Annotated in this window: 44 protein-coding genes (1 of these 44 running past the window's edge); 19 read left to right on the top strand and 25 right to left on the bottom strand. The window is 50.8% G+C overall.

All coding sequences use genetic code 11. The annotated features are described in order from the left end of the window. Both MRY86_RS07410 and MRY86_RS07405 read left to right on the top strand, forming a co-directional pair. Positions 1-841, top strand: the 3' end of a protein-coding gene (locus tag MRY86_RS07410; protein ID WP_293570375.1) for an alpha-amylase family glycosyl hydrolase. It extends 1,967 nt beyond the left edge of the window; only the last 841 of its 2,808 coding nucleotides appear in the window; its start codon lies beyond the left edge, outside the window; its stop codon occupies positions 839-841. Positions 842-1,131: 290 nt separating this feature from the next. Then, positions 1,132-2,046 carry an AraC family transcriptional regulator gene (locus tag MRY86_RS07405; RefSeq protein WP_293570374.1) on the top strand — a complete coding sequence of 305 codons (915 nt, stop codon included), beginning with the start codon at positions 1,132-1,134 and terminating at the stop codon, positions 2,044-2,046. A 40-nt stretch (positions 2,047-2,086) separates the two neighbouring features. On the opposite strand, the gene def is transcribed toward MRY86_RS07405, so the two are convergent. The 5 genes from def to MRY86_RS07380 form a co-directional block, all read right to left on the bottom strand. After that, the gene (gene def, locus MRY86_RS07400; protein WP_293570373.1) at positions 2,087-2,641 is read right to left on the bottom strand and encodes a peptide deformylase; all 555 of its coding nucleotides are present in this window, start codon (positions 2,639-2,641) and stop codon (positions 2,087-2,089) included. A gap of 7 nt (positions 2,642-2,648) precedes the next feature. Next, entirely contained in the window at positions 2,649-3,065 is a 417-nt protein-coding gene (gene ruvX, locus MRY86_RS07395) for a Holliday junction resolvase RuvX (protein WP_293570372.1), read from the bottom strand. Between the two features lie 57 nt (positions 3,066-3,122). Then, positions 3,123-3,812, bottom strand: a complete 690-nt coding sequence (locus MRY86_RS07390) for a Crp/Fnr family transcriptional regulator (RefSeq protein WP_044220712.1) — start codon at positions 3,810-3,812, stop codon at positions 3,123-3,125. A 172-nt stretch (positions 3,813-3,984) separates the two neighbouring features. After that, positions 3,985-5,769 (bottom strand): DNA polymerase III subunit gamma/tau, encoded by a 1,785-nt coding sequence (locus MRY86_RS07385; RefSeq protein WP_293570371.1) that lies wholly within the window; start codon positions 5,767-5,769, stop codon positions 3,985-3,987. A 45-nt stretch (positions 5,770-5,814) separates the two neighbouring features. Then, positions 5,815-6,858 carry a hypothetical protein gene (locus tag MRY86_RS07380; RefSeq protein ID WP_293570370.1) on the bottom strand — a complete coding sequence of 348 codons (1,044 nt, stop codon included), beginning with the start codon at positions 6,856-6,858 and terminating at the stop codon, positions 5,815-5,817. Positions 6,859-7,023: 165 nt separating this feature from the next. Between MRY86_RS07380 and MRY86_RS07375 the strand changes: the two genes are divergently transcribed. Together MRY86_RS07375 and nadC are read left to right on the top strand one after the other, a co-directional pair. Beyond that, positions 7,024-7,764: a porin family protein gene (locus MRY86_RS07375; protein WP_293570369.1), complete on the top strand. Its 741-nt coding sequence runs from the start codon at positions 7,024-7,026 to the stop codon at positions 7,762-7,764. A gap of 247 nt (positions 7,765-8,011) precedes the next feature. Beyond that, entirely contained in the window at positions 8,012-8,887 is an 876-nt protein-coding gene (gene nadC, locus MRY86_RS07370; protein ID WP_293570368.1) for a carboxylating nicotinate-nucleotide diphosphorylase, read from the top strand. A 45-nt stretch (positions 8,888-8,932) separates the two neighbouring features. Here the strand turns inward: nadC and MRY86_RS07365 are convergent, their stop codons facing one another. The 6 genes from MRY86_RS07365 to MRY86_RS07340 form a co-directional block, all read right to left on the bottom strand. Next, positions 8,933-9,655 (bottom strand): hypothetical protein, encoded by a 723-nt coding sequence (locus MRY86_RS07365; RefSeq protein ID WP_293570367.1) that lies wholly within the window; start codon positions 9,653-9,655, stop codon positions 8,933-8,935. A 320-nt stretch (positions 9,656-9,975) separates the two neighbouring features. Then, positions 9,976-10,689 carry a hypothetical protein gene (locus tag MRY86_RS07360; protein WP_293570366.1) on the bottom strand — a complete coding sequence of 238 codons (714 nt, stop codon included), beginning with the start codon at positions 10,687-10,689 and terminating at the stop codon, positions 9,976-9,978. 86 nt (positions 10,690-10,775) lie between these two features. Further along, the gene (locus MRY86_RS07355; RefSeq protein ID WP_293570365.1) at positions 10,776-12,305 is read right to left on the bottom strand and encodes an AAA-like domain-containing protein; all 1,530 of its coding nucleotides are present in this window, start codon (positions 12,303-12,305) and stop codon (positions 10,776-10,778) included. Positions 12,306-12,996: 691 nt separating this feature from the next. Continuing rightward, positions 12,997-14,034, bottom strand: coding sequence for a quinone-dependent dihydroorotate dehydrogenase (locus tag MRY86_RS07350; protein WP_363325466.1), 1,038 nt, complete (start codon positions 14,032-14,034; stop codon positions 12,997-12,999). 229 nt (positions 14,035-14,263) lie between these two features. Beyond that, on the bottom strand, positions 14,264-14,992 hold the full coding sequence (locus MRY86_RS07345) for a response regulator transcription factor (RefSeq protein ID WP_293570363.1): 729 nt from the start codon (positions 14,990-14,992) through the stop codon (positions 14,264-14,266). Positions 14,993-15,050: 58 nt separating this feature from the next. Beyond that, complete coding sequence (locus MRY86_RS07340; protein ID WP_293570362.1) at positions 15,051-16,580, bottom strand: HAMP domain-containing sensor histidine kinase; 1,530 nt, start codon at positions 16,578-16,580, stop codon at positions 15,051-15,053. 652 nt (positions 16,581-17,232) lie between these two features. Here MRY86_RS07340 and MRY86_RS07335 point away from each other — a divergent pair. Next, positions 17,233-23,985: a gliding motility-associated C-terminal domain-containing protein gene (locus MRY86_RS07335; protein ID WP_293570361.1), complete on the top strand. Its 6,753-nt coding sequence runs from the start codon at positions 17,233-17,235 to the stop codon at positions 23,983-23,985. Between the two features lie 170 nt (positions 23,986-24,155). On the opposite strand, the gene lipA is transcribed toward MRY86_RS07335, so the two are convergent. From lipA to MRY86_RS07305, 6 genes are all read right to left on the bottom strand, one after another. Beyond that, positions 24,156-25,028: a lipoyl synthase gene (lipA, locus tag MRY86_RS07330; RefSeq protein WP_044220817.1), complete on the bottom strand. Its 873-nt coding sequence runs from the start codon at positions 25,026-25,028 to the stop codon at positions 24,156-24,158. Between the two features lie 226 nt (positions 25,029-25,254). After that, positions 25,255-26,073, bottom strand: a complete 819-nt coding sequence (locus MRY86_RS07325) for a hypothetical protein (RefSeq protein WP_293570360.1) — start codon at positions 26,071-26,073, stop codon at positions 25,255-25,257. Between the two features lie 220 nt (positions 26,074-26,293). Next, positions 26,294-26,671 carry a hypothetical protein gene (locus tag MRY86_RS07320; protein ID WP_293570359.1) on the bottom strand — a complete coding sequence of 126 codons (378 nt, stop codon included), beginning with the start codon at positions 26,669-26,671 and terminating at the stop codon, positions 26,294-26,296. Between the two features lie 52 nt (positions 26,672-26,723). After that, entirely contained in the window at positions 26,724-27,206 is a 483-nt protein-coding gene (locus MRY86_RS07315; protein ID WP_293570358.1) for a Rab family GTPase, read from the bottom strand. A 41-nt stretch (positions 27,207-27,247) separates the two neighbouring features. Beyond that, positions 27,248-28,096: a hypothetical protein gene (locus MRY86_RS07310; protein WP_293570357.1), complete on the bottom strand. Its 849-nt coding sequence runs from the start codon at positions 28,094-28,096 to the stop codon at positions 27,248-27,250. Between the two features lie 5 nt (positions 28,097-28,101). Further along, positions 28,102-28,458, bottom strand: a complete 357-nt coding sequence (locus tag MRY86_RS07305) for a hypothetical protein (protein ID WP_293570356.1) — start codon at positions 28,456-28,458, stop codon at positions 28,102-28,104. Between the two features lie 204 nt (positions 28,459-28,662). Between MRY86_RS07305 and MRY86_RS07300 the strand changes: the two genes are divergently transcribed. From MRY86_RS07300 to MRY86_RS07290, 3 genes are all read left to right on the top strand, one after another. After that, the gene (locus tag MRY86_RS07300) at positions 28,663-29,985 is read left to right on the top strand and encodes a polysaccharide deacetylase family protein (RefSeq protein ID WP_293570355.1); all 1,323 of its coding nucleotides are present in this window, start codon (positions 28,663-28,665) and stop codon (positions 29,983-29,985) included. Positions 29,986-30,048: 63 nt separating this feature from the next. After that, positions 30,049-30,696 carry a uracil phosphoribosyltransferase gene (upp, locus tag MRY86_RS07295; protein WP_293570354.1) on the top strand — a complete coding sequence of 216 codons (648 nt, stop codon included), beginning with the start codon at positions 30,049-30,051 and terminating at the stop codon, positions 30,694-30,696. Positions 30,697-30,723: 27 nt separating this feature from the next. Next, positions 30,724-32,241: an ATP-binding protein gene (locus MRY86_RS07290; protein ID WP_293570353.1), complete on the top strand. Its 1,518-nt coding sequence runs from the start codon at positions 30,724-30,726 to the stop codon at positions 32,239-32,241. Here MRY86_RS07290 and MRY86_RS07285 read toward each other — a convergent pair. Next, positions 32,238-32,894 (bottom strand): hypothetical protein, encoded by a 657-nt coding sequence (locus tag MRY86_RS07285; protein ID WP_293570352.1) that lies wholly within the window; start codon positions 32,892-32,894, stop codon positions 32,238-32,240. The genes MRY86_RS07290 and MRY86_RS07285 overlap by 4 nt on opposite strands. Positions 32,895-32,897: 3 nt before the next feature. Then, a complete protein-coding gene (locus MRY86_RS07280; protein WP_293570351.1) occupies positions 32,898-34,535 on the bottom strand; it encodes an NAD+ synthase in 1,638 nt (545 codons plus the stop codon). Between the two features lie 170 nt (positions 34,536-34,705). Here MRY86_RS07280 and MRY86_RS07275 point away from each other — a divergent pair, with 170 nt between their 5' ends. Beyond that, entirely contained in the window at positions 34,706-36,298 is a 1,593-nt protein-coding gene (locus MRY86_RS07275; RefSeq protein ID WP_293570350.1) for a RagB/SusD family nutrient uptake outer membrane protein, read from the top strand. A 6-nt stretch (positions 36,299-36,304) separates the two neighbouring features. Here the strand turns inward: MRY86_RS07275 and MRY86_RS07270 are convergent, their stop codons facing one another. Then, positions 36,305-37,429 (bottom strand): nitric oxide synthase oxygenase, encoded by a 1,125-nt coding sequence (locus MRY86_RS07270; RefSeq protein WP_293570349.1) that lies wholly within the window; start codon positions 37,427-37,429, stop codon positions 36,305-36,307. 117 nt (positions 37,430-37,546) lie between these two features. Here MRY86_RS07270 and ftcD point away from each other — a divergent pair, with 117 nt between their 5' ends. Beyond that, entirely contained in the window at positions 37,547-39,238 is a 1,692-nt protein-coding gene (gene ftcD, locus MRY86_RS07265) for a glutamate formimidoyltransferase (protein WP_293570348.1), read from the top strand. Between the two features lie 85 nt (positions 39,239-39,323). Here ftcD and MRY86_RS07260 read toward each other — a convergent pair whose 3' ends face one another. The 5 genes from MRY86_RS07260 to pheT all read right to left on the bottom strand — a co-directional run bounded on the left by MRY86_RS07260 (position 39,324) and on the right by pheT (position 46,305). Further along, positions 39,324-40,889, bottom strand: a complete 1,566-nt coding sequence (locus tag MRY86_RS07260; protein ID WP_293570347.1) for a T9SS type A sorting domain-containing protein — start codon at positions 40,887-40,889, stop codon at positions 39,324-39,326. Positions 40,890-41,323: 434 nt separating this feature from the next. Beyond that, entirely contained in the window at positions 41,324-43,006 is a 1,683-nt protein-coding gene (gene rny / locus MRY86_RS07255) for a ribonuclease Y (RefSeq protein ID WP_044220874.1), read from the bottom strand. A 216-nt stretch (positions 43,007-43,222) separates the two neighbouring features. Then, entirely contained in the window at positions 43,223-43,525 is a 303-nt protein-coding gene (locus MRY86_RS07250) for a cell division protein ZapA (protein ID WP_293570346.1), read from the bottom strand. A gap of 2 nt (positions 43,526-43,527) precedes the next feature. Further along, positions 43,528-43,824 (bottom strand): hypothetical protein, encoded by a 297-nt coding sequence (locus MRY86_RS07245; protein ID WP_293571158.1) that lies wholly within the window; start codon positions 43,822-43,824, stop codon positions 43,528-43,530. 33 nt (positions 43,825-43,857) lie between these two features. Then, positions 43,858-46,305 (bottom strand): phenylalanine--tRNA ligase subunit beta, encoded by a 2,448-nt coding sequence (gene pheT, locus MRY86_RS07240; RefSeq protein ID WP_293570344.1) that lies wholly within the window; start codon positions 46,303-46,305, stop codon positions 43,858-43,860. A gap of 243 nt (positions 46,306-46,548) precedes the next feature. Between pheT and MRY86_RS07235 the strand changes: the two genes are divergently transcribed. The 9 genes from MRY86_RS07235 (at position 46,549) to MRY86_RS07195 (ending at position 57,582) form a co-directional block, all read left to right on the top strand. After that, positions 46,549-48,759 carry an OstA-like protein gene (locus MRY86_RS07235; protein ID WP_293571157.1) on the top strand — a complete coding sequence of 737 codons (2,211 nt, stop codon included), beginning with the start codon at positions 46,549-46,551 and terminating at the stop codon, positions 48,757-48,759. Then, positions 48,759-49,523, top strand: a complete 765-nt coding sequence (locus tag MRY86_RS07230; RefSeq protein WP_293570342.1) for an SH3 domain-containing protein — start codon at positions 48,759-48,761, stop codon at positions 49,521-49,523. Before MRY86_RS07235 ends, MRY86_RS07230 begins: the two co-directional genes overlap by 1 nt. A gap of 87 nt (positions 49,524-49,610) precedes the next feature. Further along, complete coding sequence (locus tag MRY86_RS07225; protein WP_293570341.1) at positions 49,611-50,303, top strand: hypothetical protein; 693 nt, start codon at positions 49,611-49,613, stop codon at positions 50,301-50,303. Between the two features lie 11 nt (positions 50,304-50,314). Further along, positions 50,315-51,181 (top strand): T9SS type A sorting domain-containing protein, encoded by an 867-nt coding sequence (locus tag MRY86_RS07220; protein WP_293570340.1) that lies wholly within the window; start codon positions 50,315-50,317, stop codon positions 51,179-51,181. Continuing rightward, complete coding sequence (locus MRY86_RS07215; RefSeq protein WP_293570339.1) at positions 51,106-52,896, top strand: hypothetical protein; 1,791 nt, start codon at positions 51,106-51,108, stop codon at positions 52,894-52,896. The genes MRY86_RS07220 and MRY86_RS07215 overlap by 76 nt, the downstream gene beginning before the upstream one ends. Then, positions 52,897-54,012: a hypothetical protein gene (locus MRY86_RS07210; protein ID WP_293570338.1), complete on the top strand. Its 1,116-nt coding sequence runs from the start codon at positions 52,897-52,899 to the stop codon at positions 54,010-54,012. Beyond that, positions 53,981-55,837 carry a hypothetical protein gene (locus MRY86_RS07205; protein WP_293570337.1) on the top strand — a complete coding sequence of 619 codons (1,857 nt, stop codon included), beginning with the start codon at positions 53,981-53,983 and terminating at the stop codon, positions 55,835-55,837. Before MRY86_RS07210 ends, MRY86_RS07205 begins: the two co-directional genes overlap by 32 nt. Continuing rightward, positions 55,825-56,499: a hypothetical protein gene (locus tag MRY86_RS07200; RefSeq protein WP_293570336.1), complete on the top strand. Its 675-nt coding sequence runs from the start codon at positions 55,825-55,827 to the stop codon at positions 56,497-56,499. The genes MRY86_RS07205 and MRY86_RS07200 overlap by 13 nt, the downstream gene beginning before the upstream one ends. A gap of 210 nt (positions 56,500-56,709) precedes the next feature. Beyond that, positions 56,710-57,582: a hypothetical protein gene (locus MRY86_RS07195; protein ID WP_293570335.1), complete on the top strand. Its 873-nt coding sequence runs from the start codon at positions 56,710-56,712 to the stop codon at positions 57,580-57,582. Positions 57,583-57,671 lie beyond the last annotated feature (89 nt).

The raw sequence follows: 57,671 nt of genomic DNA, 5'->3' as shown, positions 1-57,671 counted from the left end.
GTACGAGGCTCTGGAGTTTGGCAGTTCACAGGGCGACTACAACGTAAGGGAGCTGGAAACAGCGCTAGACCGGGTGGCAGCCGGCGCTACGATGTTCTACACCATCCCCGGGCCAAAAATGCTCTGGCAGTTTGGGGAGCTGGGTTATGACTTCTCTATCAATTACTGCGAAGACGGCAGCATCAATCAGGATTGCCGGACCGGTCCCAAGCCTATCCGCTGGGACTTCCTGGAAGAGGAAGGGCGGCGCGATCTTTACGAAACAATGAGCGATCTCATTTTGGTGACGCAAGCCTATGATGTCTTCCACACGGATGATATTGAATACAACTTGGCACCTTCTGCCAAAGTGATCAAACTGCGGCACGAAAGTATGGATGCGGTGGCTGTAGCCAACTTTGGGGTGACCAATCAGAGTGCTTCTCAGGTATTTACGCAAACAGGTACCTGGTACGAGTATTTCACTGGGGAAACCTTTCAGGTGATTACGCCTAATCAGTTGCTGCCACTTGAGCCCGGAGAATACCGTCTGTACACCACAGAACCGCTGGAAACGCCTACTTCCACTCAGAATAAACGGGCAATTAATGGCTTTGAGCTCCGCGTTGCGCCCAATCCCACTGCCGGCGAGCTTCTCGTGAGCTATGACTTGCCAAAGGCAGCGGAAGTACAGCTGGAAGTTGTCAACCTACAGGGGCAGACCGTAATTCAGGAAAACCTGGGCCAACGCAGCTTTGGCTGGCATGGGGAAGCCCTTGATCTTAAGTTGCCGGCTGGTAGCTATGTGCTGCGTATCACGGCAGGGCAACGGGTAGAGACTACGTTTGTGGTGGTGCAGTAAGCATCCGTCTGTAGCATTTTATGGCGTCGCTTTTGGAGCCTTTTAGGCTACAGAAGCGGCGCTTTGATGTTTACATGTCTCTCTGCCCCTGTTTTCGTCGGCAAAAAGGCAGTGTTGATAGATTAATTCCTCGTAAATCAGCAATATTTCCAATATTTAGGCTGCAATTGACCGAAGCAGTCTTCTTCTGTTTCGTTGCCCATCATCTGTTATACAACAAACTGCCCGTAGTGCCCGCCGCTACGGTTTTCATGCTGGTTACCCGGCAAAACATTAAAATGCAGTCCAACATGACGCTATTAACAGGTAATGGGATGCCTACCCGGCAGCCGCTCGTCCGCATGTCAGAGCAGTTGCGGCAAATACCACTTAACTTCGACGATGTTATCATCCACTCCCGGCTCAGAGACTTTGACAAATCTGTTGGCGATTCCGGCCTGTCAATCAAGCTGGGGCATATTGGCACGGAGCGTTACTTTTTCAGGAACCGTCAGGTTAGCCTGCAGCGTGGAGAATACCTCCTGGTGAACCGCCATCAAACCTTCGATTGTTTTATCCGTAACCCCACGCCGGTGGAGGGCTTTTGCTTTTACCTGAGCCCACGCCTGATTCAGGAAGCGGCCTCAGGCTTGTCGCGCAATACGGAGGATCTGCTGGACCACCCAGCACCGAAGTCCAACAAAGCACCTCGTTTTCTGGAAAAGATTTACCGGACGGATGAGAATGAGCTCGGCCGCTACCTCGAACAACTGCGCCCGGCCCTTGCTGCCCATCAGCAACTCGATTTCAATCAGGTATTTTTTGATGTGGCAACAGCACTCCTGCGCACCCACTGGCGTACCGAACAGGAGATGAGGGGCATTGACTGTGCCCGGCGGTCTACACGGGAAGAACTGTACCGCCGTTTGTGCACCGCCCGGCAGTATATTTATGACAACTACTGTAACGATCTGCAGCTGGAGGAACTGGCTAAAGCGGCTTTGCTATCCAAATATCACTTGCTGCGGACTTACAAGCAGGCATTCGGCATCACGCCTTATCAGCAGGTACTGGAACTGCGCCTCCATAAGGCAACACGACTGGTAGGAGAGGGAGACAGTCTCAGCAGCGTTGCCAGGGAGCTGGGCTTTTCTGACCGGCGATCGTTCACAAAAGCCTTTAAGAAAAAGTTTGGTATGGCTCCTTCGCACTATCGCGCGGGTTGAGCGGAAGAACGCCGCTAGCATTTTCTGAAAGCAAAAGATGTTACCGCGGGAACTTCATCTTGTAGTCCACCTTGATTTTACCTTTTTTGATGCTGTCCAGCTTTCGGCGGACAAGGCGTCGTTTGATCGGCTTGAGGTGCTCCGTGAAAAGGATGCCATCAATATGGTCGTATTCATGCTGAATGACCCGGGCATTAAATCCGGTGAACACTTCCTCGTGCTCCTCGAAGTTTTCATCCATATACCGCAGGCGAATTTGCGCCGGGCGCTCTACTTCGCCCCGTACATCCGGGATGCTCAGGCAGCCTTCCTCGTAGGGCCATGGATTGCCCCCTTCTTCTACTTTATGAGCATTGATGAAGACTTTCTTAATGCCTTCCTCCTCACTGTCTTTACGCTCGACCTGTGCGGTGTCGACCATAAAAATGCGGATAGAACGGCCAATTTGGGGAGCAGCAAGCCCCACGCCCTCGGCAAAGTACATGGTCTCCCACATATTCTCGATCAATTCAGCGAGGCCGGGGTAGTCCGGCTGTATGTCTTCTGCTTCCTTTTTAAGGACAGGTTGTCCGTATGCGTAAATGGGCAGTATCATGATTGAATTAGTACCGGTTTTGTTCTAGATAATCCCGCAGGATGAGGACGGCGCTTACTTTGTCCACAAGGCCTTTGTCCTGTCGCTTTTTCCGGCGGGCACCACTTTGACGAATCACAGATTTGGCCTCCTCGGAGGTGAAGCGTTCATCCTGCATAACAACTTCCACTTTGGGAAAAAGTTTGCGCAGCTTCCGGGCCAATCCCACCACCATATGATGGATTTGGGCCGGATTGCCATCCGGATAAAGGGGCTCGCCAACTACGATGATTTCGACCTCTTCTCTGTTCAGGTAATCCTGCAGATAGGCTTCCAGCTCAGCAGTAGGCACCGTGTCCAGCCCGGTTGGGATGATCTGCAATGGGTCTGTGACTGCCAGCCCGGTGCGCTTAGTGCCATAATCGATGCTCAGAATCCTTGCCAAACGTAATGATTTAGGGCGCAAAGGTAAGACAGTTGCCGCTAAAAACGGGCAAACGCATTATTTTTCCTTTTCAAGGGCTTCCATATCCCGGACCAGCAACCGTTTGCGGTCGAAGGTGAGGATGTCTTTATTGCGCAGCTCGTTGAGGACGGTGGTCACGGTTTGCCGGGAAGTAGCGGTGAGGTTGGCAATTTCCTGATGGGTGAGGAACTTCCGGACCAGCATTTCATAGCCTACGCGCTGCCCTTTTTTGTGGACGAGGCTGACCAGGTAGTCAATTATGCGGGTTCTGGAATCTTTGAAAACGAGCGATTGCAGGCGGTTCTCCATTTCCAGCATTCGGGAGCCCATGGTGCGCATCAGGAAGAGGGACAGGGCACTGTGCTCCCGCATCATATCCTCCAGATCTCCTACCGTCATGACGCAGGTATGGGTCTGCTCCATAGCGTAAGCAAAGTCATGCCGCCTGTTTTCTCCGATCATCGACAGCTCGCCAAACACCTCACCTGGGCCGATAATGGCTTTGGTGACCTCCTTGCCCTGATCGCTGTAGGTGCCGATTTTTACCCGGCCTTCGGTGATGAAAAACATGCGGTCGGCGTATTCATCAGGCAAATAAATGTAGCTGCCTTTCTCAAATACTTTTTGTTCATGGGTATCCAGGTCTCCCCGCTGAATTTTGCGCGGGCATAAGATGCCGCTCAGGTCAATATTTTCCAGATACCAAAGGGACTGATCGCTAGTCATAGCCTTTCAGGTTTAGTTTGCGGAGATGTATCGCTTTGCAAATAAGCTAACCAAAGGTTAACGTCAGTTGCGTGCTCCCATTTCAAAGATAATCCGGAGAAAGTGTCCGGCACAGAACATTTGCAACAAATAGCTGCTGAACGCGCATTGAGTGTGTGATCTCAATATAGCCCTACTCATCGGGGCGCAAATCAAACCGCTTTTGCATTTCCTGAAGCAGGGGGTTGGTTTCCCGCATCTCCAGGTATTTTTCTTTGCTGGTCATCAGCCGTTTCGGCTTGGGCGGGGGCTCCGGAGCGCTGCTTTTATCCACTTCCACCCGCATCAGGATGCCTGGTGCTTTGAGGGTAGCCCTCAGGTGCTCTACCAAGCCGTCTTCCTGCCTCACGGTATTTTCTGCCAGATTGGAAGAGACGGTCACCTGTATTTCCTGTTCGCCCAAAAGTGCGAGCTCAGCATTGCGCATGATTACTTTCACTGATTCCTGCTCGCATTGGTCAATGTATTGGTCCCAGGCTTCCTGTGCCCGCTCCAGGGTGATGGGCTCTGCCGTTTCCTCCTTAGTTGTCTGTGCCTCTTCTTCCTTAATTTCAGCCAGCATCGCATCCAGCTTCTTCATCTTGGGCAAGACATGTTTAGTCTTTTTTACAGGCGTGGGGGCGGCTGGTTTTGTTGCTAAATCCGGTGGTGGTGCTACTACTGTCGCTTCGTCCGCAATAGTTGGGGTGGAAGTCTCCGCTTCAGGGGCTGCTACGGGCTTAGGCGCAGGCTCCGGGACCTGTGGTGGTGGGGCTGAGGTGCTTACGTCAGCCGTTTTTTTTTCCGGGGCAGGCGCAGACAACTGGGCTTCAGACAGCTGAAAGGCTCGGTTGATGTAGGTCATTTTGAGCAGCGCCATTTCAACGTGCAGCCGCTTGTTGCGGGCCAGACGATAGCCCAGGTCGCAGTCGTTGGCGATATTCAGGGCGGTCAGCAGCAGTTGAGCGGGTAACAGCCGGGCTTGTTGCTCGTACCGGTCTTTTAGCCCACCGCTGACTTCCAGCAAATCCAGGGTTTGGGCGTCTTTGCACACCAGTACATTACGCAGGTGCTCTGCCAGCCCGTTGATGAACAGATCAGGGTCAAAACCCTTGCGCAGGATTTCATCAAAAATCAGCAGCATCTGATTGCGGTCCTCCTGCAGCATGGCGTCCACGACCCGGAAATAGTAGTCGTAGTCCAGCACGTTGAGGTTCTCAATGACATCCTCGTAGGTAATGCGGTTGCCACTGAAAGAGACGATGCGGTCAAAAATGGACAGAGCATCCCTTAGTGCGCCGTCTGCCTTTTGTCCGATGATATGCAGGGCATCCGGGTCGGCCTGAATGTCTTCGGTATCGCAAATGCTCTGCAGGTGATCGACCATATCCTGCACCTGTATCCGCCGGAAGTCGAAAATCTGGCACCGGGACAGGATGGTCGGGATAATCTTGTGCTTTTCGGTGGTCGCCAGGATGAAGATAGCGTAGGAAGGCGGTTCCTCCAGGGTCTTCAGAAAGGCGTTGAAGGCCTGCTGGGAAAGCATGTGGACCTCATCAATAATGAATATCTTATACCGGCCCTGCTGCGGCTGAAAGCGCACCTGTTCGATGAGCGCGCGGATGTGCTCCACGCTGTTGTTAGAGGCGGCATCCAGTTCGGTGATGTTGAAGGAGGCATTCTCACTGAAGGACTTGCAAGAGTCGCAAACCCCGCATGGCTCGTGGTCTTCGGTTACATTCTGACAGTTCAGCACCTTGGCCAGGATACGGGCACAGGTGGTTTTACCGACCCCCCGTGGGCCACAGAAAAGGAATGCATGCGCCAGGTGGTCGTTCTGCAGCGCATTTTTTAGCGTAAGCGAAACGTGCTGTTGACCCACCACTTCATCGAAGCGGGTAGGGCGGTACTTTCTGGCGGAAACAATAAAATTGCTCATGCATGGCTGTTTTCGAGGTATGCAAAGATACAAAATTTCGGGCGTTTACCGGCCAGGTTTGTAGCGGCTGGCATCGAGCAGGGCCTGTGCGTCCTCTAGCGCAATGAGGTCCTGCATCGTCGCCTCCGGGTGTCGTTGCATATAGGCCCGGACGATCTGCCAGCCCACCCAGTTGGCGGTGCGGCCGGGCGCTTCTTCCGGCATGCCTGGAGAGTGAGGGCTGTAATCCACGAGTTTTCGGATTTTGCGGCTGTCCGTTTCGTACATTAGGTCCTCTTTGATGAAGAAAGCCCACATTTCCAGTTCATTGTCATTGAGCCATTCCACCTGCTCGCCGGTCACTTCCAGTTTGACGCTGTCCGGAGCGTAAGGCAGGAGTTTGTCCAGGATGTAGAGCTTTTTGCCGTTGTTGACCATCAGATCGATAAGGCGTTGCTGCCGGGGCTGAGGTACGAGCCCGTTGATGAGGGTCTGAATGGCTTTGGAAGTCAGGTGCTGCCGGTTGAAGGTACGGGTGAGGTAAGCGGAAAATGCCGGATCGCGGGGGTTCAGCTTTTGGTAGGGGTAGTCCTCTCCGAGAAAATAATCCAGGGAAACTCCCAGGTCATTTTCACCGTACACGAAAGCCGCTACCGCGTATTCCGAAATCAGGGTAGAGACGGTGGGCACCGGCTCATCGGGGAAATAATACTGGAAAAACCGGAACGCCTGCTCCAGCTCCTCCTCGATATCTGACAGGTCCGGATAGTGCACCTGTACGGAATCGTAAAGGTTGCGTACCGGCTCGTGCTGCAGGAACCCTTTGACATAGGGAGCGGGCCCATCGGGTGCCATGCGCGGGTCGTTGGCCCGGAGGATGCGGCTAAAGTAAAGGTCGCCCAGTTCCGGATAGTCTTCCATCAGCCCTTCCAGAGCTGCCTGCATGTTATTCGTATCCAGCTGAAAGAGCGCCTGATCGAAGCGCCGGATATCCACCTCCGCTTCGATGCCTGAAACATCAGGTATAAATTCCTGTTCCCCTGTTTGGCAGCCCCAAAAAAGGGTGGTTGCGATCAAAAAAGCGAACAAATGCATCCGTTTTACGCTCATAAAAGTTGAATTTGTGGTTTGGAATCGCGAAGCTAATAGTATTGCATTAAACATTAACGCTGTGTTTTTTATATTTTACCGCCACGTTTGATGATGTACGTTTATTTTTGCATCAAGAGCACAGACGCTTCCTGATTATACACCTGCTTACAAAAACTGAAGAAGATGAAAAAAATTGTTGTTTTTGCTGCTTTCCTGATTAGCCTTTCCACCTTAGCGGAGGCTCAGCAGGCGGTCCGCTTTGGCTTTCAGGTCAGCCCCGCTTTCAACTGGATGTCTACCGATAAAAACTCCATCAGCACCAATGGTACTAACCTGGGCCTGAAGCTTGGCTTGATGGGCGAGTTTTACTTTCAGGAAAACTATGCACTGGCCACAGGCTTAGGCTTTTCTTTCAATTCAGGGGGTACGCTGCTGCACTCCAATACCGGTATCTACTGGGCTAATTCTGAAGTCCCTGCCGATTGTGCCTTCTTCATGGAAGAGCAGCAGGCACCCAATTTGAAATACTCTATACAGTACGTGGAAATCCCGATCGGGCTAAAAATGCGCACCCGGGAATTCGGCTATATCCGCTACTTCATGGAGCCTAATGTTGGCATCGGTTTCCGCACGCAGGCCAAAGGCGACATTCGCAATGCTGACGATGCGGAAGAATGCAATGACATCAACATTCGCCCTGATGTGCGCCTGCTGAACCTCTTCTGGGGCCTGAATGGCGGCATTGAGTACAGCGTTTCTGAAAGCACTTCTCTGGTAGCGGGCATCGGCCTGCAGTTTGGCTTTACGGATGTGACCAAAGATGATGATACCGTTTACCTGGACAACAGCGTTTCTAATCAGGATGCTGAGGATAGCAAAGGCGTAGCGCGGGGCGTTGTGCTGCGGCTGGGGGTGTTGTTCTAGAGAGGGTTTCACGCAAAGGCCGCAAAGGAAGGGTTTCGCAAAGGCTGCAGCGCAAGAGGCGTACTTAGAACGCTTTGCGCACTTTGCGCCCCCTTAGCGTACGCTGCGTGAAACACTACCGCCCTAAGCATGAACCTTTCATCCAGCCACCACTGGATAATTTGCCTGAAAAGCTTTACCTTTGCGGCCCAAAAGCTACCTGGTGCACTGCCAGGTAGTCTTAAATTCCGGGCAAAACAAACAGGGTATGAGCACAAACATGGCAGAACTTCAAGACTACCTCGAATTTTTCGTTACACAGGCATTAAAAGAAGACGTGGGCGATGGTGACCATACTTCCCTGGCTTGTATTCCGGCAGATGCACGGTCAAAGGCTCGCCTCTACGTCAAAGATCCGGGCGTGATCGCCGGTATGGACGTCGCCGCTTATATTTTCCGGCATGTGGACCCCAGCTCAACCTTTACCCCAAAGGTGAAAGACGGTCAGCCCGTCAGCTACGGCGACGTGGCTTTTGAGGTAGAATGCAATGCGCAGGCACTGCTGCGTGCCGAACGCCTCGTGCTCAATACCATGCAACGCATGACCGGAATTGCTACCCTGAGCAACCGCTTCAAATTTGAGGTGGAAGACCTGAATGTGACCATCCTCGATACGCGTAAGACCACGCCGCTGATCCGCCCATTGGAAAAACTGGCGGTGAAGTTGGGCGGCTGTGACAACTACCGCTTCGGCCTCTTCGACTGGATTATGATCAAGGACAACCACATTGATGCCTGTGGCAGTATTACAGCAGCCATCGAGCGGGTAGCAGCTTATCAAAAGGAAAAAGGTACGGACCTTGGCGTTACAGTGGAGGTCCGCAATCTGGTAGAGCTGCACGAGGTCCTTCAGGTTGGGCAGGTCACCCGTATCCTGCTGGACAACTTTGAACTGCCGCTGATGGAAGAAGCCGTGCACACGGTCAACAAGCGCTTTGAAACGGAGGCTTCCGGCGGCGTCAACATTCACAACGTCCGCGAAGTGGCGCTGACGGGCGTGGACTACGTCTCTGTAGGTGCGCTGACGCACTCGGCTCAGAGTTTGGACTTGAGCCTGAAGGTGGTGAAAGAGGTGGTGGCGTAGGATCAGAGACTCTTAAAGATAAGTAGAGCTTTCCTAAATGTAAGTTTAAGCATTGGTAAAACCTTTCCAGGTAGGGTTCTCAATTCGCATTGTCTTCTCGAAGATTGACGCTGTAAAATCTTCCCCTTCCTCAAAAGGAATGAGGCAAACTCCTTTGACGTTTTCTTGATTGATAGCATTTGCGATATCCTCGTTAACCAAGAAAATGCCTGGCGGAGATACAGGAAAGAAATCGGGTAGCTGAATATTGGATTTTAAGTATAAAGCCTTCACTTGCTTAGCTCCTCCGAGCCCAGGGGTATTAACAAATTCCTGGTAGTTTTTTGCTGAGAAAGATTCTGTTGTCTTTTCAGTCCAATACACTCTGACAAATTGACTTCGCTGGAAGTCTAGATAAGAAACAGTAGAAGGAAGGTAATGGAGAATGTAGTATCTTGTCGATCCTTTTGTATGGATCAAGTTGGCATTGAAAATTTGATGCGGAGCACCTGTATATTTTTTTAAGATGCCAAGGGTTTTCTCACTGATTAAAATCTGAAAAGGGTAAACGGTAAGATTATTTGATATGTAGTCAGTTAATATGGCATTTGGGGTTTTTAGTTTTATTTCAGGAAGTATTACTTCGGCGGGATCCAACTTTTCTAGAATATGGTCACCTATGGAGGTATAAGTAACGTCTTCTGAGTAAATCGCTTCGACTTGTGGTTGTTTTCTACCAACAACTTTGGGATTCACCGAGTTTGTCAAAATGAATAACTTGTCTTTCATGTTGTAGGCAGTTGTATTAGCTAGCCAGATACAAATAAGAAAAGGAATCTGGCTAGCAAGTTAAGAAAAACCTAAGGGTTGGGAACGGGTGGTAAGATAATGTCGTTTAATTTGGGACCATTTGAAGAGACTCCAATTTGTGCCCTTATTTGATTCTGCCATTGCCAAAAAGATTTGGCAGCATCCTCATTAGTTGCGTTGGGATTATTAGATAGCCATTCGCTCAATCTTTGATCTATTTGAGTAGAATAGTTGGGGTGCTGAATATATTTCAAAACATTGTAAAAAGAATGGTTTTGTGAATCAGGAGCTTTCTGAAGCTACATGATCAATTTTTGTGCTTTTGTGACAATATTTTCCTCGCAGAAGTTTTCTCCTGGCCTTAGAGGCACCATTGCAATGCCTGTGATCTTTTTTTCATTTAGTTTATCTGCTACTTTTTCATTGATTACCCAAGCATTAGGGTTCCTTAGCAGAAAGGCGTCGTAAGAAATGTCAGACTCTTTTAAATAGATTGATCTGCCGCAAATACTTCCTTTTTTACTTTGAGTAATGTTAATGATCTCTTCCCAACTACCCACATCCACCTCTTCTCCTTTAATAGTATAAGGATCAACAGTAAAGTCATATCCCGTTATCCGAAAATACTGAGACCGTTGATAATCTATGTAGTCTGCATCGCTATGAAAGTACTGATGTATGACTTTATAAGGAATCCTTTCGCCTTTTTTATTGAGTACGGAGGTGTCGAAAACCTGATGCTTTGGGAGATTGAACGTGCTAAGTACCTCTACTACGGAAGGACTTGCCAAAATATTAGTTGACCGCCCTAGTACACTTGACGATAAAACATCGGTAAGTTTTGCTTTATACTCTAATTTGAACGTGGGAAAGCGTATTTCCTTTGGCAATTCTTTATCGTTGTATTGGTTCAACACTAAGTCGTGGCTACCTCGTTCTAACACTTTAACTTGAGGGTACACACTTCCCTTTTCCTTAGTATCCGTTGTATAAGTTAGAATGAAGTGCTTCATAATTCGTGGATTCAAGTAATAGAGGTGGCTAAACTCCTTCACGAGACCGCAAGGCTGCTAAAAGAGCTGAGCGGCAACAGATAACCTCACACCCAAACCACAAATACCCGCTTCCCCTCCACTTCCTGCCACCCATGCGCCGGCGCTTCCCCCTGACGGCGTGGGTCGAAGATGAGGAGGTAGCCTTCATCCATGCCTTGCCGCTGCAGGTAGTCCGTGAGTTGCAGCAAACCGCGCTGATGCGCCTGCTCCCCGTACCAGCGTTTGAGCTCTATGATGTATTTGTGATGATTGTAGGTGACAACGACATCCAGCCGCTTTTCTTCGGAGATTTGTGCCTCCTTAAAGTCGTGCCCTTTGCCATTGATGATGGGCTTTAGAAAGGCCAGGAAGACGAGGCGCCAGTGCCGTTCCAGAAAATGCTCGTCCCGTTTGCTGTGCTGCTCGCGCAGGTACTGCTGAAAGCGGAGCAGTGCCCGCTCCAGGTCGAGCCCCTGTCCATCGGGGGTAGTGTAGAGGCCCGGAGAAACCTCTTGTTCCTGACTGAGCTGCTCCCGATAGTACTTTGCGGTCATGTAACCGTACAGGCGTTGTTCATAAATTCTGTTGTGAATGCTGAGCCTGCCGTTAGACTTGAAAATACCGTATAAACGCCCCATCGCCGTTATGGGCTCATCCGGATTGAAAGGTATGTTTGCTCCATTTATAATCACCTGAAAAGCCAGGTTGTACAGTTCCGGATTGTTCTCCAGGTTTTTGATCAGGCTCTCGAAGTTGGTATTGTCTTCCCGCAGCAATTGCTGTACGGCTTGCTCTAGGTCGGCTTCAGTTAATACTTTTTCTGTTTTTGCCAACAGGATTTCCTCCGCCATGATTTTGCAAAGCTTGCTCACCAGAAAGGGATAGCCAGAAGTGTAGTAGTATAGCCTTCCCGCCAAATGCGGAGCATTGAGTTGCACGTGCTGTTCCTGTGCGAAATCCTCCAGCATAGGCACAATCTCCTCTGGCAGAAAGCTCATCGTTACTTTGAAGTCAGCAGCGATATTCCAGGGGCTGTTATACTGCCCGGTATTGTCTTCTCCCGGCCGGATTCTGGATTTCAGCGACTTTACATCATGCACGCCCGCTAGTACCACGCTGTGAAAGGTCGCATGCTGGGGAGAGAACCGGTCAAGGTATTTACTCCGCAGCATGCCCAGAAAGCGGAGGAAGGGCCAGTAGTTGCTGCTTGCATCCACTTCGTCGATGAGCAGGACCAGTTTTTTCCTGGACCGATGCGCCAGGTGTGTGATTAACCTTGACAGCCCATCCATTCCATCGACCTCCGCCTCTTTTTCCTGAATAACTTCAAATAGTTGCTTATCCTGATATTCCAGGGTTGTTTTCATCTGGCTGAGCACCATTTGCGCAAAAGCAGCGTCTGTTTCATGCCACTTACTGTCAATGCCCTGAAAGTTCATTCTTACGGGGAGGTACGCACTGCTGTTTGAAAGCGCCCCGTTTAGTGTAGCCAGCATAGTGGTTTTGCCGTACTGCCGGGGACGGTTGATGGTGAAATATTCGCCTTCAACCACCATGTTCATAATGGCGTCAACCTTGGCGCTGATGTCTGCCATGTAATGCAGAGTAGGATAACAAGTACCGGTGCTATTGAACTTTTTGGGCATCATCCTGAATTTCGGTCTGTGCTAAAGGTACGGAAAATAACGCCACTAATGGCGTCCTTCCAGCTGTAAAACAAAGCCCCGCCAAGCTGATCCATTGGTCACTTAGCGGGGCTGCTGTTTGTAATCAGATCCTGTTGGTTTCACACCGGATAGCCTTTCATGGTCATCCAAAGGAGTAGACAGAAAGAAGCCAGGGCCAGCCAGAACCGGATGTCCTGATAGAGGCGGTAAGTACGCTCTTGCATGGTATTGAAGTTGGTTTAAGCAATAGATAAATGCGCTGCAGAAATTTTCGCTCAGCGATGCTGAATGGTCCTACTAAGCAGGCGAAATATTTACTTCAAAAACGATGCCATAGTGGTTTTTTATAATGTGAGTATTGGAGGGCAGGAGGGTTCACGCAAAGGGAGGAAGAGATCGCGTAAAGGCCGCAGCGTAAGGACCGTCCTCCGGAATGCTTTGCGCACTTAGCGTTCGCTGCGTGAAACCTTCATACTGTGGTTCACGCAAAGGGGAGGGAGGGTTTCGCAAAGTTCGCAGCGTAAGGGCAACCTCTGTAATGCTCCGCGTGCGCTGCTTGAACCTTCGCGCTCTCCGCGTGCACCTTAGCGTCCGCTGCGCGAATCCCATTTCGGGCAACCTACCGTGCAGCCAGTGCCTGATTGATCCGCCGCACCAGCCCTGGGCCTTCGTATACCAGGCCGGAGTAGATTTGGACGAGGTCAGCGCCGGCATCCAGCTTCTCGATGGCATCCTCAGGGCTGCTTATACCCCCCACGCCGATGATTTTGAATGCGCCGTTGCTGCGCTGTGCCAGGTAGCGGATGACCTCAGTCGCGCGCGCTTTTACTGGCTGTCCGCTGAGCCCTCCGGCGCCTATGGCTTCCACTTTTGATGCGGGCGTGGCCAGGCCTTCCCGGCTGACCGTGGTATTGGTGGCAATGAGGCCATCGAGCTGCGTTTCCCGGGCAATATCAAGGATGTCATCCAGTTGCCCATCGGTGAGGTCCGGAGCGATTTTGAGAAGTAGGGGCTTAGGGGCCGGCTTAGCCCGGTTGAGATCCTGCAACAGCTGAAGCAGCTTTGACAGGGGCTCTTTTTCCTGAAGGTCGCGCAAATTGGGCGTATTGGGCGAACTGACGTTGACCACGAAATAGTCGACGTAGGGAAATAACGCTTCGAAGCATTTGACGTAATCATCAGCCGCCTGCTCATTGGGGGTCACTTTGTTTTTGCCAATATTGCCGCCAATGATAACGCCTTTGGGCTTGCCGTACCGCTTTAGGCGTTCCACCAGCGCTTCCACGCCATCGTTGTTGAAGCCCATCCGGTTGATGAGGCCCTCGTCAGCCGGAAGGCGGAACAGGCGGGGCTGCGGGTTGCCGTCCTGACCCTTTGGCGTAACGGTGCCTACTTCAATAAAGCCAAAACCGAGGTTGGCCATCGTCTTGTAGTGCTTCCCGTCCTTGTCAAATCCTGCGGCGAGGCCTACCGGGTTCTCAAAAGTCAGCCCGAAGAGCTCACGGCGAAGGGCAGGGTGCTTATAGCGGTACATACGCCGCAGCAACGCGCCAATGCCAGGCACCGACAATCCAAAATTGAAAAGGCTAAGGGTAATATGATGGGCCCGCTCCGGCGAGAAGCGGAAGAAGAAAGGTTTGAGCAGGGATTTGTACACGGCTTTTAGTCGCAAAAATAGGCGATTGCGGGCATAAAAAAAGGCCAGGTAGCATTTTTCTACCCAGCCGGAATCATAATCCCAAAAACTATTCTTAGACAGACTTTTTCTAGAAGTCTGATTCGATTAAGTATCGTAGTTTCACAAATATACTTATTTGTTCATTTACTGCCAAATGAATTGGTCGCTCTGAACAAAAAAAGATGGAAAACCACCGGAATTCTCTCTTTTATTTAGAAGCACCTTCCTCAGCCCGCACGAGGAGCTGAAAGCCGTTGCCATGAATATTGACGATTTCGATGTTGTCGTCTTTCTTCAGGTACTTGCGCAGCTTGGTAACGAAGACGTCCATACTACGCGCGGTGAAGTAATTGTCTTCTCCCCAAATTTTGGTCAGGGCTTCGGAGCGTGGCAGAATGTCGTTCATGTACATGGCAAACATCCGCAGCAATTGTGCTTCCTTAGGAGACAGTTTGTTTTCTTCCTCCTCCGGGCCGTCCGGGTCGAATGTCAGGATACGTAAGGGGAAGTTAAAGTGGTACTTCCCGATAGTAAACTCCTTGATTTCTTCTCTTGGGTCGGCTTTAGCCTGACTACGCTTCAAAATAGCCTGAATACGGTAAAGCAGCTCTTCGGAATTGAAAGGCTTGGAGATATAGTCGTCGGCTCCAATTTTAAATCCTTTGACTACATCCTCCTTCATCGTCTTTGCCGTCAGGAAAATAATGGGCATGTCCTCATCCTTTTCGCGGATTTCCTTAGCCAGGGTGAACCCATCTTTCTTAGGCATCATGACATCAAAAATGCACAAATCATAGGTGCCTTCATTGTATTTTTCGAGCCCTTGCTCTCCATCAGTTGCCAGGGTGACGTCATAGTCGTGCATTTCCAGATAGGATCGCAGGACGTCGCCGAAATTTTGGTCATCTTCTACCAGGAGTATCTTATTTTCTGTCATAGTCGGAGGTTTTCTGTTCTGGAGTTAGTTTTTTTTCAGTCGGGTGCTGCACCATTTTTTACTGTTTGTAAGGGAAAAAGAGCGTAAAGCTACTGCCTTTGCCCAGTTCACTTTTCACATCAATCTGCCCCTGATGGGCGGTCATCATGGCTTTGACGTAACTGAGGCCTAAGCCGAAACCCTTTACATCATGCACATCACCGGTGTGTACCCGGTAGAATTTGTCAAAGATATGCTTGCGCTGCTCTTTGTTCATACCGATGCCCTTATCGGAGATGGTGACTTCTACGCCATTCGGGACGTTGCGGGTATGAACCGAAATCTCAGGCTTGTCTGGCGAATACTTATTCGCATTGTCCAGCAAGTTATTGATGATGTTGGAGATGTGGATATTGTCTCCCTCAATCATCGGGTTGCTGGCTTCCAGCTCTGCCCAGGCTTTACCATCTTTTTTTTCGACCTGCAGTCCGATGTTTTCTACCGCGTTATAAATAATGTCATGTAGGTTGACATCAGAAACTTTCAGCGAAAAGTCCTTTTTGTCAATCAAAGCCATTTGTAGAACTTTCTCTACCTGACTATTCATACGTTTATTTTCTTGTTTTATTATGTTGGCGAAGCGCCCAACCTTGTCTGCTTTACCCGCGATCATCGGGCTTGTGATGGAATCCGCGGCCAGGGAAATCGTCGCGATTGGCGTTTTGAACTCATGCGTCATGTTATTAATGAAGTCCGTTTTCATGGACGAGAGCTTCTTTTGCCGGAAAATCACATTGATGGTATAAGCGAAGCAAAAGAGAATGATGGTAGTGAAAATGATGGACCCTAAGAAGTTGAGCCACAGGGACCGCCAGACAAAACTGGTACGTTGCGGAAAGTGGATCATTAGCATGCCGGGCGCCGTCGTGTCTTCTGGAAACAGGTCCACTTTATAGCGGGAGTTAAAAATGGTCCTGAAGCCCGGCAGGATTTCCTTTGGCTGATCGTCCTCTACCACGTAGTGCCCGTCAGCGATAATAAAGCTGTTTTTTTCTCTGGAAAAAACGCCGTAACTGTATTCGGTATCTATACCCCGGTTAGAAAGTTCCTGCTTAAGAAATTTGTCCAGCTTTTTTAACTTAATACGCTCTTCTAACGGAATCCCCCGAGCGCTTTGTTCGAAAATCACCATTAACTTGCGATAAGTGTCCTTTCGTTTACGGCATTCGGGAGAGTTACAGTCGTTCAGTAGCTCTGCCGTAAGCCAGTTGAGCCATGCACCACGGCTCACCTGATTGCCGCCGTTAGCAATATCGGAGGGGCCCCAGTTGAAGTTAGGGGGCAAATTGCCAGGCAGGTCAAGTTTTGTCCCGGTGGCTTCCTGATAATAAGCGGTTTGGAAGCCATTCAGCGAGTATTCAAGCACCTCTTGGCTTTCTTCGGTCTCCAGCCTGCGCGTCACGGCATTAAGCGCGGCATAAATATTTTTCTCGAAGCGTTCTTCATTCACTGCAACGGCCGTGCGGATGAGGTCCATTTGTAAGATGACCACGCCCAGAACAGCGGCACTCATCAGTCCGATTATCGCCCAGATTGCTTTTTTATTCATAAAGAACGACCTTCTTGGTTTGTGTTTAGTAGGGGTTCTTATCTGAAGCAAATAAGAACTTTGACCTATCAAACAGGAACTTAACTCTTAAAGTTAAACATTCCTGTCAGGGCCACGTCGTGTTTAACAGACCTTTAACGCCGCAGGGTAAGATGGTGTTTTTTCTTACGGCAATCCGTTATTTTGTAATTTGGGCGACATTTTGGCTTGCATTAATAAATTCCCGATGATCTGTAGTTCAGAATGCAAATTCAATATTTTTTTTGGCAAGTGGTCAATGAATTTGAAGTATGTTTTTTATTTTGCTTTGGAGCAAAGCGCTGTTGACCAAAGAAAAGGCCCCATTAGTAGGGCGTCTTGTTAATTTATTTCTTTGCTGCCTACTGATTTGGTATATTTGCTAAAGTTTAAACAGTGAATTGTCCAAATACCCCAGACTTTAATGCTTTGCGCGCTATTGACCGAATGCCGTTCAGTTCCGTGTAAGGCGCCCCATCAAACCTTCCAGGGTAATCAAATAAGCACACACCTAAAAAAACATACCGCCCAAAAACACCATTACGGCGCTGCTTCTTCTTTGTATGCAACGATAATCTCCTCTGGAGATAACGAAAAAAATCATTTGGTTCGTTCAAGACTTTGATTGCATAACATGAAGAGAAATCTACTCCTTTGCCTTTTGACGCTGACTACTATCTCACTTTGGGCGCAGCAACCGCCCGGGCCATGCCCTCCTGGTGAGCCGGCCCTTGCCAACAACTGCGGCGCAGCGTGCGTACTTTGTGACTTTACGACGTTCACAAGTAATAACGACAACCCTAATACCGGGCAACAGGTGCCCCCTGATTTTTGCCCAGGCAACCCCATTCAGCCCCACAACGTGCAGTGGGTAGGCTTTGTCGCGGGCACACCCAACATATCCATGAGCGTGCTTGTGGAGAATTGCCAGGATGGGAATGGCCTGCAAATCGGGGTTTGGGGTACGTCTGATTGTACCTCTTTCAACCTCGTCTCACAGTGCTCTTACCAGGTTAACCCAAATACGCCTACGCCATTTAATATGACCGGGCTGACCGTTGGAGCGACCTATTTCTTCATTGTGGATGGCTTCGATGATGATGTTTGCGACTTCACTGTCAACGTTACTTCTGGTAGTACGACCGTGCCACCGGTATCTGGTTTGCCCAACATCGTGCCCAGCACCCCACCTCCTTATTGCCCGGGTAGTACCGTAACCTTCTCTGTCAATGGCGTCCAAAACGCCGGTGCCTACCAGTGGACAGTTAATGGCACCCCGGTTAACCAGGGCAACCAGGAGACAATTACGATTAACCTGCCAGATGAGACGGACTACACCATCTGTGTTACGCCAAGTAATGCTTGTAATGGTGCGGGCATCCCCAACTGTACCACCATCTCGACTACACCACCCCCAACCGAAATGATCACCGAAGTGATCTGCCAGGATGAAGCGCCTTATACCTATCAGGGCTCTCCGCCTTTTTTTGAAACGGGAGTTTATAACTTTTCCTATTTCCAGAATGGCTGTCAGCAACCGGTACAGTTGGACTTAACCGTCATTCCTCCTATCCCGCCTACCTTAATTACAGCAGAAATCTGTGAGGACGAAACGTATATCTTCCAAGGTACTCCGCTTAACCAAACCGGACAGTATGAAGAAACACTTATGACCGCAGATGGCTGTGATAGTACCGTCATTCTTAACCTTACAGTCAACCCGAACACCTTTCTAAATATAGGAGAGGTTTTCATTTGTGAAACCCTTCTGCCCTACATGGCCGGGGGGCCGGGCGGCGTGCCAATTACACAACCCGGGCCCTTTCAGGTGATACTCCCTAATGCCTTTGGATGTGATCAGGTCACTGTAGGATTTCTGACCGTTACATCACCCGATCTGCTCATTGTAGATACGACCATATGTGAGGGAGAGCTGGTCATAATCGGGGATATTTTTAACGGTGGTTCTACTTTTACCGAAACGGGCTTTTACTCCGGGAATTATACTGATCCCGGTGGATGCCAAAGTACTTTTCAGCTGGACCTCACGGTTTATGACCCGGTAACGAATATAGACACCACCATCTGTAACGGAGAGTCACTGACTGTGGGCGGCACTGATTACAGTGCGGGTACAACGGATTTAGAAATCACGCTCCCTTCCCAAACACCTGGGATCGATTGCGATAGTACCGTAATTTTGAACCTTACCGTTCTCGACCCTATCGAAACTTTTCTGGAAGAAGAGATCTGCGAAGGGGACACCGCTATGGTAGGCTCCGAAATCTTTACCACCACCGGCGAGTACACGGTTCTGCTGCAGGCCAGCAACGGGTGTGACAGTACCGTATTCCTTGACCTGCTCGTCAACCCCAACGTTGAAACAACAATCACGCCGGAGGTGTGCTTTGGAGATGACTTCGTGCTTGGCGACTCTACCTTCACGGCAACCGGTACGTATGAAGTACCACTGCTGACTACAGAGGGCTGCGATAGTACCGTTATTGTTGAGCTGACCGTCAAACCGGAAATTACAACAACGCTCGACGAATCCATTTGTGAAGGAGACGCTTTCACGGTAGGAGGCATGAGTTTTGATACCACAGGCACCTATGATGTGGTATTGACCGCAGCGGATGGTTGCGACAGTACAGTCACCCTGAACCTTGACGTCATCCCAACCGTATTTACAACGCTCGATGAAGAAGTATGTAATGGTGGCAGTTTCACAGTGGGTACTTCCACTTACGATGTAACGGGCACCTACATGGATACGCTCCCGGCAATAAATACGGGTTGCGATAGTGTCATCACCCTGAATCTTACCGTCCTCGACCCAATTATTGAGGACATCACCCGTAAAGTCTGCACCGGACAGGCGGTAATGGTGGGAAGCAGTACCTACGATTCGCCGGGCATGTATACCGATACTCTGATGACGCCTGAGGGCTGCGACAGTATCGTTAATTTGACGCTTACGATCGAAGATGTGATCCGTGATACGCTCTCTACCTCAATTTGTGAAGGGGAAGTCTTCACCGTAGCCGGTACCGATTACGATGCGACCGGGCTTTATCCTAATGACTTTGTTACGGCTTCGGGCTGTGATAGCGTGTTCTATTTGGACCTAACGGTTGTCCCAACCCGGATTACGGAGATAGACAGCACCATTTGTGATGGGGAAAGTGTGACCATTCTGGGCAACGACTATACCACCACAGGCATGTTTGAAGACCTGACCACGGCGGTGGAAACCGGTTGCGACAGTATCGTCCGGCTCAACCTTACGGTGCTGAATGTCCCACGGACCGACCTCACAGCGTCCATCTGCGATGGGGAGGCCTATACGGTAGGCACCTCTAATTATACCACGACCGGTATGTACGCAGATACCTTGCAAGCGGCGAATGGCTGCGACAGTATCATCACGCTGGACCTGACCGTGCTTGATGTGCCGGAAATAGGTCTTACCGAGTCTATTTGTGATGGAGAAACGTATACTGTAGGGACTTCTGACTACACCGCATCCGGATTCTACACCGACACCCTTGTCGCGGCGAATGGCTGCGATAGCATCGTAATGCTGGACCTGACGGTACTCAATGTACCTGAGGTTGACCTCGTAGAAAGCATTTGTCAGTTCGAGTCTTACGAAGTGGGCCCTTCCAGCTACACCATGAGCGGCAGCTATGTGGATACGCTCGTTGCGGCGAATGGCTGCGATAGTATTGTCAGCCTTGAGTTGACGGTATTTCCCGTGAAGCGGGATACCCTGGATATTACCATTTGTAATGCTTCTTCCTACACGGTTGGTAACAACACCTACAATGTGGAAGGCACCTACGTAGATACCCTCAGTTCTAACCTGACGGGCTGTGACAGTATTGTTACCCTAAACCTGACGGTGCGCGACTTCTTCGAAATCAACCTGAACCGTACGGTGTGCGAAGGGGAGTCTTTCACAGTGGGTACAACGCCTTATGATTCTACCGGGATGTACTCCCAGACCTTCATTTCCGTGGAGGGCTGCGATAGTATTGTCAACCTCAATCTCACCGTCATCCCATTCCCACGAACCGACCTGGCACCTGTCATTTGTGAAGGGGATACCTTTAACGTGGCGGGCAATCCTTATTTCCAAACCGGTGTGTATATGGATACGCTGACGTCCTTTGTCTCGGGCTGCGATAGTATTATCACGCTGGACCTCACCGTCAACCCAACGCTGTTTACCAGTCTTACAGAAGAAATTTGCGATTACGAAACTTACACTGTAGGCACTTCGGTCTACAATACCACAGGGATTTATACGGATACCCTCAGTTCGGTGGTGACCGGCTGCGATAGTATCGTTACCCTGGACCTGACAGTGCACCCTACGCTGTTCACTGATCTGACGGAGGAAATTTGCGACGGAGAGACTTACACCGTTGGCACTTCTGACTACACCACGAGCGGAAACTATGTGGATACCCTTAGCTCAGTTGTCACGGGCTGCGACAGTATCATCACACTGGACCTGACCGTGTATCCCATCCCGATGACGAGCCTTATGGAAATCGTTTGCTTTGGTGATACCTATACCGTCGGCACCTCCACTTACGACACTACAGGCAACTTCGTGGATACGTTGACCTCAGCGGTGACGGGCTGCGACAGTATCGTCACGCTCGATTTGACGGTGCGGCAGGAAATCCGTACGGAGCTGGTGCAGGAGATTTGCGACTACGAGACGTTCTCCGTTGGCAACAGCACCTACAATACCACTGGTATGTATGCGGACACGCTCACCTCATTAGCTACCGGCTGTGACAGCATCGTTACGTTGGACCTAACTGTACATCCGACCTTATTCACTGAACTGACGGAGGAGATCTGCGACTACGAGACCTTTACGGTGGGCAACAGCACTTACAATACGACCGGCGTGCATGTAGATACCCTCAGCTCGGTGGTAACGGGTTGCGACAGCATCGTCACGCTGGATCTGACTGTACATCCGACCTTATTCACCGAACTGACGGAGGAAATCTGCGATGGGGAGACCTACACGGTGGGCGCTTCCGAGTATACGACGAGCGGTACCTATGTGGATACGCTCAGCTCAGCGGTAACGGGCTGCGACAGCATCATTACGTTGGACCTGACTGTGCACCCCATCCCAATGACGAGCCTGACGGAAATCGTTTGCTTTGGAGATACTTATACCGTCGGTACTTCCACCTACGATGCCACCGGCAGCTATGTGGACACGCTCAGCTCAATGGTAACAGGCTGCGATAGTATTGTTAGTCTCGACCTGACAGTGCGGGAGGAAATCCGTACTGAGCTGGTACAAGAGATTTGCGATTACGAGACGTTCTCCGTTGGTAACAGCACTTACAATACCACGGGTATGTACGCGGACACGCTTACCTCGTTAGCTACCGGCTGTGACAGTATCGTTACGTTGGATCTGACGGTGTACCCGACTCTGTTCACTGAACTGACGGAGGAAATCTGCGACTACGAGACCTTTACCGTGGGTAGCAGTACCTACAATACGACTGGCGTGCATGTAGATACGCTCAGTTCGGTGGAGACGGGTTGCGATAGTATCGTTACCCTCAACCTGACGGTGCACCCGACCCTGTTCACTGAACTCACGCAAGAAATCTGCGATGGCGAGAGCTTTGGCGTCGGCACATCGACCTACACGACAAGCGGCATCTTTGTAGATACGCTTAGCTCAATGGTGACGGGGTGCGACAGTATCATCACCCTCGACCTGACCGTGTACCCGATTGAAATGACCATGCTTACGGAGGAGATTTGCGAAAGCGAAACCTTTAGTGTCGGGTCCTCGACCTACAGCGAAGCAGGCAGTTATACAGATACGCTGACCTCGGTGGTGACGGGATGTGATAGTATTGTCATGCTCGATCTGACCGTTAACCCTGAGTACGAAATCACCTTGCAAGAGAATATCTGCGATGGAGAATCTTTCCCTGTCGGCGCGGAAAGCTTTTCGCAAACGGGCACTTACACGGTTCCCCTGACTACAGCTGCGGGTTGTGACAGCATCGTTACCCTTGAGCTATCCGTCTTCCCCTGCGAGCTGCAGTTTGCCAACGAAGCAACGGATGTCAGCTGTTTCAACGAATCCGATGGGGAGGTAGCTTTTGAAGTGCTGGTAGGTACGCCGCCCTATACCTTTACCTGGCAGGCGCTGCCGGGAGGGCTGCCCAATGGCAACGGCACTATTGATGGCAATAACCTTGAAGAAGTGATTGATCAATTACCGGCCGGTACCTATCGTATTGATGTGGTGGACAGCTCCCCATTTGAAATTTCCGGCAGCTTCCAGGTCGTAGTGGCACAACCAGAGCCGGTCGATATTGAGTTGCTGCTTTCCGAATACAATCAGTTCAACGTGAGCTGCGCATCCGAAACGGATGGCTTTATCAATGGTATTGTTACCGGTGGCATTCCACCTTACAGTTATACCTGGAGCAACGGAAGCCGCCTTGATGGCATTGATGAGCTTGGAGCAGGCACTTACAGCCTTACTGTTACGGACGCTAACGGTTGTATCGCTTCAGCAGAGGCAACGCTTATTGAACCTGAAGGCTTGAATGTCGCGCTGAGTGTTGCCGATCCCCTTTGCTTTGGCGATGAAGCAGGTGTGGTCAGTGTTGACGCAGTGGAAGGAGGGATCACTCCATATGTCTATGGTATAGATGGCTCTCCAATGTCAGGCAGCCCGCTGTTTACCAACCTGACCATCGGCTCACACCTTGTACAGGTGCAGGATGCGAATGGTTGTACCGATTTACAGGAGGTTATTGTCAATCAGCCGGAAGAGCTCATTGTTGATCTGGGCGATGATATAGACATCGAGCTGGGGGAAAGCGTAGAACTTTACGCAGAGACCACTAATGACGATATGATTGCCCAGTACATTTGGCGTATCGATACGGCTGCACGCCCCACTTGCCTGGACTGTGTGGATCCATTGATCACGCCGCAGGTGACGATGTCTTATTTCGTTACTGTAATTGATGAGAACAACTGTCAGGCAACCGATCAGATCACGGTATTTGTGGACAAAGACCGGGATGTTTACATTCCGAATGTCTTCTCGCCTAATGGAGATGGCAGCAATGATGTCTTCACCATCTTTGCGGGCCCTGAGGTAACCCGGGTCAACAGCTTCCAGGTTTACAACCGATGGGGCGAACCGATGTACGAAATCTATGGCTTCCCGGCTAATGATCCCCTCTATGGCTGGGATGGCACACACCGGGGCGAACTGATGAACGGGGGGGTCTACGTCTACGTTGCCGAGATTGAGTTCATTGACGGTGTTGTCGAATTGTACAAAGGTGATATTCTGCTGATGCGGTAATTGCCCTGTGACACCAATACACTTTGACTGATGCAAAAGCCCGGTTGCCATTTGGTAGCCGGGCTTTTGCATTTTGGGAGTAAAAGCATAGAGCCAGGTACTAAAAAAGAAAACCGGAAGCTTGCGCTGTGCAAACTTCCGGTCAACGATTGGTTCTTAAGTAAGCCGTTCTACAGATGGCGCTCAGCATGGTAGCTGGAACGGACCAAAGGGGCACTTTCCACAAAGTCGAAACCTTTGGACAAGCCAACTTCTTTATACTCGGCAAATTTATCCGGGTGGACGTATTCGACCACATCAAGGTGCATCTTGGTGGGCTGTAGGTATTGGCCGATGGTCATGACATCACAGCCGTGCTCCAGCAGGTCATCCATGGTTTTGTACACCTGTTCATCCGTTTCACCCAGGCCTACCATGATACCAGACTTGGTGCGCTTACCGTAATCTTTGGTGCGTTGTATTTGCTCCAGGCTGCGGTGGTACTTAGCCTGCGGGCGTACTTTTCGGTACAAGGCTTCCACGGTTTCCATGTTGTGAGAAACCACTTCCTGCCCCGCGCTGATCATGCGCTCCAGTGCCCACCAGGTCGCCCGAACGTCAGGGATAAGCGTCTCGATTGTTACCTCAGGAGTACGCTCTTTGATGTGGCGCACGGTTTGGTACCAGACTTCTGCGCCCCGGTCCTTTCGCTCATCGCGGTTGACGGAGGTAATAACAGCATGCTTCACCTGCATCAAGTCAATCGCTTCAGCTACCCGGCGCGGCTCATCCTCATCGTACTCCGGTGGACGGCCGGTCTTCACTGCGCAAAAAGAGCAAGACCGGGTACAGGTATTGCCCAGGATCATGAAGGTAGCGGTACCCGCACCCCAGCACTCACCCATATTCGGACAGTTGCCGCTTTGGCAGATGGTATGCAGGTTGTAGTCGTCCACGAGGCTGCGGACTTTCTTATAGTTAGGCCCGATTGGCAGCTTTACACGTAGCCAATCTGGCTTTTTACGGCGTTGTTCTTTGCTTTCTACTACAGGTAATTCCAGCATGGGAACCGTTTTTATGACTTTCGCAAAACCCGGATAAGGGCTTTACGGTAATGTATTTTCGATCAAACAACAGTCAGGGCAGGCTTATAGTTTTGGGAAGGATGGAGTTCATTGGGCTAATGAAAGTGTTCGGTGCACTTCGTTAAATCAACGTCAAAACACCCAAGTTTGCCACAGGACCTGATGCTGGCTGGGATCAATTGTAAACAGGCGTCGGCATACCACGCTACCAGCGCTTGCCCAGCTGCAAATTTACATAAAGATTGATAAAGAAAGGACGATTCTCGGTGTTAGCGACCTGCGGTGATTCGATCATAATAGGGATGGTGCGCGTAAAGACATCCACCATGACACCGGCTTCGACCGCTTTCACAAACTCATCGAAAGCGCCCCAGTCAAAGTGGAGGGCAAATTTGCCATGCAGGCCGGGTACTACTTCCAGTTCGCCCAACCCTTGGGCAAACCCTGAAGAGCCATAGATGCGGCTGATTTCCAAAAAGGTATTGGCGTTAGCTTCACTGTATTTTTCGCTGCGCACCACAAAGTTGTCGACGCTGCCTTGTTCTGCTGTACGGATGAGTTCGAGATAATATGGCTTTAGCAAACCAAGGGACGGGCCGCCTTCGTAAGTGATGCCGACCGCCACGCCACGCCGTTTGGCTTTTTCAGAAAGATAGCGTTTCTCGCCAAAGCCGGCACGAAGGACAAAAAAGTTATTCTGCTTGCCAAAAACAAAAGCCCGGGATACGCGGGCTGATTGCCGCTGAAAGTCAAAACTTTGCCGGTACTCTTTCGGATGCTTGATTTCACCAAACTCCACATTGATGTACCGGGTCAGGTAGTATGTTTTCAGCCGGGCAAAGTTAACTCCAAAGGCAAAACCGTTGGTTTGGAGCAATTTTAGATCTGCTGTGATTTCACGATCATAGACGATACCCTCTGACTCATCATAGATATTTTGATTCGTATCAAAGGTCTGTTGTGCAAAGAGGGGCACAAAGCTCAGCAGGAAAAACAGGAAAGAAACAGATCGTAACTTCAGCATACTCGGTTGTGGTAGTCCTGGCTCCGAAAGGTGGTTGGCAATAGGGGAATCACCTGACGGCGGCAGAAATGATAACGGTATTAATAGTACATTCTTTTGCCGTAAAGGTTCAATGCACTTCATTGGCAATTTCAGTAAAAAAGAGAAGGAGGATCGGCAGAAACTGGGGTCCTCGCGTTGTTTGTCTCAATTTATACAAAAATGCCAAATAATGCCAGTGCTAACGTGGCAGGAAGGTAAATTCTCTTTGCTGCTGATAGAGTGCTGCCGTGTTTTTGAGTTGCAGCGCCTTGCGCAGCTGCAAAGCTTCAAAAGTACAGCGCTCAATGGTCAGGCGTAAACGGGCGGAAGATCCGGGGACCATATGCACCGTCAAGTGGTAATACCCGTTGAGGACGGGGTGGGGGCTGTCGACAAAGCGGAACTGCACCGGGAATTGATCTGCAGGCAAGGCCATAAGCGTCTCCCAGATGCTATCCAGGATGGGGAAATCATCGCGCATGGAATGGTGCAAAAGCCAATGCCGCGGAAAAAGGGCTCCATCTGCCTGCAGGGTATAGCCCTGCCGGGACAGGATGAGGATTTGTTGTTGTGGCATATAATCGTTTTTGGGCGTCGGTGTTGGGGTGTTGTTGGTTTTTTCTTGTTTTTTAGTAAGCAACCAGTTCGCTGGCAATTTCCATGAATAGTGTTTCCACGTTTTCTCCGGTTTTGGCGCTGGTCAGAAAATCGGGGTTATGTGTCCGCTCCAGGATGATCAGCTCCTCCTCAGAGACCAGGTCTTTTTTGTTGCCAACAACTTTGATCAGGCAACCGGGCAGGATTTTCTGAATGAGTTTGAGGTCACTCTTCAGGTTATCGGCGGTTTGCTTTCTGGACAGATCGAAGACATAAATCACGGCACTTGCACCAAGGAAGTAGGTCTTTGGTACTTTCTTCTGAGATACTTCTCCTGCAATATCCCAAAGGATAAGCGAGAGTGGTTCGCCACTGACTTCCACTACTCGTTTGTCTACCTTAACTCCTATGGTAGTCAGGTACTGGTCACTAAACGTATTATAGACAAAGCGATGAAATAAAGAGGTTTTCCCCACCGCAAAACTTCCTGTTATCAGGACTTTCCTGCTGGTCATTAAATAAACTTTTTTACGCCCCCCGGCTGTTTGGCCTGCTCTTAAAGCTGACCCTGTATTGCCTCAGTGCTCAGAGGCATTGTTTTCATGAAGTATTCTTTCAGGGTTTTGCCCAGGTGAAGGTGCAGGGAGGCATCATCCGCCCTGATCTTCCGGGCCAGTTCGTTCTGAACAAAGGTAGCAATCTGATCAGATAATTGTTCCTGTTCTTTTGTCGTCATTTTACCTTCCACGGCGAGAGCAACGTAGTAAGTGTGAAAATCCCGTATCAAAATCTGATAACCCGCATATTCAATCAGCTCAAGCTGAGTAGTGCCACGCCGGAAGGCATCCACTACAAATGATTTTATTGCGGTGAGCATCCCTGCAATCAGCTCTTTGTCCACGACCTCCAGTGTGGATGCGCTTCCCAGCAAAAGGCCGGAATGCTGCTCAATGATATACGCCTCCCTTACCCGGGGCAAAGCTGCATTGCGCAGCACCAGGTCCGCCTCCCGAACGCCCCCTGCCCGAAAGAAACGGTCGCGCAAACGCGCCAGGAAGCTGCGCTCCAGCTGTTGTTCCACGTTTTCCCGGAGTTCCTGCAGCTGCTGGGCAATGTACTTGCGGATCATCGTGCCCATGACCGGATAGAGCATATCGATCATCTCTTCCTGGGATTCCCGGATTTTGCGTTCTACCAGCCGGTCGACTGCCAGTTGGTAGGCTTTGGGAAAGTGGGCTTCAAACTCGCTGAGCTGCTCTTCGATGATGGGGACCACCCGTTCTGCCAGGGGCTCCTTCTCCTCCAGTATGTTATGGATATGCGTGATCCGCTCCTGCTCCGGCCGGAGCAGGATGTTGCGCAACTGCTGTAAAGGGTCCGATTGATGTTCAGGCTGCTGGCTCACAGGCATCAGGCTTCTTCAGACATTTGGCTTATTTGCTGCCCCAGCTCGCTGAGCATGCTGCCCAGGCGGGCACGGTCGGCACTGCTGACCGTGTCAATCTTTCTGCCCAGTTCTTTACCCTGAGTATTGAGCTGAGCCTCCAGATGGTTCAGGCGCTGACTGATGCGGTCCTCTAGTGCCTGCTGTGCACTTTCCTGTTTGGCGATCCAGTCGTCAATGCGCTGCCCCAGCCGTTGCTCCAGTGCGTTGAGCGCTTCGTTGATTTGATTGAAGCGGGCATCGTACTCGCTCATTTGTTCCCCCATCAGGATATCCCGGATGGTGTTGATCTCCCCGAAGGTCGGTGTTTTCGTTTCAGCCATATGATCTGTTTCTTTTTGTGACCGCATTAATTGCAGTACTACCTTATTAGTTAGGTGTTGGGAAAAGGGGGTTTGTTTTGGCTGTTTACTTGCTGGACTGGGTTAGCCTTGAAAAATCATCCCTGTAGAATAAAGATAGCCATTCCATATTGGGAAAAGCAACATTTGTCCTATTTTCCTTACAGTTTCCACTATTTTTGAAGCATGAATCTACTGCTCTATACCAGTCAGGCCACCCCCAGGGTATGTTATGCCTGCAAGGTCCTGTTCGGGCATATCCTCGGGCTGCAGGTGGAAGTGACGGCAGACTGGTCCTACTTTCAGTCGGTCAATGCGGACAAAATCATTTACGGGGCTGCCGGTTCGGTAGGAAAAGAGCCCTGCCTGCCAGCCTCCTCCTTGCTTTTTGAGAAGGGCATCCATCCACAGCGGGTGAACATACGCCATTTCGAGGGCCGCCCCGCCGGTTTTTTCGTGCCTGGCAAGGCTAATGCCTTGCTGCCTTTCGACCTCCTGGCTTTCACCTTTTACCTGGCTGCCCGATATGAAGAATACCAGGCTTTTGAAGGCGATGCCCACGGGCGTTTCCCGGCAACAGGCAGCCTTGCCCATCGGCAGGGGTTTCTGCAACGGCCAATTTTGCAGGAATGGGGGGCAGTGCTCCTGAAACGGTTGCAAGCTTTTTACCCACACCTGCCCGACCGCCGCCCAGGGTATACGTTCCGGCCCACTTACGATGTGGATATGGGCTGGGCGTACCGCCACCGCCCGCTTTGGCTTCAGCTTGGCGGATGGCTCAGAGCTGCCCTGCAGGGCAACCATACGCTGCTTCGGGAGCGCCTGCGGGTGTGCCTGGGGAGGGCTCAGGACCCTTTCTATACCTTTGATGAGCTGGAGCGCCTGCATATCGAGCTGGAGCTGCGCCCACTATTTTTCCTGCTGCTCGGGCAGTTCGGCCCTTACGATAAAAACCTGCCGCCAAAGGGTAGGGCGATGCAGGCACTAACCCAAAAGCTGATCACCTTCAGCGATACCGGGCTGCACCCTTCTTACCGGTCGAATACCTCCCGAGCGCAGTTGCAGGCAGAAGTGGAGCATTACACCCGGCTTACAGGGCAGGCACCGCTGCGCAGCCGTCAGCATTTTCTCAAGCTAAGTTTTCCGGCTACCTACAGGCAGTTGATACAGGCCGGGATACAGGAAGACTACACCATGGGCTACGCTGATGCACCGGGCTTCCGGGCTGGTTTATCGGTGCCCTATCCCTGGTATGACCTCGAAGCGGAGGCGGAGCAACCGCTGCTCATTTACCCGTTTGCCGTAATGGATGTAACGCTGCAACAGTACCTGCAGCTTCCTCCCGGTCAGGCCATCGAAATGTTAAAGAGCCTGATTGATACCCTACGGGGCACAGGCGGTGTATTTATGCCGCTCTGGCACAACAGCTCCTTTGCCGCGAGCCACGGCTGGGCAGGCTGGGCAGAAGTACATGAGACGCTTTTGCGGTACGGCAGCACCAAAAGCTGAGCTTTTTTGTTCCTATTATGAGGGATAACCCCTATTTTGGTCGCCGCAGCAAAAATAACTTACATGTTTGATCTGAGCCAAACGCCTTCCATCGCGAATCAATTTATCGCCGAGCTTCGGGATATCAATGTACAGTCCGACCGGATGCGATTCCGCCGCAACCTGGAACGCCTGGGCGAAATCCTGGCCTACGAGGTCAGCAAAACGCTGGCCTATATGCCCAAAAGCGTTGCCACGCCCCTGGGGGAGGCAGAAGTAGCCCTCAGCGATCAGAAAGTGGTGCTGGCCACCATCCTACGGGCCGGCCTGCCGATGCATCAGGGCATGCTGCATTACTTCGATCACGCCGAAAGCGCCTTTGTCTCTGCTTACCGCAAACACCATAAAGACGGCTCCTTCGACGTACATGTGGAGTACATCTCCTGCCCGGACCTTACGGGCAAGACGCTCATCATTGCCGATCCCATGCTGGCGACCGGCGCTTCCATGTCCCTGGCAATTGAGTCCCTGCTGGAGCAAGGGCAGCCTGCCGCAATCCACGTAGTCACCGCAGTGGCAGCCACCGCCGGTGTGGAGCACCTGCAGCGGGTGATGCCGGAAGCCCACCTTTGGGTTGGCGCGGTGGACGAAGAGCTGACTGCCAAGTCCTACATCGTGCCCGGCCTGGGCGATGCCGGCGACCTCAGCTACGGGGAGAAGGTGCAGGAGTAGCGGCTTTTTTTGCTTATCTTTCCAGTTATGAAGTATCCGATTGGCATACAGGATTTCCGGGAGCTCCGGGAAGGTGGCTATGTGTATGTGGATAAGACAAAAACACTTTTTAATATTCTGCAACAGGGCGGAGGGTACTACCATCTCCATCGCCCCCGCCGTTTTGGCAAAAGCCTGCTGCTATCCACCATGAATGAGCTGTACCGTGGCAACCGGGAGCTGTTCGAAGGCTTATGGATCGACAATCACTGGGACTGGGAAGAGATGCAACGGCCGGTAATTTGGCTGAAGTTTAGCTCGTTCAAATATAAAGGTAACGACCTCAAAAAAGCGATACAGGAGGGAATAGAGGAAGTTGCAGCAGGACTGAATATTGAGCTTGATCACGGTGCGTTTGTCAACCCCTTGCAAGACCTAATCCAAAAAGCGTATAATCAGTACGGTCAAAAAGTGGTCCTGCTCATTGATGAATACGATAAGCCCATTATTGACTATCTGGATGAGCCCGGACAGGCTGAGGTCAACCGGGATATCCTTAAGTGGCTGTATTCCATCCTAAAAGACAGCGATCCTTACCTCGAGCTCGTTCTCATCACCGGCGTTTCTGCTTTCAGCAAAGTCAGTATTTTTTCTGATCTCAATAACCTCTACAATCTTTCCCTGGTAGCCGCTGCCCGCACCTTGCTTGGTATCACGCAAGATGAGCTGGAGCATTACTTTGCGGAGCCTCTGGCGCGTGTCGATAAGGCAAAAGTCCGGCAATGGTACAATGGCTATTCCTGGGGCGGTACGGAGAAAGTCTACAACCCGTTTTCTATACTCAGCTTTTTCCAGGGTGGGGGAGAGTACAGCAATTTCTGGTTTGAAACCGGTACGCCTACTTTCCTGATTCGGGAAATGAAAAAGCGAGCTTACTATTTCCCGGAGCGCATCGAAGTCTCGCAAAACAAGATCAATGCCTTTGACCTTACACGCCTCGATCCGATTTCCGTACTTTTCCAGACCGGCTACCTGACCATCCTGAAGTACGAGCCGGAAGACCATCTGTACACGTTGGATTACCCGAATATGGAAGTCCGCCAATCAATGGAGCAAAGCCTGCTGCACGAATACCTCGAAGGCCCGAAAGACCCCCTGGCAAGGGTGGCCGGGCTGCGCAATGCACTGCGGGAAGGCGATATCGAAGGTATGGTCCGCATCATCAATGCGCTGTTTGCCTCCATGCCCTATGATCTTTGGCCGCAGCAGCAAACCGAGCGTTTCTTCCACTTCATTATCCACCTCACTTTTGACCTGTTGGGGACCTACATCCGATCGGAAGTGCATACCGCTAACGGGCGCTGCGATGCCCTTGTGGAAACCGCCGATCGCATCTACGCCTTGGAGTTCAAACTCGATAAAAGCGCGGCAGAAGCCCTGCAGCAGATTTTTGATAAAGGTTACCTACAGCCCTATGCCGACTCTCCTAAACAGCGCGTTGCCGTTGGCATGAACTTTTCTTCGGAGGAACGGGCGGTGGTGGCGTGGGAAAGTGAGGGGATTTAAGGCCTGTTCATCTGAATATACTCTTCCTCGGTTACCCATTCTACCGTTTTGAAACGCTCGAAAAAGGCAGGCGCTATTGCTCTTTCTTCGACCTTTTGATACTGTTTGATGATAAACGGTCTTGCATCTGGAATCACATCAACCGGGGAAAATGATTTCAAGACCCAATGATAGCCCTGCTCCCTCAGTTCCTTTATCTCACTCCATTCGAAAAAATTTACCATGTAGTGTTCTTGCCTCAAATACGGTTGAAGCTCCGGGCAGTTGCAGTGTAAATGATGAGTCCGGTGGATACTCCCGACCGGTTTGTTCAAATCGGAATAATGGGACGACTCAACGATGACTTCCCGGCATTTATACCCTTCGAACAGGATATCTTCTTCCCCAACCGTCACAGACATGGTTTTTATGCCTACTGCCACCCAGGGATGCTGATTAACAGGCTTTTCCAATTCCACTTTCTGTTGATAGCCAAACTCGACATTTTTATCGATGACATATAAGCTATCCGTAGCCTTGTCCAGCAATCGGTACCTATAGGATAGTTGAAATCCATCATCAGCGGGCAGGCACTCCAACAGAATATACCGATCATTCACATAAATGTGAGCGTCCATTACGGACATGGATAGAAGGAAAATGATGGTTTTCATAAGCTACGCCAAATATTTGCCCACAATCGGCATACGCCGCCCCATGCCAAATGCCTTTTCAGAAACCCGCAGCACGGGAGCCATTTGGTGGCGCTTGAACTCGTTGATGTTGACCAGGCGGAGCACCCGGCGGACCAGCTTTTCATCGTAGCCTTTTTCGATGATGTCCTGCGGGCTGAGGCGGCGCTCGATGTATTGGAACAGGATTTCGTCCAGGTCCTCATATTCGGGCAGGCTGTCGGTGTCCTTTTGGTCGGGCTTGAGCTCAGCGGAAGGGGGCTTGGTGATGATGTTGTCGGGAATGATTTCCTCTTCCCGGTTGATGTAGCGGCAAAGCTCGAAGACCTCCGTTTTGTAAAGGTCGCCGATGACGGACAAGCCGCCGCACATGTCGCCATAAAGGGTGCCATACCCGACGGCCACCTCGCTTTTGTTGGACGTGTTGAGCAGGATGTTACCGAACTTATTAGACAAGGCCATGAGCAGGTTGCCCCGGGAGCGGGACTGCAGGTTTTCCTCGGCGATATTGAATTCGGTGGCCCAAAAGTGGGGCTTGAGCGCCTCCATAAAACTGTTGTAGATGGGCTCGATGGGGATGATGTCGTAGGGCGCACCCAGGTTTTCCGCCAGCTTCCGGGCATCTACGACCGAGTGGTCGGAGGAAAACTGCGAAGGCATTAATACCAGGCGGACATTTTTCGCTCCCAGCGCCCGCACCGCCAGTACGGCCACCAAAGCCGAGTCTATCCCGCCGGAAAGTCCAAGGATGGCCCGCTTAAAGCCCAGTTTCCGGAAGTAATCGCGAATGCCCATCACCAGGGCATCGTGGATGAGGGGCATTTTGTTTCGGGGCTGCAGCAGCTCCCTGCCGCCTTTGGTGACTTCGTCCAGGTCGTACACCCGTACTGCCTCTTCGAAGTAAGGCAGCTCGTCAAAGATTTTGCCATCGGGGGAGGCGACCATAGAGCCGCCGTCGAAGAGGATTTCTGTCTGTGCACCGCTGTGGTTGACGTAGAACATTGGAATGCCGTAGCGCTCTACATTAGCCCGGACGACCTTCGTGCGTGACTCGGCCTGCACGTAACTGAAGGGCGAAGCGGAAAGGTTGAGGATAAAGTCCGGCTGTTGCGGCATCAGCTGATCCATGGGTGAGATGGTGTAGAGTGGGTTCTCATTGGCGATGTTCCAGATGTCCTCACAAACCGTGAGGGCAATGCGCTTGCCTTTGAATTCCACCACCTTCCACTCCGAAGCCGGCTCGAAGTAGCGGTACTCGTCGAAGATATCGTAAGTCGGCAGGAGGGTTTTGTGCTGTACCTGCTGCACTTTGCCATCAGCCAGAAAGAAGGCGGAGTTGTAATGGTCTTTGCCCTCAATCACCGGGTTTTTGGTTGGTGAGCCCACCACAATAGCGATACCCTGCGCTGCTTTCGCCAGTTGCTCCACCGTAGCTTCCGCCAATTCGATGAAGTCCTCAAATTCCAGGAAGTCCCGGGGCGGATAGCCCACGGTTGCCAGTTCGCTGAAGCAGATGAGGTCGGCTTGTTGGGCTTTGGCTTCCGCGACCGCCTGCAGCATTTTTTGCAGGTTGCCTTCAAAGTTGCCAATGTGGAAGTTGAGTTGTGCGATCGCTATCTTCATGTATCTTCGTTTGAAATCTAAACAAAGGTAAGAAAGGATGGTTGCAATCGGGAAACCGGGACCGCTAAATTGATAAAATGCCCTGATTTTCTGCTCCTGCTGCGCCGTGCTGACTCCTTCTGGCTTTTTTCCTTGAAAATCCGTAAATTGATCGGTCAAAGACCCTGGAAATGAAAAAAGTATACCTTTTGTCGCTAATGATTGCTCTAATCCATTATGCCTGTACAGACTTAGAGGAAGATTTGGTAGGAGCGCTCACGGAGGAGTTGTCTGTTGAAGGAAACGGCATAAATTATGATTGTGCCTGCGGCGGACCGCTGATACGGGCTTATTCCGGATTAAGAAATTCTGGAACCGCCTACCACGGGGGCTATTTCTCCCTGCAGGAGCTTACCTCCGATGAAATGGTAGTATGTGCCAAAGGCAGCGACTGGTATGATGGTGGAATACAGATCGCTTTGCATCAGCATACTTATACGCCCGACCATCCTTTTCTGGGTACGACTTTCCGGCAGTTGTACGAGGCTATATCTGAAGCTAATCAAGCGCTGGACCAGGCGCATTTGGAACCACACGAAGTGGCACAGGTCAGAGGTTTGCGGGCATTTTACTATTGGCGGCTTCTCGACCTGTTCGGCCGGGTCAAAATCGTAACCGAGTACGACCCCAATCCTCCTCAGGCCACCCGGGAGGAAGTGTTTAACTTTGTGGAACAGGAGCTCCTGGCAATATTAGAAATTCCCGAAGTCAGTGCAGATATGGACCTCAGCAGCAGTTCGCTTTCTGAAAGTAGTGATGCCTACGAACTTAATCGCTATGGTGCCTTAGGTATTCTGGCAAGGCTCTATCTGAATGCCGAAGTGTATACAGGTACGCCCAGGTACGAAGCAGCTAGTACGGCAGCTTCCCACATCATTGACAGCGGGCATTATCAGCTATGCGGGCAGGGCTGTGCCGTATCTAACCTGGGCTATCGCCCGGGCGTGCCTTCTGACCCTGAACAGTTGGAAGGCTATGGCGCTGTTTTCGCACCCAACAACGATGGCAACCCCGAGCACATCTTTTCCATCAATTACGATGAGTACCTTGGGCCGGGGATGAACTTTTCACAAATGGTCCTTCACCCGGCCAGCCAATTGAGCTGGCACCTGCAGGAACAGCCCTGGAATGGCTACGTTACCCTTGAAGAATTCTACAACAGCTATGAGGACGCTGACTTGCGCAAAAAAGCCAGTTTCCTGACCGGGCCGCAGTTTGATTTCTCTGGCTCTGCTGTTATTGATTACAGCGTAAATGATGGTGAACTTCAGCTCAGCTATACCCCCAGCATCAATGAATTGCAGCCGGATGCGGCGCGAGGTGCAGGGGCCCGGCCTGTTAAGTTCAGCTTTAAGCTCTATGGGGGTAGGGAAATGGACAATGACTTTCCGCTCGTCCGCTTGGGGGAGGTCTACCTCATCAGGGCAGAGGCCCGCGCCCGCCTTAGCGGCAACTGGGCAGATGCCGAGCCTGATGTCAATATATTGCGCGCCCGTGCTGGGGTGGAGCCCTACAGCAGTACGCTTACGGCGGATGAGTTTTTGGCAGAACGAGGCCGGGAGATGTTTCAGGAAGCCATACGCCGTACTGACCTCATCCGGTTTGGAAAGTATACCGAAGCCTGGTGGGAAAAGCCAGCTTCTGAGCCCTACCGGGAATTATTTCCTATTCCCCGGTCTGCTATCGGCGGAGATGCAGGGCTGACGCAGAACCCTGGGTATTAATACAAATCACATCATCGGGCATCCCTTCTCCGCTGCTGTCTTGTAAAAGAAGTTCGGCTTCAGCTCCGCAGCATTATACGTGCGGTGGAAGGTCGCCGTCGTGGCCGGTGAGACCGGTGGTATGAGCCAGGTCCAGTCGCCATTGACCGGGCGGCCGTGCGATTGTTCAATGCGCTCAAAATGCTCATGTTGCTCAGCGGCGCTGTGGTGGTCCACGACTTTCACGCCCGCCTGCGCGTAGGAATGCAGTACCGCGGCATTCAATTCCACCAGCGCCCGGTCTTTCCAGAGGGTGGCATTGCGGGAGGTATCAAGGTTCATGGCTTCCGCAACTTTAGGCAGAGCGTTGTAGCGTTGCTGGTCCGCCAGGTTGCGGGCACCAATTTCCGCGCCCATATACCAGCCATTGAAGGGCGCAGCGGAGAACCGCAGCCCGCCAATGCTCAGCCACATATCAGCAATCACAGGTACGGCATACCATTTTAAACCCAAGCCGGTAATTCCCGGCTGATCAGGGTGCGTAATCGGCACTTCCAGGCACACCTCCTCCGGCCACTCAAACCAAACCGGTGGGCGGCCCGCTTCCTGTACCACAAGGGGGAGAATGTCAAATGCGGTGCCTTTGCCCTGCCAGCCGAGGCTTTCGCAAAAGCGGGTAAAGGAGGCACTTGCCGGGTCGCCTAAGACACTGCCGTCCGGCTGCGCGTAGCCCGCATAGCGGATGAGCTGATGGTTCAGGATTTTCAGGGGCGTCCGGCCTTCAACGTCAGGTGGGAAAATGGTGATCGCCGACCGGATATTCCCCTCGTTGGTGGCAAAGCGCAGGTGGTTGCAGAGAAGGCGAAAGGCCGTCTCTGCATCCGTCACCCGCCGGGCATCGAACACATGCAGGCTTTTCCAGTACAACCGCCCGATGCATCGGATGGAATTCCGCCAGGCAACCCTTGCCCCGAAGGCCAACTCCGCTTCGGTCAGCTCGTAGGTGCCTTGTGCCGCGATGGACTCTATGATTTCCTCCATACGGTCTTTGTGAGCCGCGTGGGGCAGTTCCTGTTCTTTGGCATAAAGCTGAAGGAACTGTTCGGCTTCCTGTAGGAGCGTCGATGGAGCAGCCTTGGCAATGGTGTTCATATTTTTTATTTTTCTTCAATTTGGAAGCGGAAAAATGCACCAAAATAATCGTCCTCCCCTCTGAAAAGTTTATTTTCCCGCCTCAAATGTTTGTCAAAGTGCTAAACCAAATAAACCATGCAAAACCAACCGCTCATAGAGTGCGTACCTAATTTCAGTGAAGGCCGTGACCCGGCAGTGCTGAAGCAAATCACTGATGCCATCGAAGCGGTGGAGGGCGTCAAACTTCTGGACGTCGACCCCGGAAAAGCGACCAACCGCACGGTCGTCACCTTTGTGGGCGCGCCGGAGCCGGTCATTGAGGCGGCTTTCCAGGCTATGAAAAAGGCCAGCGAAGTCATTGATATGTCCAAGCATACCGGTGAGCACCCCCGTATGGGCGCCACGGATGTCTGCCCGCTTATCCCCATTGCCCACATCACCATGGAAGAGGTCGCCAAATGGGCGCATAAGCTGGCCAGGCGTGTCGGTGAGGAACTGGGCATTCCCATCTATATGTATGAAAGTGCCGCGACCAAGCCCGCATGGCGCAATCTGGCTACGGTCCGCTCTGGCGAGTACGAAGCCCTGCCCGATAAACTGGCTAAACCGGAATGGAAGCCGGATTATGGCCCGGCGAAATTTAACGCAACCGCCGGAGCGACGGCAGTGGGCGCCCGGGACTTCCTTATCGCTTACAACGTCAACCTCAATACCACCTCGGTACGCCGCGCCAATTCCGTTGCCTTTGATGTGCGGGAGCAGGGGCGTTTGAAGCGGGAAGGCGGCAAAGTCTCCGGTGCAGTGCTCAAGGATGAAAACGGGAATGCCCTGCGGGAACCCGGCAAGTGCAAGGGCGTAAAAGGCATCGGCTGGTACATCGAAGAGTACGGCATTGCGCAAATTTCCATGAACATCACCGATGTGCGCCAAACCCCACTCCACATCGCCTTCGAAGCCTGCCGCGAAAGCGCCAATCGCCGGGGGATGCGGGTGACCGGCTCCGAACTGGTCGGCCTGGTGCCCCTGCAGGTCATGCTCGATGCCGGGCATTACTTCCTGCAGCAGCAGCGGCGTTCCCTGGGCGCATCTGAAGAAGAGGTCATCAAAATTGCCGTCAAGTCAATGGGTCTGGATGAGCTGAGCCCCTTCGACCCCCAACAGAAAATTATCGAATACCAACTGGCAGAAGATACCCCTACGCCACTCCTCAATATGAACCTACGCACCTTCTCCAATGAGACGGCTTCGGAGAGCGTGGCACCGGGCGGCGGTTCGGTGGCGGCCTACGTTGGCGCTCTGGGGGCCTCTCTGGGCACGATGGTCGCCAACCTGTCTTCCCACCGCCGGGTTTGGGACGACCGCTGGGCGGAGTTTTCCGAGTGGGCGGAACGCGGGCAGCGCATCAAGGATGGGCTCCTGGCGCTGGTAGACGAAGATACCCGTTCCTTCAACGGCATTATTGCTGCGGTGCGCATGCCAAAGGGGACGGAAGCAGAAAAAGCCGCCCGACACGAAGCGATGCAGGAAGCCACCAAGTATGCCACCGAAGTGCCTTTCCGAACTATGGAACTGGCATTAGAGACCTTCGAGGTGTGCAAAGCCATGGCAGAAAAGGGCAACCCCAACTCTGCCAGCGATGCTGGGGTAGGGGCGCTGTGTGCCCGGGCAGCTGTGCACGGTGCCTGGCTCAATGTCCGCATCAATGCCGGCGATATCGAGGACAAGGCCTGGGTGGAAGCCAAACTGTCGGCGGCTCAATCCATAGCTGCCAGGGCGGATGCTCTGGAGCAGGAAGTGATTGGGCTGGTGGAGCGGCATGTGGGGTGATGTGGTTATCACTCCACCTTCTAAAAGCGGCTCGCAGCCCTGCACGCTTTCCAGATACTGCGCGATGTCAGCTACAGCAGCCTTTTCACCGTTTCACGACTTTCAGGCTACCCGAAACCTCCGCGCTATGCAATACCAAAATATAAATACCAGGCGGCAGCCCCTTGGCGCTAATGTCCTGTTGCCCCTGTCTGACTTCGGCTTCTTTTAAAACCCTGCCCTGCATATCGGTCAGCTGCAGGTGGGCAGTGCCTGGGTAGCCCCAGTCCAGGACCCAATGGTCTGTTGTAGGATTGGGGTAGGCGCGGGCCATAAGCTGTGGGGCCGTATTCGTTGGCACTTCCTCCCGTGTAGAAGTGATGATGGTACTGTCTGTTACAATTTGCAGGTTGCCGCACCCAGGGACCAGGCAGCCCATACTGTCTGTACGGACCAGCCAGATATTGATGTTGTTGATGAAAGGCTCCTGATTCGGGAAGGTATCCTGATAAGTGCCGGTGAAGACCAGGTCGCCGTTGGGAAGCTCTGCCCCGTTGTTGAAATAGCTGAGGAAAGCCAGGGGAGACCGGTTGTCAAAAATATAGCGTTTCCACTTGAGTTCCCCTTCCGGGGACATCCGGAAGATGAACCCTGCGTTGTCAATAATTTCTTCCCATTCCTCGGGCACCGGGGGGCGGCTAATATACCCGATGCCAATAATATCGCCGTTGTTGGCCCGGTTGAGTTTGATGACATAGGGGTAGGCCGGCCGGGTCATCCATAGGGTGTTGGTCCATACGGTGTCCCCTGTCATGCCATCCAGGGCAGCCATACGGAGGTTAATAAATGAGATGGTGACATCCAGCGGGTCCGTCAGGTTTGGTTCCTCCCAGTTGGTGGCAATGTTGCCGTTGTTGAGCTCTACGATCTTTGCGATGTTGTTTCGTGAAAAGTCGTCTTCTTCCAGCCGGCTGTGCCACAGCACTTCCATCTCCGGGGTAAACTTGGTGAAGCCCTGAAACCGGCCTTCGTTATTCCTGACCAGCCCGGAGCTGACAAAATTCCCGTCCTGTGTGGCTATGAGGTCATTATCTGACATAATCCCATAGGGGCTCTCTGATTCCGGGTACATAGCCTGATGCAGGATTTCCATGCTGTCATTGAGAAATGAAAAAGTGGTTATAGGTTCACCTTCTCCTACTGTGATACTGGCAGTCAAATAGCCTTCTTCATGTTTTGCCCAGTAATAGGGGATTTCCTCCTCTGTTTCTGCACCGAAGTTCCATTCCTGTTCGACAGTAAAGTCCTGATTTAATTTTAGTATCTGTACGTTTTCTTCTTCAGCCGGAGAGGGGCGGGCGTACATATAATACGTGCTGTCCGACACTTTGATGAGCGACTCGCTCACTGAAGCTACAATGTGGGTATCTATTTGGGCGTGCCCCAGCAAGTTGCCCGCCCAATCGGTACGGGCGATAATGGTGCAAATCCTGCTGTAAGTAGTGTCGCACCGGTTAGGAGAGACAAATAGTAGTTCTTCCCGGTCTTCGTCAACGATGACCTGCCATCCAGAATTATCTTTTTCTTCAATATCTATAGAAGTGCTGAACCAGGGCTGTGCACGGGTGAAGAGAGGGGCGTACAGCAATAGTAAAGTTAGGATAATGCGCATAATTCATTCATATGAGAGGTGCAGGGCAGAGCTGTACCTTTGTCTTATTTAAGCGGGGGCGAAAATCTGAAGCCGGTAAATCTCAATGATGTTTTTATGATATAATATGGTGTTTAGTTACAAAGAGCGCATTCGAGCGAGCGGCTGGAACGCGTTGTGGTTACAATGTAGCGAAAAAACGAGATAGTGCCAATTTCGGCGGAATAAGTTTAGGTGAATTAACGTTTGGCTTGACTTGGGTTTGAGTCGCAAAAAGAGCTGGGATAATCTGGTCTACCCATTGAAAATAGCGCGGTCTGTCTTTTTGGGTATGGAGAAGGTGCTGCTGAACCATCCGATGGCAATCCTTGCATACCGGCAAAAGAGCACCACAAAAAATCCCCTGCCCAAATACATCGGACAGGGGATTGCTTTTGTAGATAACAGGCTACTACCTACCGCGCATAAGCCACCGCCCGCTTCTCGCGTATGACAGTCACTTTGATCTGCCCGGGGTACTGCATATCGTCCTGGATTTTCTGAGAAATCTGGAACGACAGCTCGTCGGCCCGCTGATCGGTTACTTTTTCGGACTCTACGATGACGCGCAGCTCACGGCCGGCCTGCATCGCATAGGCTTTTTGTACGCCTTCGTGCTCCATCGCCAGTTCTTCCAGCTCGCCAATACGCTTGAGGTAGCTTTCGAGGATCTCGCGCCGCGCGCCGGGGCGGGCACCGGAAATGGCATCACAGGCCTGAATGATAGGGGAGAGGATGTTGTTCATCTCTACCTCATCGTGGTGGGCACCTACGGCATTGCAAACGGCAGCGTGTTCACCGTACTTTTCGCAAAGCTTCATGCCCAGCAGGGCGTGGGACAGTTCCGTTTCCTCCTCGGCAACTTTGCCAATATCGTGGAGCAGGCCGGCCCGCTTGGCCATTTTGGCTTGCTTGCGGCTCAGGCCGAGCTCGGCAGCCATGATGGCGCAGAGGTTGGCCGTTTCGATAGAGTGCTTGAGCAGGTTTTGCCCGTAGGAAGAGCGGAAGCGCATGCGGCCTACCATCTTCACGAGGTAAGGGTCAAGCCCGTGGAGGTCCAGGTCGATAACGGTACGCTCACCGATTTCCACAATCTGCTCGTCGAGCTGCTTGCGGACTTTGGCTACCACTTCCTCGATGCGTGCCGGGTGGATACGCCCATCGGCTACGAGGCGCTTGAGTGCCAGGCGGGCCACTTCCCGGCGGATGGGGTCAAAGCTGGAAATCACAATGGCTTCCGGCGTGTCGTCCACAACGATTTCCGCTCCGGTAGCGGCTTCCAGCGCCCGGATATTCCGGCCTTCCCGACCAATGATCTGCCCTTTCAGGTCGTCGGAGTCGAGGTTGAAGACCGAAACGGTATTCTCAATCGTATACTCCGCGCACATGCGCTGAATGGACTGAATGATAATTTTCTTGGCTTCCTTGTTGGCAGTGATCTTCGCCTGTTCCACGGAGTTTTTCACCAAGGCCATAGCATCGGTTTCCGCCTTGGCTTTCACGGCTTCGAGCAGCTGTTCCCTGGCTTCGGCTTCGCTCAGGTTAGCCACTTTTTCCAGTTCCTTGATGTGGCGCTCGCTTGCGGTCTCCAGTTCCTCGCGCTTGCGGTTCATGACTTTGATCTGCTTCTCGAGGTTTTCCCGCAGGGCGATAGCATCCGCTTCGCGCTGTTCCAGTTCTGCCCGCTGATTGTCCAGGGCTTTGACTTTATCGCCGAAGCTTTTTTCCTTTTGGCGCAGGTCAGACTCCAGCTCCTTGATTTCCATTTTGCGCTCCTTCAGCTCCACCATCTGATCGGCTTTGCTGCTTTCAAATTCAGACTTGAGGCGGCTGAATTTTTCCTTGGCCTCCTGAATTTTGCGCTGCTTGATTTTCTCGTTCTTATTTTCGGCCTGAGAGGTGATCTTTTCTGCTTTGATCTCTGCCTCGTCAATCAGGCGTTTGGCCGTGAGCCGGGCTTCCTTGACCTCCTGGTCCACGGTGGAGTTGATTTCGTCGATGCGTTTCTGTTTGGCACTTTTAAGGGCCATCTGAACGCCTATGTAGCCAATAATGGCTCCAACGACCAACCCAATAATGATTCCTATTCCTATATCCATAATTGGTGTTGATTTTGTGATGCGGTGGTTTTGGTGCTTTGCCTGTATGTATACTTGCAGGACAAACCCGGGCCACCGAATTGCATTTGGTGTATAAATAACCTGGCTGGCGAAGCTCATGTGCACCCAGTTCAGGAGCAGCGGGCTTACGCCAAAACAGGGGTATTCCGATATTTCAGGAAAAACGGGCGGCAGGATACCGCGCATCGGGAAAGTTTAGTCAAGCACCTGATCAAGCAAGGCTTCCAATTGAAAGAGTTTACCGGAAAGGGCAGGGTCATTGCCCCCGGAGGTTTTAGCTTTGTGCAAGTCGACCGCGTAGGTCAGGAGCGCCATCGAGAGGCAGTCCTGTTTGTCCTTATTGGTATAGGTCAACTGAAAACGGTTGATTTTCTCGTTGACCTCTTTGACGATCTTGCGGATGGCAGGTTCATCTGCCACATCTATTTTGAGTGGGTACGGCCGGCCGGCAATCAGCACGGTAATATGTTTCATCTCCTTTTCTTGCCCTCTGCTCATTCCTATTGCTTATGTAGCCACTCAATACAAGCGTTGATCTCTTCAATGTATGTTTCCAGCTGTTGCTTCAGCTGATCTGATTGCTCAGGTTGTCCTTCCCGCTGCGTGTCCAGGGACCGCTGCGTTTGTTCCAACTTATGGGTTAAGGCACTCACTGCACCGCGTTGGCGGTCCAGGTCGGCCTTGAGTTTCTGGTTTTCTTCCTTGAGCCCGGCATTTTCCTGCTTCAGGCGCGCCATGCGCTGCACGAGCTGCCGGACTTTCAGTTCAATATTGTCAATGCGCTCTAAAAAGTTCATTTTGGGACTTTGGGTCATCATACTACCCTGCCTTTACTGACGGATCGTAGCACCAAGTTTGGACTCATAGTCGGCAATCAATTTATTGACCACCTTGTCCACTTCCTTGTCCTTGAGCGTTTTCTCAGGGTTTTCAAATGTGAAGCTGACAGCGTAGGACTTTTTCCCGGCGCCGAGCTGCTCCTCGTTTTCGTACACGTCAAAAAGGTTGATATCCTTAATGAGCTTCTTGCCCACCTTACGGGCAATCGCCACAATATCACTAAATTTTACAGAATTATCAATAACCAGGGCCAAATCCCTCCGGCTGCTTGGGAATTTGTTCAGCTCCTCGTAGGATAATTTATACTTTTTGCGGGCTTTCATGAGGTTGTCCCAGCTGAAATCGGCGTAAAAGACCTCCCCGCGGATATCCATAGCCTTGACCAGCTTAGGGTTGACTTTGCCGAAGCGGACCAGGGTCTGCGGGCCGCGGTGGTATTCCAGCCCGAAGGCCAGGCTGTTGTCCCGCAGCGCTGTCTCCTGATAGCCCTGCAGCCCGAAGCGGGCGAGGATGTTTTCCACAAAAGCCTTCAGGGCGTAGTAGTCTGCATCGCCTTCGCGTACGCCCAGCCAGGTTTCCGGGTGGCGCTCCCCGGTCATGAAGAGGCTCAGGTGCTGCTGCTCGTCGATCTTGTTCTCTCCGTGCTGATAAGTACGGCCAAATTCAAACAGCTTCAGGCGCGACTGCTGCCGGTTCTGATTGTGCAGAATGGCTTCGAGCCCGCTGAAGAGCATATCCGGGCGCATAATATCGAGCTGTACGGTAGAGGTGTTGTTGATGTACACCAGCTTGTTGTCGGCCAGCCCTTCGAAAATTTCCTTGTAGTACTGCGAGCGGGACAGGGACAGGGCCATCATCTCATTGAAACCATTGGCCGCCAGGTAGTCGCCGATCTTGTCGCGCAGCAGGTTGGGGTCGGGCTGAGGGGCGATGTTGAGCCCGGTCTTGACCTGCTCAGGGATAGGCACCTCGTTGTAACCGTAGATGCGCAGGATTTCCTCAATTACATCGGCTTCCCGCGTTACGTCCGACTTATTGGTAGGCACTGCAACGGTGAACGTCTCCCCATCGTCTGCCAGGATTTTCATCTCCAGGGCCTCCAGGATGCTGTGGATTTTTTCTTTGGGAATGTCGATACCAATCAGGCGGTTGGTGTGCGCGTAGCTGACCTTCACTTCCACCGGTTTGACCGGGTTGGGGTAGAGGTCGGTGATGTCGCTTGAGATTATGCCGCCAGCCAGTTCCTTAATCAGCAGGGCGGCCCGCTTCAGGGCGTAGACCACGATGTTGGGGTCGCTGCCTTTTTCGAAAACCTTGGCGGCATCAGTGCGCAGGTTGTGCCCCATGCTTGTGCGGCGTACCCACTTGGCGTTGAAATGAGCGGATTCCAGGAAGACATCCGTGGTATTTTCCGTCACACCGGAGCCTATGCCCCCGAACACGCCAGCGATGCACATGCCTTCGCCGGCGCCATTGCAGATCATAAGGTCTTCGCCCGTAAGTTCGCGCTCCGTTTCATCGAGGGTAGTGAACTTAGTGCCTTTCGGCAAAGCCTTTACGACAATCTTGTTGCCTTTGACTTTTGCCAGGTCGAAGGCGTGGAGGGGCTGACCGAGCTCGTGCAGTACGAAGTTGGTCACGTCCACCACATTATTGATGGGCCGCAGCCCGATGGAGAGCAGGCGGTTTTTGAGCCAGTTGGGCGACTCCTTAACGGTAATGCCCTTTAGCGTCAGGCCAGCGTAGCGTGGGCAGGCTTCGGCATCTTCCACCTCAATGCTGACCGGCAGGCTTTGGTCATCCGCTTTGAAGCCGTCGACGGAAGGCAGGTGCACGCCGTCGTTGTGGCTGTGGTTGACTTTGAGGTAGGCTGCCAGGTCCTTGGCTACGCCCAGGTGGTTGGTGGCATCCGAGCGGTTGGGCGTCAGCCCGATCTCGTAAACGTGGTCGATTTCGATATTGAAGTACTCCCGTGCGGGGGTGCCCACTGCGGTGTCTTCCGGCAGCACCAGGATGCCATCGTGGCTCGTGCCGGTGCCCAGTTCGTCTTCCGCGCAGATCATGCCTTCGGATACCTGCCCGCGGATCTTGCCTTTTTTGAGGGTGAGGGGTTCTTCGCTGCCAACGGGGTACAAAGTTGTCCCCACCGTAGCCACCATTACTTTTTGTCCCTGCGCTACATTTGGCGCACCACAGACGATCTGCAGGGGCGCTTCCCCACCTACGTCCACTTTGGTCAGGGACAGGCGGTCGGCATCAGGGTGTTGGCCACATTCGAGGACATGCCCCACGACCACGCCTTCCAGCCCGCCGCGGATGCTTTCCACCCGCTCCATGCCTTCTTCTTCCAGTCCAATACCTGTGAGCATAGCCGAGACTTCCTCAGGGCTATGGTCTATATCGATATACTCTTTCAGCCAGTTCAGAGATACTTTCATTGCTGTAGTTTTGTAAGGGCACAAATATACTGACGAATGGGGGATTTACAACCTATATGGAGGGGGAGTCCTCACAAATCTGGTTCTTAGAGCTAATTTTGGCGATGGTCTGCCTCTTCACAACGTTAAAAAAGGGTTAACCCGTTCCGGGAAGCAAGCGGGAGGGCCTTTCTCAACGTTTTCGTGGAGATTTCAGCCCGTTTTTCGCAGGGAAGTGCGGGGAAAGTCGGAAGTTTGCACCTCATGGAAGAAGCTATGCCATTATTGAACCCGAAAATATACTGTATCGCACTGCTGCTGCTAGTGGCTGCCCCGGTATTTGGGCAACAGCCCGCCGCTCCGGCACAGGACACGGCCAAGCAGGAAGTGGAAGTCGACCACGCCGACCTGTTTGAATACATTCAGTCGGGAGATACGGTTATTCAGAAGCTCAATGGCAACGTCGAGCTGCGGCAGGATAGCGTGTACATGTACTGTGATACCGCCCGTATTGAGAACCAAACCCGCGTGTATGCCAATGGCGATGTAATCATTCAGCAGGGGGATTCCCTCAATGTTTTCTCAGACTCTGCCGTTTACGACGGGGCGACCCGCATAGCCGAGCTCTACGGGGATGTCATTCTGGAAAAGGGGGATCAGCGCCTCTTCACCGACCGCCTGACTTACGACCTCAACCTCAAGCTGGCCACGTACGATAATGGTGCCACCCTTACCCTCGACAGCACGCAGCTGACCAGTAAAAAGGGCTATTACTACGTGGATGAGCGGCAAATTTACTTCAAAGACAGCGTCGTGGTGATCGATTCGGCTTTTACACTGCTTTCGGACACCCTGGGCTTCAATACGGAGACCAAAGTGGTGGACTTTCTGGGGCCCACCCTGATCGACAGCGATACCACCAAGCTGTACTGCGAAGATGGTTTTTACGATACCGAGAACAACGTAGCGGAATTCACCAAAAACGCGCAGTACCAAAAGGGCGACCAACTGGCCCTGGCCGATACCATCCGCTACGATGGCAGCCGGGAGGTGTACATCCTGCGCGGCAACGCCATTTTCAAAGAAAACGAACGGGAAGCCACCGCCGATGTAATTGAGTACAGTCAGGAAGCCGACCGCACGGTACTCGTGGGCAATGCCCGCTACAAAGATGACAAACAGGACATCGCCGCCGATGAGATCGTCTACGATGCCAAACAGGAGACCTATTCCACCCGCGGCCGCTCCCGCATTAGCGATCCGCCGCAGCTGCTGGAAGCCGATCAGGTGGACTACAGCGAGGAACGGGGCATTGGTATTGCCACCGGCTCCGTGATTTGGCGGGACACCTCCGAAGACCTGACCATTATGTGCGATACGGCCGACTATGACCGTAAAGCGGATTACCTCAAAGCCTTCGGGGGGCGCAATGGCCGGCCGCTGCTCATCACGATTGTGGATGGCGACTCCTTATTTATGGCATCCGATACCCTGCTGGCGCTGCAAGACGTATTCGATACCCTGATTGTGGAGACCGTTATCACCGTTGATACGCTCTTTTCGGATTCCCTGGTTACGGATACCTTGGTCATAGACTCCCTCATTGCCGACACCCTCATCACGGAAACCCTTGTCACCGACAGTGCCCGTCTGCTGCGGGCCTATCCTGATGTGCGCATTTTTAAAACGGATATGCAGGCCATCTGCGACTCCCTGTCGTACAGTACGCGGGACTCCACCTTCCGGCTGTTCCGGGAGCCTATCGTCTGGGCGGATACCTCGCAGTTCAATGCCGATACCGTCAATATCCTGCTCAACAAGGGCAGTATTGACCGCATTTTCCTCCGCAACAACGCCCTGATTGTCAATTCTCCGGACGAGATTATGTTCAATCAGGTCAAAGGCAAGCACGTGACCGCCTTTTTCAAAGCAGAAGAACTCCGGCGGATGGCAGTGAACGGCAACGCGGAATCCGTGTACTATGCTTTGGATGACGATGGCGGCTATGTAGGCGTCAACAAGACCATCTGCAGCGAGATGATGCTGTACTTCGGGAACAATGAGGTGGAAAAGATCACATTTTTCAATCAGCCCAAGGCCGAGATGCTGCCGATGGGGCAAACGAACCACAGCACGCTCAAACTGGAAGGCTTCTTTTGGGAAACCCAATACCGGCCCGACAGCCTGCCTGATTTGTTCAGCCCGGAGAAAAAACGGGTACTGAAGCCCCTGCCCAAAGCCGCTGCTCCCGCTGCGGATTCTCTGGCGCAGGACAGTTTGGAAGTCCCCCCTTCCGCTATGGGGCTGGATGAGGAAGCGGAAGATACTCCGGCAAGCCCCGCCGAAGTCCCCGCTGCGCCCCCGGCTCAGGGTTTACCCGTTCCGCCCGATCCTGCTAAAGGACAGGGTTTACCCGTTTCCCCGGCCACCACGGAGCAACCACCGACACCAGAAAAACAAAACGACGAGCAATAATGATGAAAAAGTGGATGGTATTCATTGCATGGTTTGGAATGGGCATTGGGCTGCTGGCCGCACAGTCTTCACCAAAACAGCTGCTGCAAGCCGGCCATAATGCCTACCACGACAAAGATTACGAAACCGCCATCAGCCGGTACGAAGCCCTCCGTGCCGAGGGGTACGAAAGTGTGGGCCTCTACTACAACCTCGGCAACGCCTACTACCGCAACGGCAATCTGCCCATGTCGGTCCTCAACTACGAGCGTGCCCTCCGGCTCGACCCCGCCAATGAGCAGGTACAGTCCAATCTGGCTTTAGTACAGGAACAACTCGAAGCTTCGAACATTCAAATCCGGCAATCGGGCGTTGTCCGCACCTGGCTTTCCGTGCAGCACCTGATGCGCACCCGGGGCTGGGCCGTGCTTGGCCTCCTCCTGTTTTGGCTGGGCGTAGGCGGGCTGGCCGTCTGGCAATTTGCCCCTCAGCGCCGGCAGCGCAAAGCCGGTTTTCTGGCAGGCGTTACCGCCCTGTTCCTCTGCCTGTTGCCCTTTGGCTTCGCCTACGGTCGGGCGCAGCAGGAGTTTTACCACCACAAAGCCGTCCTGATGGCAGAAGAAACACCCCTGCACGTGGCCCCGGATGCCCAAAGTGAGCCCGTCCTGACCCTCTACGGTGGCGAGACCCTGACTATACTGGATGAAATAAGCGGCTGGTATAAAGTGGAGCTGAGTGATACGACGGTGGGGTGGCTGCCTAAGGATTTGGTGGCGGAGGTTTAGGGGGGGGGGCAAACTATTTCAGGGGATGACATTGAGCCCCGGATCGGCTACCTGAAAATAGAGGGGATCGCAAGCAGTAGTGATGACTTGGTGCAGCATGAATTGCAGCGCAAGAAAAATCAAGACTACCTTTGGGAAACCCTCACCACCTTACAAGCAGGGGAACCCATTTACTTTGAAGACTCCACAGCTTCTTATCAATACAACTACGATTACCGGTTACTGGCCGTAGATGATGCCGGGCTGAAGTCCAGCTCTAAAATATTGACTGCCCGCCCCTTAGCGAGCTCAGTTCGGGGCGAGATTTTGGATCTGCGCTTGCTTATACATACGATTTTAGAACAAGATTCTGCGGTGCTAACCAATCTGCCTGTATTAACGGTCAATCCCGCCAGTAGTGTATTGCCAAACAACCCACAAGGTGCGCGGCCAGGCCAACAATACCTATATGGCCGTGGAGAAGCTGCGCTGGTCTGGGAGTTCCTTGAACAAGATGGAATTTATGGTTACCAAATATACCGTTCCGCATCCGATGGGGTATTACGGCCCTACCTTATGGTCAGGCCGGATGAAGGCGTCATTACACTCGAAGTCTTTCAGAAAATCCAGGAACGTTTTGGTGCACAGTCTGGGATCGACTCCGGCATCGTTGACGGCAACCACTTTTTCTTCTTCGACGGTGGGCTAAAGAAAGGGACCGCCTATACTTACCGGGTTGAAGCCCAGTACATTGATGGGGCAGTGTCCCCGCTCTCTGAATCAGTCATTGTGATCTATTAAATGAAAGGACTATGATGCGACTCCAAATACTATTTATCGCTTTATTCCTGTTGCCCTCGTTGAGCCAGGCGCAGGACTGTGCGGAGGCTACTGTGCTCAGCTCACAGGAAACCATGCTCACCGTCCCGTCCTTAAGCCGGGCAGCAGCAGATACCCCGCCCCAGCCCAGTGACTGCCGGGCTGAAGGGTTGCCCGCCACTCACCTGGCATGGGTTCAGTTTACGGCCCCGGTAGATGCCCGTTTGGCCTTCGACCTCATCCCCCTCAATGAAGGAGATGACCTAGACTTCATCCTCTACAAAGTTGAAGGGGGCGACTGCCAGAGCCGCACGGCTATACGCTGCACAGCCGCCGGGCCAAATATTGGAGGCGCTACCGCATTCAGCACGCCCTGTATGGGCGCTACGGGGCTCAAAGCAAATGTAGAAACCAATGCTGCCGCTTCTGGCTGTGAAAATGTCAATGGGAACTACCTGTCCCCGGTCACGGTGCAGGCTGGAGAGACCTACTTGCTCTGGGTCAACAACTACGCCCTGTCCTCCGGGAACCGCCCCAGTGGGCAAGCGGATGGGTTTACCCTGCTGCTGGACTTTGATCAGGCGGCGCTGGTTAGCGAAGCCGATATCCTGTCCTCCCTGCGCGTCTTCCCGAACCCGGCAACCGATTGGCTGCAACTGGAACTGCAGCTGCCCGCTGCCACGCCCATAGAGGCTATCGTACAGAATGCGCTCGGCCAGCAAATCACCACCGCCCGCTACGATGGCACTGCCGGCAAGCACACCTACCCATTGCCTACTGAAAAGTGGCTGCCCGGGCTTTACTGGGTGACGGTGGTGGTGGATGGGGTGCGCCGGGTGGTGGTTGTGGAGAAATTATAAATATGTTCATTGTGGGAATACAAAAAATGAGACTGCTATATCTAATAGGTCTAACTATAACGGCTTTGCCATTACTGTGCCAGCATAATCCTATACTGCCATTCAAAGATTATGGTGACTTGTTAGAACCATTGGAAGAAGGCTTGGTGCAGAACAAGGCTAATGAAGTAACCTCTTTAAAAGGTTGGGAAATCAAAATAGTGACACATACTAAGGCAATTCCTCAGGTAGAACAAAACCTTCAGGACTGGATTGCCGAGGGCAGTAATACTGTAGTGTTTTACGTATTGGCTCAACATAGTGGTGGTATGCCAGTTATTGCGGTGACGAGTGATTTAGAGTCAGCATTGCCCCAGCCTGTTCGGCAGCATATTGTACAGGAAATAATGTTGCCATGGTATATTGTTACGGATTACAATAATTGTCTTCAGGAAGGAATAGAGGCTTTATTGTCTGACCAACTAGTGCTTGCATCAGTTGCATTTGAAGGGAGTTATCCGATAGATGGGGTAGAGGAGCCGCAATGGCAATTGTCTGCCAGTAGCGAAGCCGGGAATGGCATTATTGCAGGTGCTGTATGTTACAAGCGGCAAGACGTGATGGAACTTCGCCCAACTTTTTCTTTTACTGGTGCTTTGCCGGGGAGCAGCATAAAAATCAAAGGAACGACCAATGACGCTACCTATACTGTCGATGGTGCAGTCTATAATGAAAGTACCATACAGCCATCCGGTCTTGGCATAGAAATTAGCACCGGGGAGTCGGTCGATTATTGGGCGGACTTTGAGGTGGAATGGTCGCTTTCTTTTGATGGTGGGGGGAGTTGGGTGGAGATATTTACAACTTCGAATACAATTTATGTCATCTATAATACACCCGCTCCGCCATTTGACGATTTTTTTGATCTTGATGAAAGACTATTGTACTATGGGTGCAATAGAGGAAAAGAAAATGAAAATAAAGCGGATCTCTTTCTAAGTATATGGGAAGGATTTGAATTGGCAAGTGGAAGCTTGACTTCTAACGACTTTTTAGGAAATGGAAATTATTCTACGTTATCATACTACGGGACCGCCGATCCCGAGGCCTCTTGGGAACCCTTGTTGAACAATTATGATGGACAGTGTACGTCTTGGCAAAGCTTATTATCCAATATCTTAAAACACCAAGGCTATCGTTATGAAACAGACTTTAATTTTGTAACTATAGAGTCAGTGAATAGCAATGCTTTTGAAGGTATGCTAATAAAAAATTGGCACTTTGAGTCTAATCCCAATTCAAATTTTCCTGGTCCTAATAATTCTGAGTATTTATATAGGAATCTAATTCCTTACGATGAAAGCAATCCTGTTTATGATTTTCAACCCGAGTATGATAACGAAGGATTACCTACAGGGAAATGTAGATGGTACAACGAAAGTGTATGGAGCTTACCGGGTATTCCTGCTCAGGGAAATACTAACCCTGTATCGTATTTCTTATTTCATAAACTCTTAAAAATAAACATAGAAGGAGAAGGAATAGAAATGTTTTACGACCCTTCTTATGGTGTGACTTATTCTACTGAATTGGAGTTGAAAAGTTCCGTAGAAGGATTATATATTGTAGATTCTGAGGTGATTACTGTAGAGCTGGGAGGGTATGAATACAGTGCTATACCCGGATATTTCAGAAAAAACTTTTTACCAGAAGAAATAAAAGTAACAATTAATTAAATGAAGCCAATCTTCTTTATTCTTGTATCATTATTGTGTTTCAGTGCATCATGCATTGCACAGATTACTTATTCAGTTGTACATAATGCCGACTTGCATGTACCTGTAATCGGAGAACATATTAATGATACTTACATTCAGAGCCATAATATACTTAAAGTCGAAAACGAAATACCAACAACAGAAGTCAAAGCCGTTGTTGGTTCCTCGTTTTATGATTATCCGTTCACCTGGGATATACAGGATACCCTTGTTTTTGCTATAAACTGTATTCATACAAAATCTCCGGAGATAGGTTATTTTACTTTTTTTCGTTCTAAAATTTCAAAGATAAGTATTCAGGAAAGGAGAAAAAGAGACAGTTTGCTGGCGATTGAATTAGCAAAGGAAATCCCAGATAAAGATAAATTGTTAGGTGAATTGTTTGATAGGAAGTCGAGTAAACCGTCACTTAGGAATCTACGATATATATATCCTATTACATTTTTGTTCCGCTGGAAAACAGGCCTTCAGGGTAGAGACTTTCATAAAGGGCCAGTTATTGACAATATTACATTTGATTTTATTGCGCTCAATTCCAGACAATTTCTCTTTTATATAAGAGATGACAGGCAACTCACCATATGGCAATATGATTATCCTGAATACAGGGAAAAGCTAGAGGAAAACGCCTGGCAAGAGTTGATTACTTATTCGAGGGATAGTATAGGCGAATACAATATACCACAACCTTCTTACTGGTACCACTCACCTGAATTAAAGTATCACCCCTCCAGTAAGCACCACCGCTACGAAGCCATCGACGATACTCTTTTCTTCGAGGGGCATTTCAAAGTAATAGCGCAGGATGGCGAGTACTACTGCATAAACATAGATACTGGTTTGCTCTACCATATTGGCGACCAAGATATAGTGCGCATAGGGGCGCTTGACATAAAAGACTACCCTCGCTGGATCTTCGGCAAGCGTCTCTTCATAGAAGACCGGGATACAGGGGAGCTCGTGTTCTTTTCCACAGTTGAGCGTACGAATACTAAGCGTCCTTTTCCCAAAATTGTCAGCTTATCTAGTAAAGCAGCATTGTATGAGCGGTACCCTGGGCTCAAAGGGAAGTGATGGATTATTTAACTCATTAACGAATAAGCAAATGTTCTCTCCAAAAAACCTTATTCTGCTACTAGCCCTACTATGGGGCTCTTTCGCCCTGCAGGCACAGTCTTGCTTCATTCAAGAAGATGACGCTACGGGTAGTCTAGCCTTCTCAACTGAACAACTTGCGGAGCTGGAGGCGGCGGCTTGCTCTTTGCGGGCGGTATTCCCCACAGAATTCCAAAACGATTTTACGGTATATGATTTCGGCTTTTATCTCCATCAACAGGGATATGAGGGTGGGATGCCACAGGTCTTTCAGGACAAGATTGCTGAAGTGGAGCAGGAGTCACCGTATTTTTTGTTGTTTGGTCGTGAGTTGCTGCGTGGCGGGGCGCTGGGGAAGGTTTGGGTGGAGGTGCAGCTGCCGGAGGAGGGGAGTTTTTCTTGTCTAACAGCAGATTTTTATCGCATGATAGAGTTCGAAGTACGACTGGCCGTGTCTCAAACACTAGGGAATTCAAATACTTATTCTACTCAAGGACTATCTCAAGGACTATCTCAAGCACTATTTGCAGGTATTCAAATACTTGAATCAAGTGTAGAGGAAGTTGTAAACTGTTGTGAATTCAATTTAAGTCCAGATTGCCCAATCTGTAACTGGACGTATGATGATGTGCTTCTCTACTTCGGTTCCAAAGCAGGAACAGATCAAGACCCTATATCAATTCTTTCCGATCCGCCCAATGTAGACCATACGTGTATATGCGCTACCGAATACAATGTAGAACCTATTGAATATGTAGGAGGAGATTACAGGGTAGAGAACTATTCGACGATAGATGGCTTTGATCTTTATGGAGAGACAATAGATGTAGGGGATTTATTCATAGAACTAAAAACTCTTTCGGATTTACATGTTAGCAATGGTCGGGAGTTTTATGGTGCAATTACAGACAACGCTGTTTTTTGTTCTACAGGCGAAAATACGGCTTTAAGAAATGGGGAAGGGGAAGAGCTTCCCACCATGGAAGATATAGAAAATCGTTTTGAATCTAGTGCTGAAGGAGTTTGGATTCACTTTGTATATAGTGAAAATAGCGCTACACTGTTTGTGACTCTGAAAGGACCAACGGGAGAAATATTACTTAATACTGATAGATTTCCACAATATGCGAGTAAGTTTTATGAAGTGACTGAGACTCTCAAAGAAGCAGGCGGGATATCAGGCGATTTTATTAATATCTTTGAAAACAGCGGTCTGAACGTGGAAATACGGATTGAAGATATTGGAAGCGGAGTAAACGGGAGTACAAGTTCTTTAAGCTATGTTATAGATCACAGACATGTTATTATAAGAATTGATGAAGATAGGTTTTCTGATGAAGAGTATTGTAATAAAGAAAAGCTGGGTTACTTGTATATCGCCAAAACAATTATACATGAGTGTGTTCATGCCATATTAAAACATAACTTAATGAAAGTCAGTGGTGCGACATCAGATCAAAAGAAAAGAAATTTTTCGCTTTATAGTTATGGACATTATTATAGTCACTACAGGAACTACAATTTTGAGAACATAGCTACAAGTTACACGGAGCATTGGATAATTTTAAATCATTATTTTAGAAAATTAAGCGATACCCTCCACGGTTTTAACGGAGGCTATGGAAATAGAACAAATTATTTCTACCTAACGTATGATTTCGGGGAGCAGCCTCAATTTTCAATAGAAGATATCCAAAGATGGACGGGGTTTAACGACTTAGAGACATTGATTAGCATAGAAAATAAAATGGCGGATCTACACGAACTGCTCAAGCAAAATATACAATTGCCGTGCACAAACTAGTTACAATCATTTGTTGTTTGCTTTGCATGTTTTCACCATTGCTTCATTCTTGTAAAAATGTTGCTAATCAAAAGGTGAGCATTGAGCTTACAGACAAGGAGGCGATAATAAATGCAGCGATATCCTACCAGTTTATACCTCGCCAGGTTTGTGAGCAAGATTACGATGATTCTTTTAGTAAAGATACTTTTGAAGCATTCTTTTCGGAGTATAGCATACCTGCATTTGATACTATGCCATGTTATTCAACGCTATATTTTTTATACAATGATCACAATTTTACAGAAAGAGAATGTGTCATAGTGGATGTGGGCGTTTTAGATAGTATGAAGATTAGTCAGCTATTTCCTGCTGAAAGTGTTACCCGAGCGAATATGTTTTTGGGAAGGAATAAAAAAGCGCTGAACGAAAGCATAGATTATTCAAAATTGGATTTTAGCAAAATGGGTGGTAAACTTATCCGTTCTGGTGAGCCCTGCGATCGTCGTCACGCCTCAATCAGTTGTTTCCTATCAGAGGTCTACGTTGATGAAACGGGGGAAAAAGCGGTTTTGTATATGAGGCTATTCCTTTCTTCTGAATACAAATACGTGCACTACTTTCATAAAGTAGGTCAGTTGTGGCTGTTGACCGTTAGAGAAAATGTTTTATACGATTCTTAGTGAGACACCACAGCTGAAAATGCCGATGTTGCTAAAAAAAGCTAAAATTAAGATTCACCTATTTTATTTTCGTGCAGCACTTCGATAACTTTTTCGCCAAGCGCATACAGGTGGAGGTACTGGATCCCTTAGACCGCCGAATTGCCACAGCTACCTACGATAGCGCCCCCCCCCCGCTACGATGGCACTGCCGGCAAACACACCTACCCATTGTCTACTGAAAAGTGGCTGCCCGGACTTTACTGGGTGACGGTGGTGGTGGATGGAGCGCGCCGGATGGTGGTTGTGGAGAAATTATCAAGAAAGACAAAAATGAAAAATACCATGTTCCGAATTAAATCGCTTCTCTTCCTTTTCAGCCTTTTTATTCTCGGTAGTAAAGGTCAATCTCAAAGCTGCTTCATCCAGCTTGATAATGCCACCGGTCAATCCTTTACCTCTGACGAATTGGCACAGCTGGATACTGCGGCTTGCGCACTGCGCGAGGTTTTCCCCACAGCATTCCAAAACGATTTTGCGGTATATGATTTCGGCTTTTACCTCCATCAGCAGGGATATGAGGGCGGGATGCCACAGGTCTTTCAGGACAAGATTGCTGAAGTGGAGCAGGAATCACCGTATTTTTTATTGTTTGGTCGCGAGTTAGGGTCTTTTCCCTCAGGAGGGCGGTTTTGGGTCGAATTAGTCGTTCCCAAATCCAATTCATATCCATGCGTTACAATTGATAGAGTCGAGAATATAAAATCTTCGTTAGAGATTCAATTACAGGGGGCTAATGGAGATTGGGTTGCCAGATTGACCGCTGGAATGAGCCACGTCAGCCAGCATATAGATAAAGTTTATAACTGTTGTACTACAGGTAACCAATTGCTAGCTCCTTCAAATACCTGTTCGGTCTCTCAAGATTATATAGAAGATGTACTAAGGGCAGATGGTTATCATCATTATGGTGATTTAGAAATATCAATAAGCAATAAAAGTTATCAAAATATACCTTTCGACAAAGAAGTCGTAATTCATTTGGATGAGAGATGTGGAGCTTATTTGGTCGATGGTATTAGTACTTTCAATTTGACGGTGTAGACTTGCGTAAAAATAAGACAGTTTAAAAATTCACTAACTTTAAGCTGTTATGAAGAAATCAAAGTTTACAGAGAGCCAAATAATCAAGG

Origin of the sequence: Phaeodactylibacter sp., from assembly GCF_022763345.1 — a bacterium.
Taxonomy (GTDB): Bacteria; Bacteroidota; Bacteroidia; order Chitinophagales; family Saprospiraceae; genus Phaeodactylibacter.
Note: the sequence above shows the minus strand (reverse complement) of the source record. Positions and strands in the feature narration are given on the sequence as shown.

What these genes read in the sequence shown, in the direction of transcription:
- MRY86_RS07405 (WP_293570374.1), top strand. Translation starts at nt 1,132, where the DNA reads ATGACGCTATTAACAGGTAATGGGATGCCTACCCGGCAGCCGCTCGTC.
- def (WP_293570373.1), bottom strand. Translation starts at nt 2,641, where the DNA reads ATGATACTGCCCATTTACGCATACGGACAACCTGTCCTTAAAAAGGAA.
- MRY86_RS07390 (WP_044220712.1), bottom strand. Translation starts at nt 3,812, where the DNA reads ATGACTAGCGATCAGTCCCTTTGGTATCTGGAAAATATTGACCTGAGC.
- MRY86_RS07385 (WP_293570371.1), bottom strand. Translation starts at nt 5,769, where the DNA reads ATGAGCAATTTTATTGTTTCCGCCAGAAAGTACCGCCCTACCCGCTTC.
- MRY86_RS07380 (WP_293570370.1), bottom strand. Translation starts at nt 6,858, where the DNA reads ATGAGCGTAAAACGGATGCATTTGTTCGCTTTTTTGATCGCAACCACC.
- MRY86_RS07375 (WP_293570369.1), top strand. Translation starts at nt 7,024, where the DNA reads ATGAAAAAAATTGTTGTTTTTGCTGCTTTCCTGATTAGCCTTTCCACC.
- nadC (WP_293570368.1), top strand. Translation starts at nt 8,012, where the DNA reads ATGAGCACAAACATGGCAGAACTTCAAGACTACCTCGAATTTTTCGTT.
- MRY86_RS07365 (WP_293570367.1), bottom strand. Translation starts at nt 9,655, where the DNA reads ATGAAAGACAAGTTATTCATTTTGACAAACTCGGTGAATCCCAAAGTT.
- MRY86_RS07360 (WP_293570366.1), bottom strand. Translation starts at nt 10,689, where the DNA reads ATGAAGCACTTCATTCTAACTTATACAACGGATACTAAGGAAAAGGGA.
- MRY86_RS07355 (WP_293570365.1), bottom strand. Translation starts at nt 12,305, where the DNA reads ATGGCAGACATCAGCGCCAAGGTTGACGCCATTATGAACATGGTGGTT.
- MRY86_RS07345 (WP_293570363.1), bottom strand. Translation starts at nt 14,992, where the DNA reads ATGACAGAAAATAAGATACTCCTGGTAGAAGATGACCAAAATTTCGGC.
- MRY86_RS07340 (WP_293570362.1), bottom strand. Translation starts at nt 16,580, where the DNA reads ATGAATAAAAAAGCAATCTGGGCGATAATCGGACTGATGAGTGCCGCT.
- MRY86_RS07335 (WP_293570361.1), top strand. Translation starts at nt 17,233, where the DNA reads ATGAAGAGAAATCTACTCCTTTGCCTTTTGACGCTGACTACTATCTCA.
- lipA (WP_044220817.1), bottom strand. Translation starts at nt 25,028, where the DNA reads ATGCTGGAATTACCTGTAGTAGAAAGCAAAGAACAACGCCGTAAAAAG.
- MRY86_RS07325 (WP_293570360.1), bottom strand. Translation starts at nt 26,073, where the DNA reads ATGCTGAAGTTACGATCTGTTTCTTTCCTGTTTTTCCTGCTGAGCTTT.
- MRY86_RS07320 (WP_293570359.1), bottom strand. Translation starts at nt 26,671, where the DNA reads ATGCCACAACAACAAATCCTCATCCTGTCCCGGCAGGGCTATACCCTG.
- MRY86_RS07315 (WP_293570358.1), bottom strand. Translation starts at nt 27,206, where the DNA reads ATGACCAGCAGGAAAGTCCTGATAACAGGAAGTTTTGCGGTGGGGAAA.
- MRY86_RS07305 (WP_293570356.1), bottom strand. Translation starts at nt 28,458, where the DNA reads ATGGCTGAAACGAAAACACCGACCTTCGGGGAGATCAACACCATCCGG.
- MRY86_RS07300 (WP_293570355.1), top strand. Translation starts at nt 28,663, where the DNA reads ATGAATCTACTGCTCTATACCAGTCAGGCCACCCCCAGGGTATGTTAT.
- upp (WP_293570354.1), top strand. Translation starts at nt 30,049, where the DNA reads ATGTTTGATCTGAGCCAAACGCCTTCCATCGCGAATCAATTTATCGCC.
- MRY86_RS07290 (WP_293570353.1), top strand. Translation starts at nt 30,724, where the DNA reads ATGAAGTATCCGATTGGCATACAGGATTTCCGGGAGCTCCGGGAAGGT.
- MRY86_RS07285 (WP_293570352.1), bottom strand. Translation starts at nt 32,894, where the DNA reads ATGAAAACCATCATTTTCCTTCTATCCATGTCCGTAATGGACGCTCAC.
- MRY86_RS07280 (WP_293570351.1), bottom strand. Translation starts at nt 34,535, where the DNA reads ATGAAGATAGCGATCGCACAACTCAACTTCCACATTGGCAACTTTGAA.
- MRY86_RS07275 (WP_293570350.1), top strand. Translation starts at nt 34,706, where the DNA reads ATGAAAAAAGTATACCTTTTGTCGCTAATGATTGCTCTAATCCATTAT.
- MRY86_RS07270 (WP_293570349.1), bottom strand. Translation starts at nt 37,429, where the DNA reads ATGAACACCATTGCCAAGGCTGCTCCATCGACGCTCCTACAGGAAGCC.
- ftcD (WP_293570348.1), top strand. Translation starts at nt 37,547, where the DNA reads ATGCAAAACCAACCGCTCATAGAGTGCGTACCTAATTTCAGTGAAGGC.
- MRY86_RS07260 (WP_293570347.1), bottom strand. Translation starts at nt 40,889, where the DNA reads ATGCGCATTATCCTAACTTTACTATTGCTGTACGCCCCTCTCTTCACC.
- rny (WP_044220874.1), bottom strand. Translation starts at nt 43,006, where the DNA reads ATGGATATAGGAATAGGAATCATTATTGGGTTGGTCGTTGGAGCCATT.
- MRY86_RS07250 (WP_293570346.1), bottom strand. Translation starts at nt 43,525, where the DNA reads ATGAGCAGAGGGCAAGAAAAGGAGATGAAACATATTACCGTGCTGATT.
- MRY86_RS07245 (WP_293571158.1), bottom strand. Translation starts at nt 43,824, where the DNA reads ATGAACTTTTTAGAGCGCATTGACAATATTGAACTGAAAGTCCGGCAG.
- pheT (WP_293570344.1), bottom strand. Translation starts at nt 46,305, where the DNA reads ATGAAAGTATCTCTGAACTGGCTGAAAGAGTATATCGATATAGACCAT.
- MRY86_RS07235 (WP_293571157.1), top strand. Translation starts at nt 46,549, where the DNA reads ATGGAAGAAGCTATGCCATTATTGAACCCGAAAATATACTGTATCGCA.
- MRY86_RS07230 (WP_293570342.1), top strand. Translation starts at nt 48,759, where the DNA reads ATGATGAAAAAGTGGATGGTATTCATTGCATGGTTTGGAATGGGCATT.
- MRY86_RS07220 (WP_293570340.1), top strand. Translation starts at nt 50,315, where the DNA reads ATGATGCGACTCCAAATACTATTTATCGCTTTATTCCTGTTGCCCTCG.
- MRY86_RS07210 (WP_293570338.1), top strand. Translation starts at nt 52,897, where the DNA reads ATGAAGCCAATCTTCTTTATTCTTGTATCATTATTGTGTTTCAGTGCA.
- MRY86_RS07205 (WP_293570337.1), top strand. Translation starts at nt 53,981, where the DNA reads ATGAGCGGTACCCTGGGCTCAAAGGGAAGTGATGGATTATTTAACTCA.